This is a genomic window from Pseudomonas sp. GW822-FHT01E03 (assembly GCF_058802985.1).
Genome location: NZ_JBXAOQ010000004.1, coordinates 1 through 57008, shown reverse-complemented (window position 1 = coordinate 57008; position 57008 = coordinate 1). Strand labels below are relative to the sequence as shown.

General features: G+C 60.5%; 51 protein-coding genes, 2 tRNA genes, 1 rRNA gene and 4 pseudogenes (1 of these 58 running past the window's edge). 35 read left to right on the top strand and 23 right to left on the bottom strand.

What is annotated here, in order from left to right:
* On the top strand, positions 1-431 hold the final stretch of the coding sequence (locus tag AC1RP7_RS09060) for a uracil-xanthine permease family protein (protein WP_057713328.1). Its footprint begins 844 nt before the window's first position; only the last 431 of its 1275 coding nucleotides appear in the window; its start codon lies beyond the left edge, outside the window; it ends in the stop codon at positions 429-431.
* A 103-nt stretch (positions 432-534) separates the two neighbouring features.
* Here the strand turns inward: AC1RP7_RS09060 and hemH are convergent, their stop codons facing one another.
* Positions 535-1557, bottom strand: coding sequence for a ferrochelatase (hemH, locus tag AC1RP7_RS09055; RefSeq protein WP_154860512.1), 1023 nt, complete (start codon positions 1555-1557; stop codon positions 535-537).
* 13 nt (positions 1558-1570) lie between these two features.
* Entirely contained in the window at positions 1571-2473 is a 903-nt protein-coding gene (locus tag AC1RP7_RS09050; protein ID WP_493181285.1) for a TIGR01777 family oxidoreductase, read from the bottom strand.
* 196 nt (positions 2474-2669) lie between these two features.
* On the opposite strand from AC1RP7_RS09050, the gene AC1RP7_RS09045 reads away from it, so the two are divergent.
* The 7 genes and pseudogenes from AC1RP7_RS09045 (at position 2670) to AC1RP7_RS09015 (ending at position 8460) form a co-directional block, all read left to right on the top strand.
* Positions 2670-3656, top strand: a complete 987-nt coding sequence (locus tag AC1RP7_RS09045; protein WP_057713325.1) for an NAD(P)/FAD-dependent oxidoreductase — start codon at positions 2670-2672, stop codon at positions 3654-3656.
* 153 nt (positions 3657-3809) lie between these two features.
* Positions 3810-4769, top strand: a complete 960-nt coding sequence (locus AC1RP7_RS09040; RefSeq protein WP_493181286.1) for a YbgA family protein — start codon at positions 3810-3812, stop codon at positions 4767-4769.
* Positions 4769-5710, top strand: a complete 942-nt coding sequence (locus tag AC1RP7_RS09035) for a MerR family transcriptional regulator (RefSeq protein ID WP_057713323.1) — start codon at positions 4769-4771, stop codon at positions 5708-5710. The genes AC1RP7_RS09040 and AC1RP7_RS09035 overlap by 1 nt, the downstream gene beginning before the upstream one ends.
* Positions 5711-5731: 21 nt before the next feature.
* Entirely contained in the window at positions 5732-7174 is a 1443-nt protein-coding gene (gene phrB, locus AC1RP7_RS09030) for a deoxyribodipyrimidine photo-lyase (RefSeq protein WP_218494211.1), read from the top strand.
* Positions 7175-7176: 2 nt separating this feature from the next.
* Positions 7177-7276 (top strand): annotated as a pseudogene (locus tag AC1RP7_RS09025) (nuclear transport factor 2 family protein); the annotation flags it as partial.
* A complete protein-coding gene (locus AC1RP7_RS09020) occupies positions 7273-8055 on the top strand; it encodes an SDR family NAD(P)-dependent oxidoreductase (RefSeq protein WP_493181288.1) in 783 nt (260 codons plus the stop codon). The pseudogene AC1RP7_RS09025 and the gene AC1RP7_RS09020, both read left to right, overlap by 4 nt.
* Before the next feature lie 99 nt (positions 8056-8154).
* Positions 8155-8460 (top strand): YkgJ family cysteine cluster protein, encoded by a 306-nt coding sequence (locus AC1RP7_RS09015; protein WP_007981864.1) that lies wholly within the window; start codon positions 8155-8157, stop codon positions 8458-8460.
* Positions 8461-8608: 148 nt separating this feature from the next.
* On the opposite strand, the gene AC1RP7_RS09010 is transcribed toward AC1RP7_RS09015, so the two are convergent.
* From AC1RP7_RS09010 to hemA, 6 genes are all read right to left on the bottom strand, one after another.
* Entirely contained in the window at positions 8609-9127 is a 519-nt protein-coding gene (locus tag AC1RP7_RS09010) for an acyloxyacyl hydrolase (protein ID WP_349736491.1), read from the bottom strand.
* Between the two features lie 123 nt (positions 9128-9250).
* The gene (gene murI / locus AC1RP7_RS09005) at positions 9251-10042 is read right to left on the bottom strand and encodes a glutamate racemase (protein WP_150814906.1); all 792 of its coding nucleotides are present in this window, start codon (positions 10040-10042) and stop codon (positions 9251-9253) included.
* Entirely contained in the window at positions 10035-10790 is a 756-nt protein-coding gene (locus AC1RP7_RS09000; RefSeq protein WP_218494209.1) for a molybdopterin-synthase adenylyltransferase MoeB, read from the bottom strand. Before AC1RP7_RS09000 ends, murI begins: the two co-directional genes overlap by 8 nt.
* Positions 10784-11614, bottom strand: coding sequence for a peptide chain release factor N(5)-glutamine methyltransferase (gene prmC / locus AC1RP7_RS08995; RefSeq protein WP_090457656.1), 831 nt, complete (start codon positions 11612-11614; stop codon positions 10784-10786). Before prmC ends, AC1RP7_RS09000 begins: the two co-directional genes overlap by 7 nt.
* On the bottom strand, positions 11615-12697 hold the full coding sequence (gene prfA, locus AC1RP7_RS08990; protein ID WP_007981853.1) for a peptide chain release factor 1: 1083 nt from the start codon (positions 12695-12697) through the stop codon (positions 11615-11617).
* Entirely contained in the window at positions 12694-13983 is a 1290-nt protein-coding gene (gene hemA, locus AC1RP7_RS08985; protein ID WP_493181290.1) for a glutamyl-tRNA reductase, read from the bottom strand. Before hemA ends, prfA begins: the two co-directional genes overlap by 4 nt.
* A 235-nt stretch (positions 13984-14218) precedes the next feature.
* On the opposite strand from hemA, the gene AC1RP7_RS08980 reads away from it, so the two are divergent.
* From AC1RP7_RS08980 to ychF, 8 genes are all read left to right on the top strand, one after another.
* Entirely contained in the window at positions 14219-15943 is a 1725-nt protein-coding gene (locus AC1RP7_RS08980) for a tetratricopeptide repeat protein (protein WP_493181291.1), read from the top strand.
* A 4-nt stretch (positions 15944-15947) separates the two neighbouring features.
* Positions 15948-16565 (top strand): lipoprotein insertase outer membrane protein LolB, encoded by a 618-nt coding sequence (lolB, locus tag AC1RP7_RS08975; protein ID WP_057713315.1) that lies wholly within the window; start codon positions 15948-15950, stop codon positions 16563-16565.
* A 1-nt stretch (position 16566) separates the two neighbouring features.
* Positions 16567-17418 carry a 4-(cytidine 5'-diphospho)-2-C-methyl-D-erythritol kinase gene (gene ispE, locus AC1RP7_RS08970; RefSeq protein WP_493181292.1) on the top strand — a complete coding sequence of 284 codons (852 nt, stop codon included), beginning with the start codon at positions 16567-16569 and terminating at the stop codon, positions 17416-17418.
* 36 nt (positions 17419-17454) lie between these two features.
* Positions 17455-17529: transfer RNA gene (locus AC1RP7_RS08965), tRNA-Gln, on the top strand.
* A gap of 46 nt (positions 17530-17575) precedes the next feature.
* Positions 17576-18517, top strand: a complete 942-nt coding sequence (locus tag AC1RP7_RS08960; RefSeq protein ID WP_003171603.1) for a ribose-phosphate pyrophosphokinase — start codon at positions 17576-17578, stop codon at positions 18515-18517.
* Positions 18518-18659: 142 nt separating this feature from the next.
* Positions 18660-19259 carry a 50S ribosomal protein L25/general stress protein Ctc gene (locus AC1RP7_RS08955; protein ID WP_007973891.1) on the top strand — a complete coding sequence of 200 codons (600 nt, stop codon included), beginning with the start codon at positions 18660-18662 and terminating at the stop codon, positions 19257-19259.
* A 169-nt stretch (positions 19260-19428) separates the two neighbouring features.
* A complete protein-coding gene (gene pth / locus AC1RP7_RS08950; RefSeq protein ID WP_007973893.1) occupies positions 19429-20013 on the top strand; it encodes an aminoacyl-tRNA hydrolase in 585 nt (194 codons plus the stop codon).
* Between the two features lie 22 nt (positions 20014-20035).
* On the top strand, positions 20036-21136 hold the full coding sequence (gene ychF / locus AC1RP7_RS08945; protein WP_057713313.1) for a redox-regulated ATPase YchF: 1101 nt from the start codon (positions 20036-20038) through the stop codon (positions 21134-21136).
* A gap of 171 nt (positions 21137-21307) precedes the next feature.
* Here the strand turns inward: ychF and AC1RP7_RS08940 are convergent, their stop codons facing one another.
* Complete coding sequence (locus AC1RP7_RS08940) at positions 21308-22525, bottom strand: MFS transporter (RefSeq protein ID WP_493181294.1); 1218 nt, start codon at positions 22523-22525, stop codon at positions 21308-21310.
* A gap of 333 nt (positions 22526-22858) precedes the next feature.
* Here AC1RP7_RS08940 and AC1RP7_RS08935 point away from each other — a divergent pair, with 333 nt between their 5' ends.
* Positions 22859-24916 (top strand): methyl-accepting chemotaxis protein, encoded by a 2058-nt coding sequence (locus tag AC1RP7_RS08935; protein WP_493181296.1) that lies wholly within the window; start codon positions 22859-22861, stop codon positions 24914-24916.
* A gap of 15 nt (positions 24917-24931) precedes the next feature.
* Here the strand turns inward: AC1RP7_RS08935 and AC1RP7_RS08930 are convergent, their stop codons facing one another.
* A complete protein-coding gene (locus AC1RP7_RS08930) occupies positions 24932-25837 on the bottom strand; it encodes a LysR substrate-binding domain-containing protein (protein WP_057713310.1) in 906 nt (301 codons plus the stop codon).
* 228 nt (positions 25838-26065) lie between these two features.
* Here AC1RP7_RS08930 and AC1RP7_RS08925 point away from each other — a divergent pair, with 228 nt between their 5' ends.
* From AC1RP7_RS08925 to AC1RP7_RS08900, 6 genes are all read left to right on the top strand, one after another.
* Positions 26066-27184 carry an ABC transporter ATP-binding protein gene (locus AC1RP7_RS08925; RefSeq protein WP_493181297.1) on the top strand — a complete coding sequence of 373 codons (1119 nt, stop codon included), beginning with the start codon at positions 26066-26068 and terminating at the stop codon, positions 27182-27184.
* A 15-nt stretch (positions 27185-27199) separates the two neighbouring features.
* Positions 27200-28120: an ABC transporter permease gene (locus tag AC1RP7_RS08920; RefSeq protein ID WP_007981819.1), complete on the top strand. Its 921-nt coding sequence runs from the start codon at positions 27200-27202 to the stop codon at positions 28118-28120.
* The gene (locus tag AC1RP7_RS08915) at positions 28120-28926 is read left to right on the top strand and encodes an ABC transporter permease (protein ID WP_493181298.1); all 807 of its coding nucleotides are present in this window, start codon (positions 28120-28122) and stop codon (positions 28924-28926) included. The genes AC1RP7_RS08920 and AC1RP7_RS08915 overlap by 1 nt, the downstream gene beginning before the upstream one ends.
* A gap of 27 nt (positions 28927-28953) precedes the next feature.
* Positions 28954-30000 carry an ABC transporter substrate-binding protein gene (locus tag AC1RP7_RS08910; protein ID WP_090457671.1) on the top strand — a complete coding sequence of 349 codons (1047 nt, stop codon included), beginning with the start codon at positions 28954-28956 and terminating at the stop codon, positions 29998-30000.
* Between the two features lie 60 nt (positions 30001-30060).
* On the top strand, positions 30061-31515 hold the full coding sequence (locus AC1RP7_RS08905; protein ID WP_493181300.1) for an amidase: 1455 nt from the start codon (positions 30061-30063) through the stop codon (positions 31513-31515).
* 87 nt (positions 31516-31602) lie between these two features.
* A tRNA-Met gene (locus AC1RP7_RS08900) sits at positions 31603-31679 on the top strand.
* 98 nt (positions 31680-31777) lie between these two features.
* Here the strand turns inward: AC1RP7_RS08900 and AC1RP7_RS08895 are convergent.
* Entirely contained in the window at positions 31778-32887 is a 1110-nt protein-coding gene (locus AC1RP7_RS08895; RefSeq protein WP_493181301.1) for a M14 family metallopeptidase, read from the bottom strand.
* Between the two features lie 168 nt (positions 32888-33055).
* On the opposite strand from AC1RP7_RS08895, the gene ggt reads away from it, so the two are divergent.
* From ggt to AC1RP7_RS08880, 3 genes and pseudogenes are all read left to right on the top strand, one after another.
* Positions 33056-34888: a gamma-glutamyltransferase gene (gene ggt / locus AC1RP7_RS08890; RefSeq protein ID WP_493181303.1), complete on the top strand. Its 1833-nt coding sequence runs from the start codon at positions 33056-33058 to the stop codon at positions 34886-34888.
* A gap of 122 nt (positions 34889-35010) precedes the next feature.
* A pseudogene (locus AC1RP7_RS08885) lies at positions 35011-35091 on the top strand (type II toxin-antitoxin system HigB family toxin); the annotation flags it as partial.
* A 3-nt stretch (positions 35092-35094) separates the two neighbouring features.
* Positions 35095-35466, top strand: coding sequence for a helix-turn-helix domain-containing protein (locus tag AC1RP7_RS08880; protein ID WP_057398063.1), 372 nt, complete (start codon positions 35095-35097; stop codon positions 35464-35466).
* A 57-nt stretch (positions 35467-35523) separates the two neighbouring features.
* On the opposite strand, the gene ddlA is transcribed toward AC1RP7_RS08880, so the two are convergent.
* On the bottom strand, positions 35524-36618 hold the full coding sequence (gene ddlA, locus AC1RP7_RS08875) for a D-alanine--D-alanine ligase (RefSeq protein ID WP_223501889.1): 1095 nt from the start codon (positions 36616-36618) through the stop codon (positions 35524-35526).
* Between the two features lie 167 nt (positions 36619-36785).
* Here ddlA and AC1RP7_RS08870 point away from each other — a divergent pair, with 167 nt between their 5' ends.
* Complete coding sequence (locus AC1RP7_RS08870; protein ID WP_154947814.1) at positions 36786-37595, top strand: AraC family transcriptional regulator; 810 nt, start codon at positions 36786-36788, stop codon at positions 37593-37595.
* 75 nt (positions 37596-37670) lie between these two features.
* Complete coding sequence (locus AC1RP7_RS08865) at positions 37671-38039, top strand: cupin domain-containing protein (RefSeq protein ID WP_493181331.1); 369 nt, start codon at positions 37671-37673, stop codon at positions 38037-38039.
* 12 nt (positions 38040-38051) lie between these two features.
* Here the strand turns inward: AC1RP7_RS08865 and AC1RP7_RS08860 are convergent, their stop codons facing one another.
* From AC1RP7_RS08860 to AC1RP7_RS08845, 4 genes and pseudogenes are all read right to left on the bottom strand, one after another.
* Positions 38052-38651: a flavin reductase family protein gene (locus AC1RP7_RS08860; protein ID WP_349736503.1), complete on the bottom strand. Its 600-nt coding sequence runs from the start codon at positions 38649-38651 to the stop codon at positions 38052-38054.
* 169 nt (positions 38652-38820) lie between these two features.
* Positions 38821-39258: pseudogene (locus AC1RP7_RS08855) on the bottom strand (methyl-accepting chemotaxis protein); the annotation flags it as partial.
* 150 nt (positions 39259-39408) lie between these two features.
* Positions 39409-40047 (bottom strand): annotated as a pseudogene (locus AC1RP7_RS08850) (PAS domain-containing protein); the annotation flags it as partial.
* 206 nt (positions 40048-40253) lie between these two features.
* Positions 40254-41564, bottom strand: coding sequence for an MFS transporter (locus AC1RP7_RS08845; RefSeq protein WP_493181305.1), 1311 nt, complete (start codon positions 41562-41564; stop codon positions 40254-40256).
* Positions 41565-41766: 202 nt separating this feature from the next.
* Between AC1RP7_RS08845 and AC1RP7_RS08840 the strand changes: the two genes are divergently transcribed.
* The 3 genes from AC1RP7_RS08840 to AC1RP7_RS08830 all read left to right on the top strand — a co-directional run bounded on the left by AC1RP7_RS08840 (position 41767) and on the right by AC1RP7_RS08830 (position 45277).
* Positions 41767-43185, top strand: a complete 1419-nt coding sequence (locus AC1RP7_RS08840) for a short-chain fatty acid transporter (RefSeq protein WP_057713298.1) — start codon at positions 41767-41769, stop codon at positions 43183-43185.
* Between the two features lie 249 nt (positions 43186-43434).
* Positions 43435-44607 carry a hypothetical protein gene (locus AC1RP7_RS08835; RefSeq protein WP_090457689.1) on the top strand — a complete coding sequence of 391 codons (1173 nt, stop codon included), beginning with the start codon at positions 43435-43437 and terminating at the stop codon, positions 44605-44607.
* Positions 44608-44752: 145 nt separating this feature from the next.
* On the top strand, positions 44753-45277 hold the full coding sequence (locus tag AC1RP7_RS08830; protein ID WP_057713296.1) for an SET domain-containing protein: 525 nt from the start codon (positions 44753-44755) through the stop codon (positions 45275-45277).
* A gap of 6 nt (positions 45278-45283) precedes the next feature.
* Here the strand turns inward: AC1RP7_RS08830 and can are convergent, their stop codons facing one another.
* A complete protein-coding gene (can, locus tag AC1RP7_RS08825) occupies positions 45284-45928 on the bottom strand; it encodes a carbonate dehydratase (protein WP_057713295.1) in 645 nt (214 codons plus the stop codon).
* A gap of 169 nt (positions 45929-46097) precedes the next feature.
* Here can and AC1RP7_RS08820 point away from each other — a divergent pair, with 169 nt between their 5' ends.
* Complete coding sequence (locus tag AC1RP7_RS08820) at positions 46098-46505, top strand: serine kinase/phosphatase (RefSeq protein WP_493181307.1); 408 nt, start codon at positions 46098-46100, stop codon at positions 46503-46505.
* 100 nt (positions 46506-46605) lie between these two features.
* Here the strand turns inward: AC1RP7_RS08820 and rimI are convergent, their stop codons facing one another.
* On the bottom strand, positions 46606-47058 hold the full coding sequence (gene rimI, locus AC1RP7_RS08815; RefSeq protein WP_493181308.1) for a ribosomal protein S18-alanine N-acetyltransferase: 453 nt from the start codon (positions 47056-47058) through the stop codon (positions 46606-46608).
* Positions 47051-47797, bottom strand: coding sequence for a hypothetical protein (locus tag AC1RP7_RS08810; RefSeq protein ID WP_057713293.1), 747 nt, complete (start codon positions 47795-47797; stop codon positions 47051-47053). Before AC1RP7_RS08810 ends, rimI begins: the two co-directional genes overlap by 8 nt.
* 219 nt (positions 47798-48016) lie before the next feature.
* Between AC1RP7_RS08810 and mksB the strand changes: the two genes are divergently transcribed.
* The 3 genes from mksB to mksF are packed head-to-tail and all read left to right on the top strand — an operon-like array spanning position 48017 to position 52822.
* Complete coding sequence (gene mksB, locus AC1RP7_RS08805) at positions 48017-49294, top strand: Mks condensin complex protein MksB (RefSeq protein ID WP_493181309.1); 1278 nt, start codon at positions 48017-48019, stop codon at positions 49292-49294.
* Positions 49284-49985: an Mks condensin complex protein MksE gene (gene mksE, locus AC1RP7_RS08800; protein WP_493181311.1), complete on the top strand. Its 702-nt coding sequence runs from the start codon at positions 49284-49286 to the stop codon at positions 49983-49985. Before mksB ends, mksE begins: the two co-directional genes overlap by 11 nt.
* Complete coding sequence (mksF, locus tag AC1RP7_RS08795; RefSeq protein ID WP_057713290.1) at positions 49982-52822, top strand: Mks condensin complex protein MksF; 2841 nt, start codon at positions 49982-49984, stop codon at positions 52820-52822. The genes mksE and mksF overlap by 4 nt, the downstream gene beginning before the upstream one ends.
* A gap of 204 nt (positions 52823-53026) precedes the next feature.
* On the opposite strand, the gene AC1RP7_RS08790 is transcribed toward mksF, so the two are convergent.
* From AC1RP7_RS08790 to rrf, 4 genes are all read right to left on the bottom strand, one after another.
* Positions 53027-55330, bottom strand: coding sequence for a PqiB family protein (locus AC1RP7_RS08790; RefSeq protein ID WP_340312894.1), 2304 nt, complete (start codon positions 55328-55330; stop codon positions 53027-53029).
* Positions 55323-55946 (bottom strand): paraquat-inducible protein A, encoded by a 624-nt coding sequence (locus AC1RP7_RS08785; protein WP_007997011.1) that lies wholly within the window; start codon positions 55944-55946, stop codon positions 55323-55325. Before AC1RP7_RS08785 ends, AC1RP7_RS08790 begins: the two co-directional genes overlap by 8 nt.
* Entirely contained in the window at positions 55933-56592 is a 660-nt protein-coding gene (locus AC1RP7_RS08780; RefSeq protein WP_057713288.1) for a paraquat-inducible protein A, read from the bottom strand. The genes AC1RP7_RS08785 and AC1RP7_RS08780 overlap by 14 nt, the downstream gene beginning before the upstream one ends.
* Positions 56593-56739: 147 nt before the next feature.
* Positions 56740-56855 (bottom strand): 5S ribosomal RNA (rrf, locus tag AC1RP7_RS08775).
* Positions 56856-57008 lie beyond the last annotated feature (153 nt).

Here is a 57008-nt window from a genome sequence, read left to right as displayed (position 1 = left end):
CCAACACCACCTACGCCGAAGTGACCGGCGCAGTCATGCTGACCAAGAACTACAACCCGAAAATCATGACCTGGGCGGCGATCTTCGCCATCAGCCTGGCGTTCATCGGTAAATTCGGCGCACTGCTGCAAAGCATTCCGGTGCCGGTGATGGGCGGGATTCTGTGCCTGTTGTTCGGTTCGATTGCGGCGGTGGGGATGAATACGCTGATCCGCCACAAGATCGATCTGGGCGAGGCGCGCAATCTGGTGATTGTTTCGGTGACCCTGGTGTTCGGGATCGGCGGCGTGCTGATCGGCACCGGCACCGGGCCGGACGATTTCGGCCTCAAGGGTATCGCGCTGTGCGCGGTGGTGGCGATCGGCTTGAACCTGATCCTGCCGGGCAATGACAGCTGGAAGCACAAGAAGGCGAATGAGCCGCTGATCTGACAGCTTGAGATATTTGTAGTCTGCCAGACAGCTATCGCGAGCAAGCTCGCTCCCACAATTTGGAATGCATTTCCCTGTGGGAGCGGGCTTGCTCGCGAAGCTTTTAAAGCGCCAACGGCGCCCTTTCGCACAACGCACTCAACGCCTTCGCCCAATGCGGGTCATCGTTGAGGCACGGCACCAGCACCAGGTCCTCTCCCCCTGCTGCGCGGAATTGCTCCTTGCCGCGATCACCGATCTCTTCCAGGGTCTCGATGCAATCGGCTACGAATGCCGGGCACATCACCAGAATCTTTTTCACGCCGCTTTTGGCCAACTCATCGAGGCGCGCTTCGGTGTAGGGTTCGATCCATTTGGCGCGCCCCAGCCGCGACTGAAACGACACCGACCACTTGCCCTCCGGCAATCCCATGCGCTTGGCAAACTCTGCCGCCGTACGCAGGCATTGGCCTCGATAACAGGTGGCGACCACCTCCGGCGGCGCACCGGCGCAGCAATCACCGCCACCCTCGAAGCTGTGACCGGGGTTGAGCTTCTTCAGATGCCGTTCCGGCAAGCCATGAAAGCTCATCAGCAAGTGATCGAAATCCTGCTGCAAATGCGGCCGGGTCGTGGCCACCAGCGCATCGAGGTATTCCGGTTGGTCGTAGAACGGCTGGAGCACCGACAACTGCACGTCGAGGTTTTTCTCGCGTACCACGCGCCGGGCCTCTTCTATGACCGTAGTCGTGGTGCTGTCGGCGAACTGTGGATAAAGCGGCGCCAGGGTGATTCGCTTGTGCCCCGCCGCGACCAGGCGCACCAGCGTCGATTCGATCGACGGCTCGCCGTAACGCATCGCCAGTTCGACCGGGCCGTGTTGCCACTGACTGGTCATCGCTTGTTGCAGCCGACGGCTGAGCACCACCAGCGGCGAGCCCTCGTCCCACCAGATCGAGGCATAAGCATGGGCCGACTGCTCGGGACGCTTGATCAGGATCAGCGACACCAGCAGCCGTCGAACCGGCCATGGCAGGTCGATCACGTACGGGTCCATCAGAAATTGATTGAGGTAACTGCGCACATCCGCCACCGAGGTGGAGGCAGGCGAACCCAGGTTGACCAGAAGCAACGCGTGATCGGTCATGCAACGTCCTATTTCAAAGGCGACTGGACAGATCGTCCAAAGCCGCGCGCAAATCCGTGAACTTAAAAGTGAAACCAGCCTGTAACAAACGCACTGGAGTCGCGCGCTGGCCGCCCAGCAACAACGAAGACAATTCGCCCAGGCCTACTTTCAAGGCAAGGGTCGGCATCGGCATGAACGCCGGGCGATCCAGCACGCTACCCAGTGTTTTGGCGAACTCGCGATTACGCACGGGTTCGGGCGCGCACGCATTATAGGGACCGCTGGCCTCGTTGCGATGCAGCAGAAAATCAATCAGGGCGATTTGATCGTCGATATGAATCCACGGCATCCACTGCCGGCCGTTGCCGATCGGCCCTCCCAGGCCCAGTTTGAACGGCAGTAACAGCCGCGACAAAAAGCCGCCCTCTGCCGACAGCACCAACCCGGTTCGAATAAGGATGACGCGAATACCCAGCACCTCAGCTCGCTGTGCGGTCTCTTCCCAGGCGATGCATAACTGACTGGCAAAATCATCGATGACCGGTGGCGACTCTTCGGTCAACTCACGTTCGCCACCATCGCCATACCAACCGATTGCAGAACCGGAGATCAGCACCTGCGGTTTCTGTGCGCGGCTTTCAAGCCAGGCCAGAAGGGTTTCGGTGAGCGTGATTCGGCTACTCCACAGCAGGGCTTTGCGTTTGTGCGTCCAGAGTCGGTCGGCGATCGGTGCCCCGGCAAGATTGATAATCGCATCGACAGGTTCTTGCCCCAGATCCTCCAGCCGTGCAACTCCACGCACTTGGGCACCACATATTTTCGCGACATTTTCAGGTTGGCGACTCCAGACCGTCAGGCGATATCCCTGACCCGACCAGTGCCGGCAAAGCTGACGTCCTATCAAACCAGTACCGCCGGTCAGCAATATGTGCATGACTTCTTCCTCGCGTGGCGTTTTACCTTGTCCATTAGTCTATTTTTATAAGCAGGGATCTTTGGTATCGAGCAGGCTCTATGTTTAACAATAGGCCAAGCTGTCAGATCGAGAACGCTAAAAGTTATACCAAAAAACAATATTGTACAGGTTTGAACCCCGGCGTAGTCTGTACAGAAAGGTAAACGAGGCCCCTATGACTGTACCTATCGCAATCATCGGCACCGGCATTGCCGGACTCTCCGCCGCCCAGGCCCTGACGGACCTCGGGCACGTGGTCCAACTGTTCGATAAAAGTCGCGGCAGCGGCGGGCGCATGTCGAGCAAGCGCAGCGATGCGGGTGCTCTGGACATGGGCGCGCAGTATTTCACTGCCCGCGACCGGCGTTTTGTCAACGAAGTCCAGCGCTGGCAAGCCAAGGGCTGGGTCGCCGAATGGACGCCGCAGCTGTACACCTACCATGGCGGCCAACTCAACCTGTCGCCGGACGAGCAGACCCGCTGGGTCGGCACGCCTCGCATGAGCGCCATCACCCGCGCCCTGCTCGGTGACCTCGAAGTGCATTTCGCCTGCCGGATCACCGAGGTCTATCGCGGTGAAGAACACTGGCACCTGCAGGACGCCGAAGGCTTCACCCACGGACCGTTCAGCCATGTGGTCATCGCCACGCCGGCCCCACAGGCCACAGCTCTGCTGGCATCTGCACCGAAACTCGCCGGGGCCGCCGCCGGGGTGAAAATGGACCCGACCTGGGCCATCGCCCTGGCCTTCGAAACGCCGCTGGAAACGCCCATGGAAGGCTGCTTCGTACAGGATAGCCCCCTCGACTGGCTGGCCCGAAACCGCAGCAAACCCGGACGCGACAACACCCTCGACACCTGGGTCTTGCATGCCACCAGCGCCTGGAGTCGCCAGCACATCGACCTGTCCAAGGAAGCGGTGATCGAACAGTTGCACGGCGCATTTGCCGAACTGCTGCACGATTCAATGCCCGCGCCGAGCTTCAGCCTCGCCCACCGCTGGCTCTACGCCCGCCCCGCCAGCAGTCACGAATGGGGCACCCTGGCCGATGCCGACCTGGGGCTGTACGCCTGTGGCGACTGGTGCCTGTCCGGACGCGTCGAAGGGGCCTGGCTCAGCGGTCAGGAGGCCGCCCGCCGCTTGCATGAGCACCTGCAGTAAAGAGCATCAATCCGAGCAAATCGCTGCTGTCGCCCTGACAGCAGCCCGTCAAAAACTTATACAAATAATTTGACTTGTACAACTTCGAACCTATGATGAAGTTATCTTGTACAGACCCGAATGTTTGTACAGGTTTAGATTCGAGGTGCTCCGATGTTCCACTCCCCCGCCAAACCGAAAATCGCCATCAGCGCCTGCCTGATGGGGCTCGACGTACGCTACAACGGCGGACACAAGGAATCGCGGTTGTGCAGCCGCACCCTCACTGACTACTTCGATTTCATCCCGGTATGCCCGGAAGTGGCCATTGGCCTGGGCGTACCCCGCCAACCGATTCGGCTGGTGGGCAGTGCAGATCAACCCGAAGCCGTGGGCACCCTCGATCACAACCTTAACGTGACACAACCGCTGGCCACCTACGGCCAGGAAATGGCAGCGCAGCTGGGGGATATTTGCGGCTACATCTTCATGCAAAATTCCCCGTCCTGCGGCTTGGAGCGGGTCAAGGTCTACCACGCCAACGGCGCACGGGCGGACAGTGGCGGGCGCGGGATCTACGCCCGGGCCTTCTGCCCGCGGCACCCGGACTTGCCGGTGGAGGAAGACGGCCGGCTCAACGATCCGGTGCTGCGAGAAAACTTCCTCACCCGAGTGTTCGCCTACAGCGCCTGGCAGCAACTACGCCAAGAGGGCATGAGCCGGCGCGGTCTCACGGACTTTCATTCGCGCTACAAATACCTGCTGATGGCCCACAACCCGGTGCAATACAAAACCCTGGGCAACCTGCTGGGCAACATGGGCAAAACCGACCCACAGGAACTGGGCCCCCGATATTTCAGCGAACTGATGGCTGCGCTGAAAAAATGCGCCACACGTCGCACTCACACCAACGTCCTGCAACACCTCAGTGGCTACCTGAAACAGGCCATCAGCGGCGAAGACAAGCGGGAAGTGCAGCACGTGATCAGCCAGTACCGTCTGGGCATCGTGCCACTGGTGGTGCCGCTGACACTGCTCAAACATCACTTTCGCCAACACCCCGATCCGTACATCGCACAGCAGGTTTACCTGCAACCGCACCCGGAAAACCTCAGCCTGCGAAACGCCATTTGATGAAAAAAGCACTCGACACCAGCGCCCGCGAAGACCTCGGCGATGACTTTAAAAAGGCGCTGGACGAAGGCTGGCTGCCGATCCGTGAGGTGGCGCGGCAGACCGGAGTCAATGCCGTGACCTTGCGTGCCTGGGAGCGGCGCTACGGGCTGATCGTGCCGCTACGCACGCCCAAGGGCCATCGGTTGTTCTCGGCCGACCACGTACAACGCATCCAGACCATCCTCACCTGGCTCAACCGTGGCGTTGCCGTCAGCCAGGTCAAACCATTGCTCGACACGCCGCAAGCCTTCAGCGAGTCCGTCGACAACGATTGGCACGCCTTGCTGCAAACGTTGCTGCAGGCAGTCAGCCGATTGCAGGAGCGCGCCCTGGATGACAGCGTCAATCAGGCGATGGCGCTGTATCCGCCGCGAACCCTGTGCGAGCAATTGCTGATGCCCTTGCTGGCCGCTCTGGAGCAACGCTGGCAAGGCCAGTTCGGGGCGCAGATGGAGCGGGGCTTTTTTTGTGCCTGGTTGCGCAGCAAGTTCGGTGCGCGCATCTACCATAACAATCGTCAGTTGCGCACCGCGCCGCTGCTGCTGGTCAACCACTCGGACCTGCCCGTGGAACCGCACCTGTGGCTCACGGCCTGGCTGATCAGCAGCGCGGATTGCCCGGTGGAGGTCTTCGACTGGCCGCTGCCTGTCGGAGAATTGGCATTGGCGGTCGAACTTCTGCAACCCCGAGGAGTTCTGCTGTACTCAAGCAAAGCCCTGAATCCGGCACAGCTGCCGAAACTTTTCAAAGGTGTCAGTTGCCCAAAAATGATTGCCGGACCAACGGTATGCATCCACCACACCGAGTTGTCCGCAAGTACTGCCGTGATCGCTGATCTGTACCTGGCCGAAGATCCGTTGTCGGCACATCAGGCACTCGTTCAGCGCGGGTTGATTTAAATGGATCGCGTGGATACCAAAATGCAATTGATCTGGCTGCGCAGCGACTTGCGCCTACATGACAACACCGCCCTCTCGGCCGCCGCGGCTCGCGGCCCGTGCTTGGCGGTGTACCTGCTGAGTCCGGAACAATGGCTGGAACACGACGATGCGCCCTGCAAAGTGGACTTCTGGCTGCGCAACCTGCGCGAGTTGAGCCGCGAACTGGGTCAACTGAACATTCCCCTGCTGATCCGCCAGGCCCCTCGCTGGGATGACGCACCCAGCGTATTGCTGAACCTGTGCCGACAGTGGCAGGTCGATGCGTTGCACCTCAACGAGGAATACGGCATCCACGAGTCCCGTCGCGATGCAGCGGTCGCCCGGACGCTACAGGCTGAAGGGATCGAAGTTCGCCGCTACCTCGATCAATTGCTGTTCAAGCCCGGGAGCGTGCTGACCCGCACCGGCACTTACTTTCAGGTCTTCAGCCAGTTCCGCAAAGTCTGCTACGAACGACTGCACCACTCGCTGCCCAGCCTGGTCCGCGCGCCGCACAAACAAGCGCCGCTGAACATTGCCAGCGATGCGATCCCCTTGAGTGTCGACGGCTTCGCAACACCCGCTGATAACCTGCGCAACCTGTGGCCGGCGGGCGAAGCCGAAGCCCGGCGTCGCCTCGACAGCTTTAGCGATGTGCAGATCGAGCACTATCAAAGCGAACGGGATTTCCCGGCGAAGCCCGGCACCAGTCAGCTCTCGGCCTATCTCGCCGCCGGGGTGATTTCTGCGCGCCAATGCCTGCACGCCGCCTTGAACAGCAATCAAGGTGAATTCGAAAGCGGCAAGACCGGCGCCGTCACCTGGATCAACGAACTGCTGTGGCGCGAGTTCTACAAACACATCCTGGTAGGCTACCCACGGGTTTCCCGGCACCGCGCGTTTCGTTCGGAAACCGAAGCGCTGGCCTGGCGCAACGCCCCAGAAGAGCTGGCCGCCTGGCAACAGGCGCGTACTGGCTTGCCGATCATCGACGCCGCCATGCGCCAACTGCTGGCAACCGGCTGGATGCACAACCGCCTGCGCATGGTGGTGGCGATGTTCCTGACCAAAAACCTGCTGATCGACTGGCGCGAAGGCGAACGCTTTTTCATGCGTCACCTGATCGATGGCGACCTGGCGGCGAACAATGGTGGCTGGCAGTGGAGTTCTTCCACCGGCACCGACTCGGCGCCTTACTTCCGGATTTTCAACCCGCTGAGCCAGTCGGAAAAATTCGACCCCGAAGGCGTATTCATCAAGCAGTGGTTGCCAGAACTGGCCGGGTTGAATAAAAAAGACGTGCACAACCCCGCCAATCTCGGCGGCCTTTTCGGTGTTGTGGATTACCCCTCACCGATCGTCGACCTGGGTACTTCCCGTACACGTGCGTTGACGGCATTCAAAAACCTGCCCTCACGGCAATACGCCGCCGCTGGGTCATGAATTACCGCCACCGGGATTACTTCGATGCCGGGGGCTTTGCTTTATGAACATTTACCCGTATTGGGCCGGGCAATTGCCTGGCTGAAAAGGAGATTGGGATGAGTCGGACACTCGCACGACGATACTGGCTGACCGGTGCAAGCAGCGGCATCGGTGCCGCCCTGGCCGAAGAAATCCTGAAAGCCGGTGCGCACCTGGCCGTCAGTTCGCGCACCGTGGCCCCCCTGAAAGACTTGTCGCTACGTTATCCGGGGCAAGTGCTGGTGGTCCCCGGAGACCTGACCAACAGCCAGACCGTACGCGAGATCGGCGAGCAGATTGCCGAGGACTGGGGCTCGCTGGACACCGTGATACTGAACGCCGGCACCTGCGAGTACGTGGATGCCAAGCAGTTCGATGCGTCGATTGTCGAGCATGTAGTGCGCACTAACCTGTTGGCCAGCAGCTATTGCATCGACGCCGCCCTGCCATTGCTGCGTGCCGGCACCGCACCGCATATGGTGGCCATGGCCAGTACGGTGACCTACCTGCCGCTGCCCAAGGCAGAAGCCTACGGCACTTCGAAGGCCGGGCTACGTTATCTGTTCGAATCCCTGCGCATCGACCTGGCCCCGGAAGGCATAGAACTCACGGTAATCAGCCCCGGGTTTGTCGAGACACCGCTGACGGCAAAAAACGACTCACCCATGGCCTTGAGCTGGCCGGTGGAGAAAGCCGCGCGGCACATCTTCGAAAAACTCAAGGACCGCCCGTTGGAAATCGCTTTCCCCGCAGCGTTCATGACCGCCCTCTGGCCACTCTCCAAACGGCCGGACCAAATAAAACTGGAGATCGGCAAACGCATGGTGCGCAGCCAGCCGCCGATCAAGGATCAACCCTGAAAGTCGTCATCAATGGCGGCGGTGTCTCGGACGCTCAGATATTTGAGCGTCCGTCAGACCTTTCACACAGTACCCGGTGACTGCCTTACACTGCGCGCCATGAAAACCATCCCCCATACGCAAATCGCGGAGCCCGCGGTCACCTGCTCGACCTGCGCAGCCTGCTGCTGCCAGCTCGAAGTCATGCTGATCACAGATACGGGCGTGCCTGAACGGTTCATCGATACCGATGACTGGGGCGGGGAAGTGATGTTGCGCCTGGATGACGGTTGGTGTGCCGCACTGGATCGCAACACGATGATGTGCACGATCTACGAAAAACGCCCGCTGATCTGCCGGGAGTTCGAGATGGGCGCTCCGGAGTGCATCGACGAACGCCAGGGGATTTCAACGGCGTATCGCTGAACTGGAAAACCACGTGCCCCCCCCCCTGTGGGGGCGAGCTTGCTCGCGATAGCGATTTCAGACTCAACATTGATGTTGAATGAAACATCGTCATCGCGAGCAAGCTCGCTCCCACAGAGGGATTTACAACCCGCTGAAACCGTGGTGCTTACAACGGCATCGTGTAATGCAATGCGTAACTTTCTACACCATCGTTCGGAGTGGTGATCCCGGCGTTGGAATAGTGCGTCGCACGAACCCCGACTTCATGTCCGCCGGTAAAGCGCAAACCGAAACCAAAGCGGTCTTCGAACTGAAAGGCGCTGCCCAGATCGTTGCTTTCGACTTCGGTGCTGGCAAACGCCGCCACGCCAATCCCAAACTCGATGTAGGGTTTGACGTTCTGGCCGGCAAACTCATAAACAAGCACGGGTGAGAACGACAGGCTGTGGTTACTGGATTTCTCGTCACCTTCCCAATAGGTATAGGCGCCGTCCCAGTAACCGGTCAGACGACCAACGTCGCTCTGCCACCAGCTCTGGTCCCAATCGAACTGCATCCCCAATCGATAGGTCATGGTCGACTCGCCGGTTTGCCCCACGGCAAATTCCACACCTGCCGCCTGCGCGGTAAAAGTGTGCCCCAAAAGTGCGGTCGCAATCGCGGCCAAGCAGAATAGTCGCTTCACTTGAAACTTCCTTTTCCGAACGATTTCGTATGGTTTTTTTTGTTACCAAGCCCTGCAAAACTATAGAAGTCAGCGATTGATCAGAAGTTTACCCCGACTCTTCGTATTCCCCCGGACAGTCATCTACCTGTTGAAGCTTCGCACAACACCAGAGGTATTCCACAGTATCGGCAAGATATTTCTGAAATGAAGCGGATCGGCGCTGGTCCAGAACTGTGCCTCACGGGAAGGTCCCTGGGCGAGCAGCTCGCCTTCGGCCAGCAGACGCTGAAGTTGTCGCGCGACGGCGGCGCCGGTGTCGATCAGGCTGATGTCCTCGGGGATCATCTGCCGCAGCATCGGCTTGAGAAAGGGGTAATGGGTGCAGCCGAGAATCAGAGTGTCCGCGCCGGCAGCCAGCAGTGGCTCGACATACCCGGCCAACAGCTGGCGCAACTCGGGGCTGCGCAGGTCGCCGTTTTCAATCAGCTCCACAAGCCCTGGACAGGGTTGGGTGATCACTTTCACATCCGTGGCGAAGCGGTCGAGCAACGCGGCGAACTTGGCGCTCTGCAAAGTGCCTGTGGTGGCCAGCACCCCCACCACGCCGGAGCGGGTTGCGGCGGCGGCCGGCTTGACTGCCGGCTCCATGCCAACGATGGGCCATTCCGGATAGTCGCGACGCAGGTCGGCGACCCCGGCAACCGTCGCCGTGTTGCACGCCAGCACCAAAGCCTTGGCGCCCTGTTGCCGAAAGAAGTCGGCCATCACGCTGCAACGTTGCTGGATAAATGCCGGGGATTTTTCGCCGTAGGGAACATTCCCGCAGTCGGCGACGTACAACAGCGACTCGTTGGGCAGCAAACGCTGGATCTCGGCCAGTACCGAGAGCCCACCGACACCGGAGTCGAAAACGCCGATCGGCGCTTCACGCATGTTTCGACCCACAGACGCTGCAGCCCGGATCGCGCTTGACCCGCAGTTCACGGAAGCGCGTGCCCAAGGCATCGATCAACAACAGGCGCCCCACCAGCGGCTCGCCGAATCCGGCCAGCAACTTCAACGCTTCAAGCGCTTGCAGACTGCCGACCAGCCCCACCAGCGGACCGACCACGCCGGCCTCGCTACAGGTCAATTCGGCTTCGCTGCCGTGCCCGTATAAACAGTGGTAGCACGGACTCTCCGGTCGACGCGGATCGAACACCGACAGCTGCCCTTCGAGGCGGATCGCCGCGCCGCTGACCAGCGGTTTACCGGCCGCCACACAAGCGGCGTTGACCGCTTCACGGGTGGAAAAATTGTCAGAACAATCGAGGACCAGATCCACTCTGGCCACTACGGCGGCCAGGGAGTCTTCGTCCAGCGCCGCACTATGGGCGATCAGTTGAATCTCGGGGTTGATCGCCGTCAGGCGCTTGATTGCCGAATCGACCTTGGTCATGCCGACGCTGTCGGTGTCGTGAATGATCTGGCGTTGCAGGTTGGTCAGGTCGACCGTATCGAAGTCCGCCAGGTGCAACTCACCAACGCCGGCGGCCGCCAGATACAGCGCCACTGGCGCGCCAAGACCGCCAAGACCGACGATCAATACGCGGCTTTCCTTGAGCCGCAACTGGCCGTCGATATCGATGTGTTGCAGCAGAATCTGCCGGCTGTAACGCAGCAATTCCTGATCATTCAGCACGGCAGGCGCCCCAGACTGATGCGTTGATGACCGCCCAGATCGGTGCGGCTGTGGACTTCTTCGAAACCCCGGGTCAGCAGCAAATCGCGAACCGCCTCGGCCTGATCATAGCCGTGTTCGAGCATCAGCCAACCGCCGGCGTCCAGATGGTCCGGTGCCTGGGCAACGATCAAGCGCAGATCGTCGAGCCCGTCGACACCCGCCACCAAGGCGCTGGCCGGTTCAAAGCGCACGTCGCCCTCGACCAGATGCGGATCGGCCGCTGCGATGTAGGGCGGATTGCTGATGATCAGTTGAAAACGCTGACCTTCCAGGGCGCTGAACCAATGGCTGCTCAGCACGGTGGCGTTGTCCAGGTGCAGGCGCTGGCGATTGCGTTCGGCCAGGGCCACGGCTTCCAGCACACGATCCACGGCAGTGACGCTCCAGGCCGGACGCTCGCTGGCCAGGGCCAGGGCAATCGCGCCGCTGCCCGTGCCAAGGTCGAGTACCTTGGCCGGTGTGGCTGGCAACAGTTCCAGCGCGGCTTCCACCAGCAGTTCGGTGTCGGGGCGCGGGATCAGCGTGTGCGGTGCCACTTCCAGGTCCAGCTTCCAGAAACCCTGCTGGCCGAGGATATAGGCCACCGGCTCACCGCTGCGGCGGCGCTGCAAATACTCGGCGAACGTCAGCGCCGCTTCGCTCGGCACGATGCGCTCCGGCCAGGTATGCAGGAAACTGCGGGACTTGCCCAAGGCCGCCGCCAGCAGCAGTTCGGCATCCAGACGCGCCGTCGGCGAGTCGGGTAAATCGGCGGCGCGCAACAAACTGGCAATGATCGTCATTTACTCACCTATCGCTGCCAGTTGATCGGCCTGGTACTCGGCCAGCAACGGCTCGATCACCGCCTCGACGCCGCCGGCGAGGATCTCGTCGAGGGAATACAAGGTCAGGTTGACCCGATGATCGGTGACTCGGCCCTGGGCAAAATTATAGGTGCGGATACGCTCTGAGCGATCGCCGGAACCGACCAGCAACTTGCGCTCGCTGGCGATGGCGTTGGCCGCGGCGGAGGTCTGCTGATCGTTCAGCTTGGCCGACAACCAGGACATCGCCCGGGCGCGGTTCTTGTGCTGTGAACGTTCTTCCTGGCACTCGACCACGATGCCGGACGGCAAGTGCGTGATACGGATCGCCGAATCGGTCTTGTTGACGTGCTGGCCACCGGCGCCGGAGGAGCGATAGGTATCGATGCGCAGATCGGCCGGGTTGATCTCGATGGCTTCCTGTTCGTCCGGTTCGGGCAATACCGCCACGGTGCAGGCCGACGTGTGAATGCGGCCTTGAGATTCGGTCGCCGGAACCCGCTGCACGCGGTGCGCGCCGGATTCGAACTTCAGCTTGCCGTAGACGTTGTCGCCCTCGACCCGGGCAATCACCTCTTTATAGCCGCCGTGTTCACCCTCGTTCTCCGAAAGGATCTCCACCCGCCAGCCACGACGCTCGGCGTAACGCGAATACATGCGGAACAGGTCGCCGGAGAAAATCGCCGCTTCGTCACCACCGGTACCGGCACGGATCTCGAGAAACACGTTGCGGCCGTCGTTCGGGTCCTTGGGCAGCAGCATGCGCTGCAGGTCGGCTTCGAGCGTGACCAGGCGTTCCTTGGCCTCGCGGACTTCTTCCACGGCCATTTCCCGCATGTCCGGGTCGCTGTCCTTGAGCAGTGCCTGGGCGCCTTCGAGGTCGTCCTGCACTTTCAGCAGTTCTTTATAGGCGCCCACGATCGGTTCAACTTCCGCGTACTCCTTGGAATAGGTGCGGAACTTGTTCTGATCGGAAATGACCTCGCCATCGCCCAACAGGGCGGTCAATTCCTCGAAACGGTCCTGGAGGATATCCAGCTTATTGAGCAGTGACGCTTTCATTGCGGTTTTTTATCCGAAAAGCTATCCGATGAGCCCTCACCGAGGGCAAAGAGTTCCTGGGCCATCGCCAGCGCATCCAGGCGACCTTCGGCAGAGAGCTTTTTCAACTGCACGCTCGGTGCGTGCAACAGTTTGTTGGTCAGCCCGCGGGCCAGTTGCACCAGCACCTCTTCGGCACTGGTGCCGTTGGCCAGCATGCGCTGGGCCTTTTGCAATTCTTCATCGCGCAGGCGTTCGCTCTGTTGACGATAGGCCTTGAGCACGTCCACCGCCGCCAATTCGCGCAGGCGGATCATGAAATCTTCGGCACCGATCAAGACCATCTCTTCGGCGGCCTGGGCTGCGCCCTGGCGGCTCTTGAGGTTCTCGGCAACCACTTCGTGGAGGTCGTCGACGCTATAGAGGTAAACGTCGTCCAGTTCACCGACTTCTGGCTCGATGTCGCGGGGAACAGCGATATCCACCATGAAGATCGGTTTGTGCTTGCGCAGTTTCAAGGCGCTTTCCACCGCACCCTTGCCCAGAATCGGCAACTGGCTGGCGGTGGAACTGATGACGATATCGCTGCGCACCAGTTCTGCCGGAATATCCGACAACAGCACCGCATGGGCACCGAACTGTTCGGCCAGGATGCTCGCGCGCTCCAGGGTGCGGTTGGCGACCACTATGCGCTTTACACCCAGGTCATGCAGATGGCGGGCGACCAGGGTGATGGTCTCGCCGGCGCCGATCAACAAGGCCTGGCTGCGTTGCAGGTCGCTGAAAATCTGCTTGGCCAGGCTTACCGCGGCAAACGCTACCGACACCGGGTTCTCGCCGATGGCCGTGTCGGTGCGCACCTGCTTGGCCGCATTGAACGTGGCCTGGAACAGCCTACCGAGCAACGGCCCGATGGTGCCGGCCTCGCGGGCCACGGCATAGGCCGATTTCATCTGGCCAAGAATCTGCGGTTCGCCCAACACCAGCGAGTCGAGCCCGGAAGCCACCCGCATCATGTGACGAACTGCCGCATCATCTTCATGCACATAGGCGCTTTCGCGCAGCTCGTCGTAGCTCAAATGATGATATTCGGCCAGCCAGCGCAGCACGACGTCCGCCGACAGGTGATCCTGTTCTATATAGAGTTCACTGCGATTGCAGGTGGAGAGGATCGCAGCTTCGCGGCTGTCGGTGAGTCGGCAGAGCTGCTGCAAGGCCTCAACCAGCTGCTCAGGGGTAAAAGCCACGCGCTCGCGGACGTCTACTGAAGCAGTCTTGTGGTTAATACCGAGTGCAAGGAAGGCCATTCAAAGTCGCTGATGGTGACGTGAAGCCGGCAATTGTCCTACTTCGACGGAATCAGAACAACTACTCGATATCTATCGCCCCATCAGGCGCCGCTGCGGGTTGCGAGCAGTTCTCGTTTACACAAGCATCAGGGCGACGCGGATCGGGCTGGCAGGTAAATTGCCGGGCCGGTTATGTTTGCTCGAAAGCTTGTGTCATGATGATCCGACCGCAGGTTAGTCGTCCTCTTCCTATATGAATAGATCCTCCGCGTTGCTCCTCGCTCTTGTCTTCCTCAGCGGCTGCCAGGCCTTGGCACCCGTTTCGTCGGACGGTGCGCCGCCGGTTGAAGACAGCACCCCGGCCCCTGAAAAGCCCAAGGTCTACAGCCCATTCAGCGAGGAAACCATCTTCAGCCTCTTGAGCGCCGAACTGGCTGGCCAGCGCAATCGTTTTGACATTGCCCTGGACAACTATGTGACCCAGGCCATCAACACTCAGGATCCGGGCATCTCCGAGCGGGCATTTCGTATCGCCGAATATCTGGGCGCCGACCAGGCAGCCCTGGATACTGCGCTGATCTGGGCCAGGAACGCCCCCGACGACCTCGAAGCGCAACGCGCCGCCGCCGTGCAACTGGCACGCGCCGGGCGTTATGACGACTCCATGGTCTATATGGAGAAAGTCCTGCAAGGCAAAGGCGACACCCATTTCGACTTCCTTGCGCTGTCCGCGGCCGACACCGACCAGGACACCCGCAACGGCTTGATGAAAAGCTTCGATCGTTTGTTGCAGCGTCATCCGGACAACGGCCAGCTGATTTTCGGCAAGGCCTTGCTGATGCAACAGGATGGCGACGCCAAGGGCGCGCTGAAGCTGCTGGAAGACAATCCGCCGGAGGACGGCGAAATTGCGCCGATCCTGCTGCGCGCACGCCTGCTGCAAACCTTGAATCGCGGTGACGAAGCCCTGCCGCTGCTGCAGAAAAGCATCAAGAAATACCCGGACGACAAGCGCCTGCGCCTGACTTACGCGAGGATGCTGGTTGAACAGGACCGCATGGACGACGCCAAGGCCGAGTTCTCGAGCCTGGTCCAGCAATACCCGGAAGACGACGAACTGCGTTACTCCCTGGCGCTGGTGTGCCTGGAAGCCAAGGACTGGAACGAGGCCAAGGGTCATCTTGAAGACCTGATCGCCCGGGAAAGCCACGTCGACTCGGCGCACCTGAACCTCGGCCGCATCGCCGAAGAACAAAACGACCCGCAAGGCGCACTGATCGAATACGCCAAGGTTGGCCCGGGCAACGACTTCCTGCCGGCGCAATTGCGTCAGGCCGACATCCTGATCAACAACGGCAAGACCGCCGAAGCGCAACGCAAGCTGGCGGCAGAGCGCGATGAGCAGCCAGATTACGCCATCCAGTTGTACCTGATCGAAGTCGAAACCCTGTCCGCCAACAATCAGGGCGACAAGGCCTGGAATGCTCTGCAACAGGCCTTGCAGAAATACCCGGACGACCTGAACCTGCTCTACACCCGCGCCATGCAGGCGGAAAAACGCAATGACCTGACGCAGATGGAAAAAGATCTGCGTACGATCATCAAGCGCGACCCGGACAATGCCATGGCGTTGAATGCCCTGGGCTACACCCTGTCCGACCGCACCACGCGCTACGCCGAAGCCAAGGCCCTGATCGAACAGGCGCACCAGATCAGTCCGGAAGACCCGGCGGTACTCGACAGCCTTGGCTGGGTGAATTACCGCTTGGGCAATCTGGACGAAGCCGAGCGCCTGCTGCGCCAGGCCCTGGATCGCTTCCCCGATCAGGAAGTCGCCGCTCACCTGGGTGAAGTCCTGTGGGCCAACGGCAAACAGCGTGAAGCGAAACAAGTCTGGGGCAAGTTCCTCAAGGAACAGCCTGACAGCCCGACCCTGCGCGGCACCATCAAACGCCTGACCGGATCAGAGACTCTTTAAAATTATGTTTTTGCGCCATTTCATCGTTTTCAGCTTTATCGCCCTGCTCGCCGGTTGCGCGGGCCTGGGTCCCCGTGAGTCGGTCGAGGGCCATGGCAACGCCGCCCAATGGCGCGAGCACAAACAGCAACTGACCGGCCTCGATGGCTGGCAGATCGACGGCAAGATCGGCATCCGCGCCCCGAAAGACTCGGGCAGCGGCACGCTGTTCTGGTTGCAGCGCCAGGATTACTACGACATTCGCCTGTCGGGACCACTGGGCCGTGGCGCGGCTCGCCTGACCGGACGCCCGGGCAAGGTGTCGCTGGAAGTCGCCAACCAGGGACGTTACGACGCGCCGAATCCGGAAGTGCTGCTCGAAGAACAGCTTGGCTGGAAGCTGCCGGTGTCCAACCTGGCCTGGTGGGTGCGCGGGCTCCCGGCTCCCGACAGCAAAAGTCGCCTGACCCTGGACGGCGACAGCCGCCTGGCGAGCCTTGAACAGGATGGCTGGAAGGTCGACTACACCGCCTACACCCAGCAAAACGGTTTCTGGCTACCCGAGCGCATCAAGCTCAGCGGCACCGACCTTGATGTCACGCTGGTGATCAAGATCTGGCAACCGCGCAAACTGGGGTCATGACATGCCAGCCAATCGCCTGACGCTGCCCTCGCCAGCCAAACTCAATTTGATGCTGCACATTCTGGGTCGCCGCGAAGACGGCTACCACGAACTGCAGACGATGTTTCAGTTTCTTGATTACGGCGACGAAATCACCTACGCCCTGCGCAATGACGGTGTCATTCATCTGCACACTGAGTTCGAAGGCGTTCCCCACGACAGCAATCTGATCGTCAAGGCCGCCAGAAAACTGCAGGAACAATCCGCTTGCTCGCTGGGCGTCGATATCTGGATCGACAAGATCCTGCCCATGGGTGGCGGCATCGGTGGCGGCAGCTCGAATGCCGCAACAACATTGCTGGGTTTGAATCATCTGTGGCAATTGGGCTGGGATGAAGACCGCCTGGCCGGGCTGGGGTTGACGCTGGGCGCCGACGTCCCGGTTTTCGTACGTGGCCACGCGGCTTTCGCCGAGGGCGTGGGGGAGAAACTGACCCCTGTGGACCCGGAAGAACCGTGGTATCTGGTGCTGGTGCCGCAAGTCTCTGTTAGTACGGCAGAAATTTTTTCAGATCCGTTGTTGACACGTAACACTCCTCCCATTAAAGTGCGCCCCGTTCCCAAGGGAAACAGTCGAAATGACTGCTTGCCGGTGGTAACAAGGCGTTATCCAGAGGTACGTAACGCTTTGAATTTGTTAGGTAAATTTACCGAAGCAAAACTCACCGGAACTGGAAGTTGTGTGTTTGGGGGCTTCCCAAGCAAAGCTGAAGCTGATAAAGTCTCGGCCCTTCTGACAGAGACCCTTACAGGATTTGTAGCAAAAGGAAGCAACGTTTCGATGTTGCATCGCAAGCTGCAAAGTCTGCTCTAAAGGAACCGATTACTGGGTAATCGTTGCAACAGATACAGGGGCGTCGCCAAGCGGTAAGGCAGCAGGTTTTGATCCTGCCATGCGTTGGTTCGAATCCAGCCGCCCCTGCCATTTTCCTATACTCATCCAGGTTACCCTCAGCCTTCAGGTACTGCGCGTGTCCAAGATGATGGTCTTTACGGGGAACGCTAACCCCGATCTGGCTCGGCGTGTCGTACGTCAGCTGCATATCCCTCTCGGTGACATCTCTGTCGGTAAATTCTCCGACGGCGAAATTACAGCCGAGATCAATGAAAACGTTCGCGGTAAAGACGTCTTCATTATTCAGCCGACTTGCGCTCCGACCAACGATAACCTGATGGAACTGGTAGTGATGGCTGATGCCTTCCGCCGCTCCTCGGCTACTCGTATCACTGCTGTTATTCCTTACTTTGGTTATGCCCGTCAGGATCGCCGTCCGCGTTCCGCACGTGTGGCTATCAGCGCGAAAGTCGTGGCTGACATGCTTACCGTAGTCGGCATCGACCGTGTTCTCACGGTTGATCTGCATGCTGACCAAATCCAGGGTTTCTTCGATATTCCGGTAGATAACATCTACGGCTCCCCGGTTCTGGTGGATGACATCGAAGATCAGCGCTTCGAAAACCTGATGATCGTGTCCCCGGACATTGGCGGCGTCGTGCGTGCACGTGCCGTTGCCAAATCCCTGGGCGTGGATCTCGGGATCATCGACAAACGCCGTGAGAAAGCCAATCACTCTGAAGTGATGCATATCATCGGTGATGTCGAAGGGCGTACCTGTATTCTGGTCGATGACATGGTCGATACCGCCGGCACCCTGTGCCACGCGGCCAAGGCCTTGAAAGAGCATGGCGCTGCCAAGGTTTTCGCCTACTGCACGCACCCTGTGCTGTCGGGTCGGGCGATCGAAAACATCGAAAATTCCGTGCTGGACGAGTTGGTGGTGACTAACACCATTCCTCTGTCCGCTGCAGCACAAGCCTGTGCGCGTATCCGCCAACTGGATATCGCACCGGTAGTTGCCGAGGCGGTCCGCCGCATCAGCAATGAAGAATCGATCAGCGCGATGTTCCGCTAAGGGCCCTGCCCTTCTCGAAATGTCTCGTTGACGAAAAGCGCCCCGCCCCGGCATTCCTGTCGGGGCGGGGCTTTTTTGCCCATATCGCCTTTAGCGCTGGTCGCAAACGCTGGGGCGAGTGTGGTTATTTTGGAGATACAACATGAACGATTTTACTCTGAATGCTGAAGTGCGTTCCGACCTGGGGAAAGGTGCGAGCCGCCGCCTGCGTCGTCTCGCAAGCCTGGTTCCAGCTGTAGTTTACGGTGGCGACAAAGCCCCTGAATCCATCAGCATGCTGGCCAAAGAAGTTGCCAAACTGCTCGAAAACGAAGCGGCTTACAGCCACATCATCGAGCTGAACGTTGGTGGCACCAAGCAGAACGTCGTGATCAAAGCCCTGCAGCGTCACCCGGCCAAAGGCCACGTGATGCACGCTGACTTCGTACGCGTAGTAGCCGGCCAGAAACTGACCGCTATCGTTCCAGTGCACTTCATCAACGAAGAAGCACCGACCAAGAAAGGCGGCGAAATCTCGCACGTTGTTGCCGAGATCGAAGTTTCCTGCCTGCCGAAAGATCTGCCTGAGTTCATCGAAGTCGACCTGGCTAACGCTGAAATCGGTTCGATCATTCACCTGTCGGACCTCAAGGCTCCTAAAGGCGTTGAGTTCGTGGCCCTGGCACACGGTGATGACAAGGCTGTTGCCAACGTCCACGCTCCACGTGTTGCTCCAGAAGCTGCAGAAGGCGCTGCAGAGTAATTTTACTCTGTACGCCGGAGTGACCGGAAACATCGCGGACTAGAGCATAGCGAGAAAGCGGGCGAGAACGCGGAGTTTACATCATGGTAAATGAGCAATTTTCGTCCACTTTCGCCGCTATCCCTGATTGCGGCGATGTTATCCACCACTCCAAGGAAGGGCCCCTATCGTGACTGCCATCAAACTGATCGTTGGCCTGGGAAATCCAGGCGCTGAATACGAACAGACCCGGCATAACGCAGGGGCCCTTTTTGTTGAGCGCATCGCGAACGCACAAGGCGTGAACCTTGTGGCGGACCGCAAATATTTCGGCCTGACCGGGCGCTATTCGCATCAGGGTCAGGATGTTCGTCTGCTGATTCCCACCACGTACATGAACCGCAGCGGCCAGGCCGTGGCGGCCCTTGCAGGTTTCTTTCGCATCAAGCCTGAAGAAATCCTCGTGGCACACGACGAACTCGACCTGCCACCCGGCGTCGCCAAACTCAAAGTGGGCGGCGGCCATGGCGGTCACAACGGGTTGCGCGACATCATTGCGCAACTGGGCAATCAGAACACTTTCCACCGCCTGCGGCTTGGCATCGGTCATCCGGGCGTCGCCAGTATGGTTTCAAATTTCGTCCTGGGTCGTGCGCCACGCGCCGAACAGGAAAAACTCGATGCCAGCATCGACTTTGCCCTCGGCGTGCTGCCGGATATCCTCGCCGGGGAATGGAACCGCGCGATGAAAAACCTGCACAGCCAGAAGGCCTGACTCTTATCCGAGGGGAAACACCATGGGATTCAATTGCGGCATCGTCGGCCTGCCTAACGTCGGCAAGTCCACCCTGTTCAACGCCCTGACCAAATCCGGGATCGCGGCCGAGAACTTCCCCTTCTGCACCATCGAACCTAACAGCGGTATCGTGCCGATGCCGGATCCGCGTCTGGATGCCCTGGCAGCCATCGTCAATCCAAAGCGCATCCTGCCGACCACCATGGAATTCGTCGACATCGCGGGCCTGGTTGCCGGCGCGTCGAAAGGTGAAGGCCTGGGCAACAAGTTCCTGGCCAACATCCGTGAAACCGATGCCATCGCCCACGTGGTCCGCTGCTTCGAAGACGAGAACGTGATTCACGTCTCCAACAGCGTCGACCCGAAACGCGACATCGAAATCATCGACCTGGAACTGATCTTCGCCGACCTCGACAGCTGCGAGAAGCAACTGCAGAAAGTCGCGCGAAACGCCAAGGGCGGTGACAAGGACGCAGTGGTCCAGAAAGGCCTGCTGGAGCAACTGATCGCTCACTTCACCGAAGGCAAGCCGGCGCGCAGCCTGATGAAGAACATGGGCACCGACGAGAAAGCGGTGATCAAGGGCTTCCACCTGCTGACCACCAAGCCGGTCATGTACATCGCCAACGTCGCTGAAGACGGTTTCGAGAACAACCCGCACCTGGACGTTGTACGCGCCATCGCCGAAGAAGAAGGCGCCGTGGTTGTTCCGGTGTGCAACAAGATCGAAGCGGAAATCGCCGAGCTCGATGACGGCGAAGAAAAAGACATGTTCCTCGAAGCCCTGGGCCTCGAAGAGCCTGGCCTGAACCGCGTGATCCGCGCCGGCTACGAAATGCTGCACCTGCAGACCTACTTCACCGCCGGTGTCGAAGAAGTCCGCGCCTGGACCGTCCGCGTCGGTGCCACCGCACCACAAGCCGCTGGCGTGATCCACACCGACTTCGAAAAAGGCTTCATCCGCGCCGAAGTGATCGCCTACAACGACTTCATCCAGTACAAGGGCGAAGCCGGTACCAAGGAAGCCGGTAAATGGCGCCTGGAAGGCAAGGATTACATCGTTAAAGACGGCGACGTGATGCACTTCCGTTTCAACGTGTAAGCCATACGCCCAAGAAAAAGCCGCGTTTGATACGCGGCTTTTTTTGTGCCTTGTTTTTGCTTTTCTGTGGGAGCGAGCTTGCTCGCGATAGCGGTGTGTCAGCCAACAAAGATACTGACTGACACTCCGTCATCGCGAGCAAGCTCGCTCCCACAGGGGATTTGTGCTGGATCAGGACTTTTTCGTACGCGGCAGGAAGATTGCCAACACCCCGAACAGCGGCAGGAACGAACACAGGTAGTACACGTACTCGATGCCGTGAATATCCGCCAGATGGCCCAGCAACGCCGCGCCAATCCCACCGAAGCCGAACATCAAACCGAAGAATATCCCGGCGATCATCCCGACATTACCCGGCACCAGTTCCTGGGCGTACACCACGATGGCCGAGAACGCCGAGGCGAGGATGAAGCCGATGACCACGCTGAGGATGCTGGTCCAGAACAGGTCGACATGGGGCAGCAACAATGTGAAGGGTGCAACGCCGAGGATCGAGAACCAGATCACCGCCTTGCGCCCGATCCTGTCACCGATCGGCCCGCCAAAGAACGTCCCCGCCGCGACCGCGCCGAGAAACAGGAACAGGTGCAACTGCGAGCTGGCCACCGACAGGTCGAACTTCTCGATCAGATAAAAGGTGAAGTAGCTGGTGAGGCTCGACATGTAGAAATACTTGGAGAACACCAGTAACCCGAGCACCACCAGCGCACTGGTCACTCGGCCCTTGGACAAACCGTGAGTCGCCGCCTGGCCCTGCTTGAGCTTGAACAGGTTCAAATGGTTGGCGTACCAGCGGCTGATCCGGTAGAGGACGAACAGCGCAAACACCGCGAACAGGCCGAACCAGGCCACCTGCCCTTGACCGTAGGGAATGATGATCGCCGCCGCCAGCAACGGGCCGAACGCCGAGCCTGCGTTACCGCCGACCTGGAAGGTCGATTGCGCCAGCCCGAAGCGTCCGCCTGAAGCCAGGCGCGCCACGCGGGACGCTTCCGGGTGGAAGGTCGATGAACCGATGCCGATCAGCCCCGCCGCCAACAGGATTAGCGGGAAGCTGCCGACCACCGACATCATCAGAATCCCGACCAGGGTGCAGACCGTACCCGCCGGCAACAACCACGGCTTGGGATGACGATCGGTGTAGTAACCGACCCACGGCTGCAGCAGCGAGGCCGTCAACTGGAACGTCAGGGTGATCAGGCCGACCTGGGTGAAGGTCAGGCCATAGTTGGCCTTGAGCATCGGATAGATCGACGGCAGCACCGACTGGATCAGGTCGTTGATCAAATGCGCCATCGCTACCGCGCCAATGATGCGCATCACCAGGGGACTGCTTTGGGGCGTAGCGGACGCCGGCACTGAGCCGGTCTGGGCGTTGCTGATAGCCATGGGAATTTCCAGACAACAGGAGGTACGAACGTGCAGGTGCGCCAATGTGCCATTTTTCGGTGCGGCAACGCCATCCCCTTAGCCTGCTAACGACCTCGTTTTTCATCACCACAACCTTGATGGCGCAAAGCCATGGTCTGAATCTTGCCTTCCTTGTCTGCTTGAACGCGGCCTCCTTACAAAGGAGACCGACAATGGGAAGTTTCGCTACAGAGTCGGCCTACAGAGCGGACAAGGGTGAACTTTCGAGGCCTTTTTAGAGGGCACGAGTCGGGGGCGCGACAACCTCCGTCGCACGCCAATAGTGCGTGGTGTCCAGAGGAGTCATGGGGCATGCAGGCTTTTTTATCACCGGGGATCGGGCTGCTGGGGCGTTTTGGCTTCGCACGTAAATTCCAGCTGTTGTTTCTGCTGTTTATCCTGCCGCTGGCCGGCAGCCTGTGGATGATCGGCCAGGACTATCGCGACAAACTCAGCCTGATCTCCGGCGAACGCGCCGGGGTGCGGCAACTGCTTGCCCTCGATGCGCTGGATGACCTGCTCGCCGCCCAGCGTGATCGCGCCGCCAGGTGGCGCGCCACGGAAACCAATCGCCAGCCAACGCCGGCCACCCTCGCCGCGATGGCCGCCTTCGATGGGGTTCAGCCCGCCGTCAGCCAGGCCACTACCGAATTGGGCAATGCCCTGCAAAAAGAAAGCGCCGAGGGCGAAACCCTGTCGCGTTATCAGGCCCTGCAAACCGCCCTCGATGGCCTCGACTCAAAAAGCCTGAGCAATGTCGGCTGGTGGCCCGATGGCTACGATCGCTTTACCAACGCCTTGAGCGCCCTGCAAGCCTTGCGCGAGCAGATCGCCATGGATAATCGCCTGACGCTGGCACCGTGGCTGGAAACCTACTTGCTGACGCAGATCTCCACCCAGCATGCGCCGGACCTGATCGAACGGGTCGGTCGTCTGGCTGCTGTGGGCCAGGCCTCGGTGGTGTCCGGACAGTTCACCTTGCAAAGCCGCCTGCAACTGCGCGACTTGCGCAGCCGCATCGGCGATGCGCGAGAGCAGCTGGTGAAAACCGCTGGCCTGCTCGAAGCGCGCTTGCCCAACGCCCTGCAAACCTGGGCCGGGCAATACCACGACAGCCTCAAGCGCCTGGATGCAGGCCTGAAGGTGCTGGATGACGGCGTGTTCGGCGGCAGCATCAACCTCAAGCCGGAGGACTTCGAACGCAGTCTCGACGCCCTGCTCTCTGACCTCGCCTCGTTGCGTCAGCAGTCGCTGGTGTCGCTGGATCAACGACTGGATTACTACCACGACTCGGCGATCCGCCAGTTCGTTGTTGTGGCCGCCGTGTTGGGCTGCCTGCTGTTGGCCGCGCTGTATCTGTTCATCTGTTTGCAGGCCTCGATCCGCCGCAGCGCCAGCGGCATCACGGTACTGGCCGAGGCCCTGCGCGATGGCAATCTGAGCCTGCAAGTGCCGGTTCAAGGCCGGGACGAACTGGCGGTCATCAGCACCGCGCTGAACGTCGCCGTGGTGCAACTGCGCACCAGCCTGCAAGGGGTGGATCACGAAACCCTGCAACTGAGCAACGCGGTACAAACCCTCAACCATCATTCCAGCGACGCCCTGGGCGAAGTCGAAGCCCAGCAGTTGCAGATCAGCCAGATTGCCGCTGCGGCGACGCAACTGGCCGCCACCTCACAAGGGGTGGCCCACAGTTGCGAACAGGCGTCCGGCAGCGCCCAGCACACCCGGCGCATTGCCGCCGACAGCAGCCGTGACAGCCAGCGCACCACCGCGAGTATCCAGCAGCTCAATCAACGTCTGAACGAGACCGCTGCGGCGCTGGGCCGGGTCAGTGAACAAGGACAGCAGATTCAACTGGTGGTCGACACCATTCGCGGTGTCGCCGAGCAGACCAACCTGCTGGCACTCAACGCCGCCATCGAGGCGGCCCGGGCGGGCGAGCAAGGGCGTGGCTTCGCAGTGGTGGCCGATGAAGTGCGCAGCCTGTCCCAACGCACGCAATCGTCGACCGCACAGATCGCCGGCACGGTCGACAGCCTGCGCAACACCGTGAATGAGGCCGTCAGCCTGATGCAAGCCGCGTGCAGTCAGGCAGAGAGCGATGCGCAAGCGGTCACCGGCCTCGGTGAACGGCTCGGGGAAATCGCCAGTGCGGTGCAGAGCGTCACCGATACCCTGGCGCAAATCGCCACGGCGGTGGAGGAACAGGCCAGTACCGCCGACGAGGTCAGCGGCAATATCCAGCAGGTCGATCAAGCGGCGGTGCGCTTGCTCGAAGGGGCCCGCGCGGTGAACCAGGCCGCGGACACTCTGAGCCACGGCAGCAAAGCCTTAAGCGACAACACCGGGCGCTTCCGTTTGAGTTGAACCCGCCAGGACTTCTCAGGCGCGGATCACCGCCTCCGGGAAGTCCTGCTCCAGTTCGCTCTTGAGCCAGTCGATAAACCACGCCGCGTCTGCCGAGAGTTCGGCGGACGGCGTCAGCACTCGATAGCTTTCCAGCTTCACTTGCGCGTCCACCACCCGCACCAGCTTGCCGCTATGGAGTTCGTCGCGCACCAGCACTTCGTTGGCCAGTGCGATGCCCTGCCCGCTCTCGGCCACCGACAGCGCGTGGTCGTTGTTGACGTAGAGCATGTCCGAATTGAGGTGCATGTCGAGGTCGTTGGCGGCGAACCACAGGTTCCACCACTCGCCGTCATCCACATGGATCAGGTTGTGTTTCACCAGGTCCGCGGGGCTGTCGATGGGCTCGACGCTGGCCAGATAGTCGGGGGAACAGATCGGAAACACCCGAGGACAAATCAGGCTGGTGCGCGAGTGCGCATATTGGCCGTCCAACCCGTAGACGATGCCCAGGTCAGCGCTTTTGCCATCCACTTCGGTGAAGGTGGAGTTGGGTTCGATGGCGAACTTCAAGCCCGGGCGCAGATGACGCATGGCCTCGATGCGCGGCATCAGCCAGCGCTTGGCAAACCCTGGCACCACCATGATGCGCAGCCAGCGTTCGGCGTGTTTTGGCTGCGCCTCTTTTCCCGCTTCGATGATCAGCTGCAAGGCGGCGGTGATCTTGCGGTGGTACTTCTCCCCCGCCGTCGTCAGGTTGACCCCGCGTGAGGTGCGCTCGAACAGTTGGATGCCCAGCCAGTCTTCCAGCAACTTCACATGGCGGCCGATGGCCGGCTGGGTCACGTGCAGGGCTTTGGAGGCTTCGACATAGCTGCCCAACCGGGCCGCGGCATCAAAGGCACGCACCGCGTTGAGCGGCGGCAAACGGTGGTCAGGCATGGTTTCCGGGCGCCTTCTGCTGTTAAATTTTTTAACAGCCCCTATGTTAAAATTGAAGTTTCGCCCCCGCAACCCCTCGCTGATAATCGATCCACAGCAGAACAACAAAACAGCTGGTTACAACACCCGAACGCAATCTCGATCCTGCCCAGAAAAATAATATCCATGGCCCGACGACACAGCTGTTTTCAGCACGTGCGCAGGCGATGGGGGAATCGGAGGTAACGCATGAATGCCCTGCATTCGCTGCAAACGCTGGCGGTGTCCATCCGCTCAGTGCGCAAAGTCTACGGTGATCCAAAGACTGGCCCGGTGGCGCTCAAAAGCATCGACCTGGACATTCGCGACAACGAGTTTTTCACCCTTCTCGGCCCTTCGGGCTGCGGCAAAACTACGCTCCTGCGGATGATCGCCGGGTTCGAATTCCCTACCGAAGGCGAAATTCTGCTCTACGGCGAAAACATCGCCGACCGCCCGCCCTTCCAGCGCCCGGTCAACACGGTGTTCCAGCATTACGCGCTGTTCCCGCACATGACCATCGCCGAGAACCTGGCCTTCGGCCTTGAGTCCCACCCGATGGGCAAAGTCCTGAACAAAACGCAATTGGCCGAACGGGTGCGCGAGATGCTCGCCCTGGTGCAGATGGAGCGCTTTGCCAACCGCAAGCCGGCGCAACTGTCTGGCGGTCAGCAACAGCGTGTCGCCCTCGCTCGTGCATTGGCGCCGCATCCCAAGGTCTTGCTGCTCGACGAACCGCTTTCGGCGTTGGACCTCAAGCTGCGCCAGGCCATGCGCGAAGAGTTGAAAACCATTCAGGCGCGCACCGGCATCACTTTCATCTTCGTCACCCACGACCAGGAAGAAGCCCTGACCATGTCCGACCGTATCGCCGTGTTGTCCGAAGGCGAGGTGCAGCAGGTCGGTCGTCCGGAAGACATCTACGAACGCCCGCGCAATCGCTTCGTGGCGGACTTCATCGGTGAAACCAACTTCATCGAAGGTACGGTCACCCGCGTTGCAGACGGCCTGGCCTGGTTCGCCGGTCCGGCCGGTCATCCATTGCCTGCACAGCCATGCAGCGATGTGCGAGTCGGTGCCAACGTCGCATTGTCCGTGCGCCCCGAGCGTTTGCATCTGGTGCCAGCCACCACTGAGAACGCTCTGCCGTGCCGGATCGAAGCGCAGATCTACCTCGGCACCGACCTGCAATACCAGGTCAGCCTGAGCGACGGTTCACGCCTCACCGTGCGCACCCCCAACTGCGTCGACCAGAGCAAACGCTTCGCCGTCGGCAGTCAGGCCGGTCTGTTGTTCGACCAGGGCAGCGCCAGCGTCCTGCACGATTGAGCACGAGGAATTGCCATGCACGCTTTACCGATTGCCAACACACTGGAACGTCGGCGGGCCTTCCAGAGCTTTCTCGGTGTCAGCCCCGCGCTGATCGCCATCGGCCTGTTTCTGATCGTGCCGATCCTGATCGTCATCGGTTACTCGCTGATGGAGGCCAACCCCTATGGCGGGGTGAACAAAGTATTCAGCAGTGACGCCTACACCTCGCTGCTGTTCGAGCGGCAACTGGACGACAGCCTGGCCTTCGCCGACTCCTACCTGATCATTGCCCTGCGCTCCATCGGCATCGCCGGGCTGACCACGCTCATCACCCTGTTGATCGGTTTTCCGGTGGCGGTATGGCTGGCCATGCAACCGGCCCATCGCCGTGGCTTGCTGATCTTCCTGATCACCGTGCCGTTCTGGGCCAACCTGTTGATCCGTACCTACGCCTGGATTCTGCTGCTGCGCAACACCGGGGTGATCAACAACAGCCTGATGGGCCTCGGGGTCATCGACCAGCCGCTGCAACTGCTCTACACCGACGGCGCGGTGCTGCTGGGGCTGGTTTATACCTATGCGCCCTTCGTCGTGCTGCCGATCTACGCCACCCTGGAAAAAATGGACATCCGCCTGCTCGAAGCCGCTCAAGACCTCTACGCCGGACGCGTTCGAACCTTGCGCAAGGTGGTGTTGCCGATTGCCAAACCGGGAATTCTCGCCGGCGCCATCCTCACTTTCGTGCCTTGCCTGGGCGCGATGATCGCTCCGGAACTGCTCGGTGGCGGCACGCGAATGATGCTCGGCAACCTGATCTTCCGCCAGTTCAGCGATGCGCGTAACTGGCCTTTCGGTGCGGCCCTGTCGCTGGTGCTGATGGCGGCGGTGATGTTGGTACTGACGGTTTATGCCTTGCGTGCCGAGCGCCAGCGCATCGCCAAAGGAGGTGCGTGATGATCGGCCTGTTCAAACGCAACACGCTGGGGGTGCAGGACTTCCCCGGCTTCGGCGGATTCTGTTTCCTGTTCTACCTGTACCTCTACGCGCCGATCGTGGTGCTGGTGGTGTTTTCGTTCAACGCCAACCAGTCGGCCACGGTGTGGACCGGTTTCAGCTTCGACTGGTATCGCGCGGCCTTCGCCAACCAGGCCCTGCGCCAGGCGGCTGGCAACAGCCTGTTGATCGCGGTCTGCGCCAGCATGGTCGCCACGGCCATCGCCACCCTCGCCGCTCTCGGCACTTCACGGGGTGCGAAGTTCAAGGGCCTGCAACTGTCCATGGGCGCGATCATGTTGCCCCTGGTGCTGCCGGAAATCGTGGTCGGCGTCGCCACCCTCGCGCTGTTCTCCACCATCGGTCTGTCCCTGGGCTACGGCAACCTGATCATCGCGCACACGGTGTTCTGTATCCCGTTCGCCTTTCTGCCGATACGGGCACGCCTGAACGACATGGACCTGTCCCTGGAGCAAGCCTCGGCCGACCTCTATGCCGGCCCGTGGCGGACCTTTCGCAAGGTCACGTTGCCGCTGCTGATGCCGGGGATTTTCTCCGGGTTGATGCTGGCCTTCATCGTGTCGCTGGATAACTTCGTGATCTCGATGATGGTCTCCCAGGCCGGCACCACCACCTTGCCGATTTTCATCTTCGGCCTGTTGCGCATGGGCGTGACACCCGACGTCAACGCCGTGTCGACCCTGATCCTCGGTGTCTCGGTGCTGTTCGTCACCCTTTCTTATCTGCTGGGCAAAAAGAAATCCTGATCCTTCTACGCACTGTGGGGAAATAGCATGAGCAAGTGGATTAAAAGCATCGGCACTTCGTTGTTCCTGACTTTACCGCTGACCATGGTCGGCAGCGTTCAGGCCGCGGAAAAACTCAACGTGGTGAGCTGGAGCGGCTACTTTTCGCCGGAGATTCTCGCCAAGTTCCAGAAGCAGACCGGCATCGAAGTCACCGTCGACTCCTACGATTCCAACGAAACCCTGCTGGCCAAATTGAAACAGGGCGGTGCCGGTTATGACGTGGCGATCCCTTCGCACCAGTTCGTGCCGATCCTGATCAAGGAAAAACTGCTGGAGCGCTTCGACCCGGTCAACCAGCCCTACTACGCCAGCGTCGTCGACAACCTGAAAAAACCCACCTGGGACCCGGAAGGTGCCTATTCCGTGCCGTTCATCTGGGGCACCACCAGCGTGGTGCTCAACACCGAGCGCTACAAGGGCCCCGCCGACAGCCTCAAGGTGCTTTACGAGCCACCGGCCGAGCTGCAGGGACGAATCAACATGTTCGACTCGGTCAGCGACGTGGTGGACATGGCCAGCCTGTACCTGAACATTCCACTGTGCAGCGAAGACCCGAAGCAGATGCAGCAGATTCTGACCCTGCTCAAGGCGCAGAAACCCTTCGTCAAAACCTACAGTTCCAAGGCCGGTTCGATCCGCGAAAACCTCGCCTCCGGTGAAATCGACATGTCGACCTTCTGGGGCGGCTCGTCGATGCGCGCCCGGGAGATGAAACCGAGCCTGAAATACCTGTACCCGAAAGAAGGTGTGCTGGCCTGGGTCGACAACATGGTCATCCCGACCGGCAGCAAGAACCCGGCAAACGCCAAGGCCTTCATCGCGTTCCTCAGCCAGCCTGAAAACGCGGCGATGACCCAGAACTTCCTCAAGCATCAGAGCCCGATCAAGGGTGTGGAGCCGTTCCTCGACGCGGGCCTCAAGGATGCCCCGGAACTGCACATTCCCGAAGGCACCCAGGTGGTGTTCAGCAAGACCTGCGGCGAAGGCGCGATCCGCCTGGCCGACCGTCTCTGGACCAACCTGATGCGTTGATCTCTACCGCCCCGACGCGATGACGGGGCGTTTTTCCAGCCGTCTGAAAGGCCGCTTGCAATGAACTCTAATAACATCAGCGAACTGGTCCTGTTACAGGCCCACGAGCTCGCCGAACGCATCCGCCTGCGCCAAGTTTCCTGCCGGGAAGTGATGCAGACTTATCTTGCCCATATCGAACGTTTCAATCCGAAGATCAATGCACTGGTGAGCCTGCAAGCGCCGCAAGACCTGCTGGCCCAGGCCGATATCCGCGACGCCGAACTGGCGAAAGGTCAATACCGTGGCTGGATGCACGGCCTGCCCCACGCCATCAAGGACTTGTCCCTGACCCGTGGCATCCGCACCACGCTGGGTTCGCCGCTGTACAAGGACTTCATCCCCGAGCGCGACGGCATCATGGTCGAGCGAATCAAAGCGGCGGGCGCGATCATCATCGGCAAGAGCAATACCCCGGAATTCGGCCTCGGTTCGCAAAGCTACAACCCGCTGTTCGGCGCGACCGGTTGCGCCTACGACCCGAGCAAGACCGCTGGCGGCAGCAGCGGCGGTGCGGCGGCGGCGCTGGCGATGCACCTGGTGCCGGTGGCCGACGGCAGCGACATGATGGGCTCGCTGCGCAACCCGGCCGCCTTCAACAATATCTTCGGGTTCCGTCCGTCCCAGGGCCGAGTGCCCTTCGATGACAGTGCCGATCTGTTTATCGACCAACTCGGCTACGAAGGCCCCATGGCTCGCAGCGTGCGCGATGCGGCGTTGCTGCTGTCAGTGCAGGCCGGGGCCGATGCACGGGCGCCGCTGTCGATTGCCGAGCCCGGCAGCGCCTTTGCGGCACCGCTGGATCGGGACTTCAAAGGCACGCGTCTGGGCTGGCTCGGCGACTTCAACGGCTACCTGCCGATGGAAAAAGACATCCTCTCGCTGTGTGAAAAGGCCTTTGCCGATTTCGAAAGCCTGGGTTGCCACATCGAGCCCGTTCAATCCGGATTCGCGCCAGAGAAGCTGTGGAGCAGTTGGCGGACGTTGCGCCACTGGATGGTCGCCGGCTCGTTGGGCGCGACATACGCCAACCCGCAAAAACGGGCGCTGTTGAAACCGGAAGCCTGCTGGGAAGTCGAAAACGGCCTGAAACTCTCGGCCACCGACGTGTTTGCCGCCTCGGTGACGCGCAGCGACTGGTATCGGGCGATCTCCAGGTTGTTCGAAAAATACGACTACCTGCTGCTGCCCAGCGCCCAGGTGTTCCCCTTCGATAAAACCCAACCGTGGCCCACCACCATCGAAGGCGTGACCATGGACACCTATCACCGCTGGATGGAGGTGGTGATTCCCGGCACCTTGTCCGGCTGCCCGGTAGCCAACGTACAGGTCGGCTTCAACGCCAGCGGCCTGCCCATGGGCCTGCAAATCATCGGCAGACACCAGGCCGACTTCGCTGTCCTGCAACTGGCCCACGCCTACGAACAGGCCAGCCGCTGGTTCCAGCGCTGCCCTTCACCCTTGCTCAGAGGATAGATTTTGATAAACGGTTGAAAGCGCAGAGAAATATTTTAGATTTATGCTTGACGCATCCCCGTTACCGGTGAATAATGCGCGCCACTTGGCTACATAGCTCAGTTGGTTAGAGCATAGCATTCATAATGCTGGGGTCCGGGGTTCAAGTCCCTGTGTAGCCACCAAGTACTAAAAACGGCTTACCGAAAGGTAGGCCGTTTTTTTATGCCTTGAAAAAGTACGCTGCGGTTGCAGGAAATCCTCAACCGCATGCGCGCATCGATCAGACGCCAATGGTCGGCAATGCCGATAACGCCCGCTCCCAGATCTGCCAAGTGCGCAACCAGACCATCGCCTGCCAATCGCTGTCGGCCGGATAGAACTGCTCCAGCAGATTCAACTTGATCCCGCGCCCCGTTGCGTCGCTCGGGTTGCCATGCAAATGCAGCCAGTGATCATCGCGCAGATGCCGGTGAACGTCCGGCCCCGGGTAAGTCCCACACTCAATGACAAACGGCATCAGCCGTACCTGCGGCAGCGCATCGATCAATGCCTGCGAGGTATAGCCGGTGGCCGTTGCCGCCACGCCGGTTTCGCTCAGGGTATCGGCACCGGTCTGCAGGCTGTAGAGCCACGGGCCATAAATCGCCTGCGCATCCGCCAGCGCCGGATAGGCGGACTCGGTGATGGTCAACAACATCGGATGACCGTATTCGCCAGCGCCCGTGTGCAAGTCGAAACACATGGCGACCTCGGCATGGGCTACGTGCATTTGCACGATCTTGTGCAACGTGCGGTTCGACCAGCTCGGCGCCAGCCCGCCGAAAAACAGACCGTCGGGGTGAGCATGCTGACCGCCCTCGACAATCGACATGACTGCCGGCCAGCCGTGCAGGCGAATCTGTTCGTCGAGCAAGGCATCGGCACGATCACGCTCCGGACCTTGCAACTGTGGGCAGGCATAGATTTCATGCAGGGCGTCATAGGCCTGGTTGTCCGGCAGCGGTCGCTGGAAATCCAGGTGATTGCGGTTCAGGTCGATGTTGTCTTCGTTGACCCGGCGCAACCACGCCATGCCCCAAGGGTTGATGGCATGGATCATGACCACGGCGACATCCGCTGGCAGGGAGCGCTTGTCCAACTCCTGCAGCCATTTGATCTGGCAACCCGAGCCGTAGAAGCCTTCGACTCCGTGGGTGCCGCTCAGCGCGATCAACAGGCGCTTGGCGCCCGGATCACCCAATACCGCCACATCCGTGCTCAGGGACTCACCAAACGGCCCCTTGAGCGGGTGTGGATACTCCGTCAGCATTGCGCCTGCAGTGGTCGCGGCGGCCAGGAACTGTTCACGCTGGGTGCGATAGCTGGACTGGGTGGGGAACTCGGTTTGCATGTCTGCCTCTTGTTGATTTTCCGGCCTGCCTGTTGGCAACGACCCTACAGAAAATCCCGCTTTTGATGAAGGACAAAAAGGGTCAATGCCGTGGGACCTGGTTTGCGTCCCTCCCGGTCGGCCGATAGAGTCCACTGATCGTAGATCCAACGGACGGAGTACCCCCACGTGTTCTCAACCTTTCCATTGCGCCGCTATCGCCTGCCAACCCTGGTTCTGCTCGCCAGTGCCTTGACCCTGGCCGCGTGCCACAACGCTTCGGTGCCGACGCTGCCGCTCGCTCCGGAAAGCGCTTCCGGGTTCCGCACCGACCTGAAAACTCAACATGCCGACAAATACATGGCAGCGGCGGCCAATCCGCTGGCGGCCGAAGCCGGGCGGGAGATGCTGCGCCGGGGCGGCTCGGCCATCGACGCGGCGATTGCGATGCAAGCCGTGTTGACGCTAGTCGAGCCGCAGTCTTCGGGCATCGGCGGCGGCGCATTGATCGTCCTCTGGGATGGCAAGGCCGTGCGCACCTACGACGGACGTGAAACCGCCCCGGCCGGCGCCACCGAAAAGCTTTTCCTGCAAGCCAACGGACAACCGATGGGGTTCACCCAGGCGCAGATTGGCGGTCGTTCGGTGGGCACACCCGGCGTGCTGCGCGCCCTGGAACTGGCCCATCAAAAACACGGACGCCTGCCCTGGGCGCAGCTGTTTGAACCGGCCATCCAGCTCGCCGAACAAGGCTTCGCCATTTCGCCACGCCTGCACCGGTTGATCGCCGCGGATTCGTCCATGCCTCGCTCGCCGGAAATGATGGCTTACTTCCGCAATGCCGATGGCAGCCCAAAAGCCGTCGGCACAAACGTGAAGAACCCGGCACTGGCCGCCGTGTTCAAGCGCATTGCCCATGAAGGCCCGGATGCCCTGTACAAAGGCCCGGTCGCCGAGGAAATCGCGGCCAAGGTGCAGGGGCACGCCAACCCCGGCAGCCTGTCCCTGACCGATCTCGCCAACTACCAGGCCAAGGAGCGCGCGCCGCTGTGCACCGACTACAAGCGCTGGCAGGTCTGCGGCATGCCGCCACCGTCGTCGGGCGGGATCGCCGTGGCGCAGATCCTCGGCACGCTGCAAGCCCTGGAGACCCGCGATAAACGCCTGGCGCTGGCACCGCTGCAACCGGTCAAGACCACGGCCCCGGCCGGCATCGAACCCGACCCGCAAGCCGTGCACCTGATCTCTGAGGCCGAACGCCTGGCCTACGCCGACCGCGCTCAATACTTAGCTGATACAGACTTCGTCCCCGTGCCGGTCAAGGGCCTGGTCGACCCGTCCTACCTCGCCAGCCGCGCCGCCCTGATTGGTGAACGCAGCATGGGCACGGCCAAACACGGCACTCCGCCGGGCATCCGTGTGGCCTATGCGCCGGACCGCTCGCCGCTGCGGATTTCCACCTCGCAAGTGGTGGCCGTCGATGACGCAGGCGGCGCCGTATCGATGACCACCACCATCGAGTCGGCGTTCGGCTCGCACATCATGGTTCAGGGGTTCATGCTCAACAACGAGATGACCGATTTCTCGTTCATTCCCGAGGAGAACGGGCAGAAAGTCGCCAACCGCGTCGAACCCGGCAAACGCCCGCGCTCATCCATGGCCCCGACCCTGATCTTCGACCGCCAGAGCGGCGAATTCCTCGCCACAGTCGGTTCCCCCGGCGGCTCGCAAATCATCGAATACGTGGCCAAATCCACCATCGGCCTGCTCGACTGGAACCTCGATGCCCAAGCCGCCATCAACCTGCCCAACTTCGGCAGCCGCAACGGCCCGACCGAACTGGAACAGGGGCAGTTCAGCCCGACGCTGATTCAGGCGCTGAAAGACAAAGGGCACAGCGTGAGCGAGATCGACATGACCAGCGGGACCCAGGCGATTGTTCGGGTCAAGGACGCCCAAGGCAAAGCGTCGCTGACAGGCGGAGCCGATCCGCGGCGTGAAGGGCAAGCGCTGGGGGATTGAGTCGTACGCGGGGATGAGAAAGGGCTTACCGGTGGGTAGGCCCTTTTTATAAGCAAAGAGTCCAGCTCGCCTCTCTCCCGCTGCTTTTTCCTACCCGCAAATATTTGCGTCCTGGTTAGAGTTTCCACGCCACGTACATAAAATTTGTCGGCACTCACAAGCAGTACGACACGGTCGACGCTGATAACGTCGAAATGGAGTAACCCATGAACATTCGCCCGATTCACACAGAAGAGGATTACCGCGCCGCCCTCAAGAGCGTGTCGGCTCTGTTTGAGAATGAACCAGAGATTGGCACTCCCGAGGGAGATTACTTCGACATCATGATTACGCTGATCGAATCGTATGAGTCGAAGCACTTCCCGGTCGACTTACCCAATCCTATCGATGCGATCAAGTTCAGAATGGAGCAGTCCGGGTTGTCCGCCGCCGATCTTGCACCCGCCATCGGCCGCACAAATCGTGTTTATGAAGTACTCAATGGCAAGCGAGCGTTGACGCTTCCAATGATCTGGAAACTGCACGAGCTGTTCGGGATACCCGCCCAGAGCCTGATCAAACCGGTCAAACACGCTTGATCAGGGTCGGCTCATGCAAGCATACCTACCGATAATACGGACGATGCAGAACTCCGCTTATCGACTGATCTTCAACCCCTGCCGAACCTGGTGCTTTTCCAGCGCCAGCTCGATCAGTCGCGTCACCAGCTCGCTGTAGGTCATGCCGGTGGCCTGCCACAGTTTCGGGTACATGCTGATGCGGGTGAAGCCGGGCAGCGAGTTGATTTCGTTGATCAGCACTTCGCCGCTGTCGGTCAGGAAGACATCGACGCGGGCCAGGCCGGAGCAGCCCAGTATCTGGAACGCTTCGACGGCCAGGGCGCGAATGCGCTCGCTGGCCTCGACGCTGATATTGGCCGGCACCACCACTTCAGCCGCCTTGTCGTCGATGTACTTGCTGTCGTAGGAATAGAACCCGCTGCGAACCACGATCTCGCCGCAGCCACTGGCGATGGCGTCTTCATTGCCGAGCACTGCACATTCAATTTCGCGACCGCTGACGGCAGATTCGATCAACACCTTGGTATCGAAACTCAAGGCCAGCTCCACCGCTGCGCTGTACTCAGCCTCGTCGGTGACCTTACTCACGCCCACGGAAGAGCCCTGATTCGCCGGTTTGACGAACAGCGGCAAACCCAACTTGCCCCGCACCTCGGCAAACCCGGTGCGGGCCGCCGTGGCGCGGGTCAATGTCACGAACGGTGTCACGGCCAGGCCGGCATCGCGCAACAGGCGCTTGCTGATGTCCTTGTCCATGCACACGGCCGAGCCCAGCACATCGGAGCCGACAAACGGCAGATCGGCCATGCGCAGCAAGCCTTGCAGGCAACCGTCTTCACCGAGGGTGCCGTGGACAATCGGGAAGATCACATCGACGTGGCCGAGCATTTCCTGGCTGGAAGTTTCCACCAGTTGCTGACTGGCCTTACCCGGCACCACGGCCAGTTCGCGGTTGGACTGGTTGAGGGCGATCAGCGCCGGATTTTCCTGATTCAGCAAAAAATTCGAAGGATCGTTGAGGTGCCAGTGGCCTTGTTTGTCGATGCCGATCAGCACCGGTTCGAAGCGTGAACGGTCCAGCGCATCGACGATGTTTTTCGCCGATTGCAGCGACACCTCATGCTCAGCCGAACGGCCCCCGAAAATGATCCCCACGCGCAGCTTGCTCATGACCTGGCCTCACCTGACGAATAGAAAAAAACGACCTGCAGAGAATGCGCCACACAGTGCAGTATTTGCCCTTGGTTTTCTAGCGTACCTGTCGCCTTGCGATCAGAAGACAGGGAGTCGCTGACTGGGTTACCGTGTTGCGCATCGAGCTCAAGACAATCATCACCATGGCCAAGTACCCGCCTCGCAATGACTGGTTCCATCGCGCGCCCGATGTCGGCGGGCTACAGCGTTTCGAGGCGTTTTTTGCCGGCCATGGCTACGATCTTCACCGCCACGACACCTATGCCATCGGCCACACCCTGGCCGGGGTGCAGAGCTTTCAGTATCGCGGTGGCTGGCGTCACAGCCAGCCAGGCGCAACGATCGTGCTGCACCCGGACGAAGCCCACGATGGCGAGGCCGGCACCGAGTCCGGTTTCCAGTACCGGATGATGTACATCGAACCGGCGCTGATCCAGCAGATGCTCGGCGGCCAACCGCTGCCGTTCATCAAGACCGGACTGTCGAACGACCCCCGCCTGTTTGCCGCCACGGGAGCCTTGCTGCGCAGCCTTGATTGCCCGCTCGATCCACTGGAAGAACAGGATGCGCTGTTCGATCTGGCGCAGGCCTTGAGCACCGTTTCCGGTGTGACAGCCAAACGCTCGGGTTTCGATTACGTGGCCGCGCAGCGCGCGCGGGAATACATCCACAGCGCCCTCGATCGCACCGTGACACTCGATGAGCTGGCGCAACACAGTGGCCGGGATCGCTGGAGCCTGTCCCGGGATTTTCGCCTGTTGTTCGGTACCAGTCCCTATCGCTACCTGACCATGCGACGCCTGGACATGGTCCGCGCGCTGCTGACTCAGGGGCAGACACTGGTCAGCGCCGCGCTGATCGCCGGCTTCACCGACCAGAGCCACATGACTCGGCAATTCAGCAAAACCTACGGCTTGCCACCGGCCCGCTGGCTGAACCTGCAGCGGCGCTGAGCCACGCACAATCGTTCAAGAATCGCGCCGGATTGCTGGCTATCGTGACCCAGGATCAACCACGAGAGCCCCATGATGAACGCCTACGAAAGCCTGAACTTCGCGGAAAAACTCGCCCGGATCGATTCGCACTGGTCGCCCCGGGTCATCGCCGAAATGAACGACTACCAGTTCAAGGTGGTGAAGCTGCTGGGGGACTTCATCTGGCACGACCACTTCGATACCGACGAAACCTTCATCGTTCTGGAAGGCCAGTTACGTATCGACTTTCGCGATGGCCATGTGCTGGTGAACGCCGGAGAGATGTATGTGGTGCCCAAAGGCGTCGAGCACAAACCCAGCGCCGGGCAGGAGGTAAAACTCCTGCTGATCGAGCCCAAGGGCGTGCTCAATACCGGCCGCGAAGGTGGCGAGCGCACGGCCGAGAATGGTGTCTGGATTTGAGCGCTGGCCGCCTCACGCCTGCAAGGTCTTGCCGTCCACTGGATCACCAATGGTCAAGAAGTGCCCGCCCGCCACGTGGTGCAAGGTGCGCAAGGCGTCTTGCCCTTCGAAGTGCCAGCGGCCTTCGCTGAACACGCGCTCGTCAGCCTGGGCGGCAATCACTTCAGCCAGGAACAGATCGTACTGCTGGTGGTTGTTCGGCTCCGGCAACAGGCGACATTCCAGCCAGGCCACGCAGCCTTCGAGCATCGGCGCATCAACCGACTGGCCGGTGAACGTCTGTAAATCGTAGGTCTCAAACTTGTCGCGCCCCTGGCCCTGGGTCAACTCCAGGCCGGAGGTCGAACCGACGGTCTGCACAATGTCGGCCTGTGCAGCGCACGGCACGTTCAACACAAACGTGCCCGAGGCTTCCAGCAACTGGCGAGTCCAGGTGGACTTGTCCAGCACCACGGCAATTTTCGGTGGTTCGAAATCCAGCGGCATGGCCCAGGCTGCCGCCATGATATTGCGTTGGCCACCGTGGGCTGCGCTGACCAGCACGGTCGGGCCATGATTGAGCAGACGATATGCCTTGGACAAGGGAACCGAACGGCGGTGGGGAACGCTCATGGAAGTCTGCTCCTGGGGGAAAAGAGCCGATTGTAGCGCCCACGTAACCCTGTGGGAGCGGGCTTGCTCGCGAAGGCGTCAATTCAGTCACCGCTGGGTTGAATGACACACCGCTTTCGTCGGAACGCCGCCCGGAGCAAGCCCGCTCCCACCAAGAGCTGATCTCAGGTCAGTTGGTGAGTTGATTGGCAAACTGCCCCACCGCGTTGACCACTTTCTGCGCGCCGTCCTGGATCTCGACAATCACCGTACCCGCTTCCGCCGCCAGTGCCAGGCCCTGCTCGGCCTGAAGCTTGCCGTCGGACATCAGCGCTACGGCGTTGCGCGCCATGTCCTGGTTCTGCCGCACCACGAGGACGATTTCGTCGGTGGCCTGGCTGGTGCGCGAAGCCAGTTGCCGGACCTCATCAGCCACCACGGCGAACCCCCGCCCCTGCTCGCCCGCACGGGCCGCTTCGATGGCCGCGTTGAGCGCCAGCAGGTTGGTCTGCTCGGCAATGCCGCTGATGGTTTTGACAATGGTACCGATCACCAGCGACTGCTCGTTCAGCGCTTCGATGCCATCGCCGGCGGTTTGCATATGCCTGGCCAGGTTGCGCATCACGTCCACGGCCTGGGTCACCACGGCGTTGCCGCGCTGAGCGCTTTGGTCGGTTTGCTGCGAGGTGCTGTAGGCGATGTTGGCCGCCTCGGCGACGGCTTGCTCCTGATTGACCTGATCGGTAATCACCGTGGCGAACTTCACCACCTTGTAGAGATTATTGTTGGCATCGGCCACCGGGTTGTAGGACGCCTCAAGCCAGACCGCACGACCATGGCTGTCGACACGTTTGAAACGGTCGGCCACGTACTCGCCCGCATTCAGGCGACGCCAGAAGTTATGGTATGCGTCACTGTTGTATTCTTCCGGCAGGCAGAAGGTGCGGTGATGCTTGCCCTTGATCTGCGCCAGGCTGTAACCCATACCGCTGAGGAAGCGGTCGTTGGCGGTCAGCACGTTGCCGTTGAGGTCGAATTCGATCACCGCCGTGGAGCGCACCAGCGCGCCGATCAGGTTCTCGTGTTCGCGGGAGGCCTCGATGGTGCGGGTCAGGTCGCTGGAAAAGATCGAAAAACACTTGATCCGCCCGTCCGCCGAGCGCACCGGTTGCAGGATCGAACGCAACCACGCTTCCTGGCCGGTACCGCGCGACAGACGCACTGCGCCGGCGAAGTGCTCGCCACGGGTCAACGCGTTCTTGAAGCGCAGCTGGAATTCATCGGATTTCACTTGATCCGGGACCAGATCGTCGATGTGTCGGCCAATCAGGTCGCCGCTCTTGTAATGCATTTCGCCAAGGAAGTTCTGGTTGACCGACTGAACCCGCCCGTTGCTGTCGAGGGTCAGCACCAGCATTTCGCTTTCCAGACTTTCCTTCACTTGCTGGAGGCTGGAGAGTTCTTCACGAAGAGCCGACAGCTCCTGCTTCAAGCGTTTATTGAACATGGAAAAGCACCGATGGACAGGGGTAGAAAGCGATATGCAGCCTAACCATCGGCCTTGGAAACATTTTCTTAAGCGTGCTTCAGGTTTGTCCTACAAAAAAGTTACGACATGCCCGATCAATGCGCGCCAGCCGCAGAACAGCCTGCGATTCTTGGCATCCGCGCACCGAAGTACGCCGCACTGCTCACGCCCACTGCGCCCATCACCGCACTGAACATCACGCAGATCCATGGACTCCACGGCATCAGACCGATCAACAACAGCGGTGTGACACTCGCCCATGCGGCATAGGCAATGTTGTAGGTGAACGAGATCCCCGAAACGCGAATCCGCGCCGGGAATAGGCTGACCATCACCGATGGCACCGCGCCAACTACCCCGCAGCACAGCCCGGCCACCGCGTAGGCCAGGCCGATCCAGTCGCCGCCCATGATCAGGCAGGCATACAGCACGCCGATGCCCAGCGGCAGCAGCAGGCTATAGAGCATCACCGTGCGCCAGGCGCCGATGCGATCGACCATCAGCCCGGCGAGCACGCAGCCGATGTTCAGGAACACGATGCCCAGCGCGCTCAAGGCGAAGGTATGGCTGGCGGTCATGCCAAAGGTTTTCTGCATCATGGTCGGGGTGATGACCACGAACACCACCACGGCCGAGGTCAGCACACAGGTGAGAATCATCGCCGGCAAAATGGCCAGCCGATTCTCGCGCAAGACCGTGCGCAGCGGCAGTTCGCCGGCCGCCTCGCGTTGCGCCTGCATGGCCGTGAACACCGGGGTTTCGCTGAGCCAGCGACGCAGCCACACGCCAATCACCCCAAACACGCCGCCCAACAGGAAGGGATAACGCCAGGCGTAATCGAGGATTTCCGCCGCAGTGAACGCCTGCGCCAGGAAGGTCGCGGTCAATGCCCCGATCAAATAGCCGAAGGTCAGCCCCGCCTGCAAGAAGCCCAAGGCATAGCCGCGGTGGGCAATGGGTGCGTGCTCGGCGACGAATACCCAGGCACTGGGTACCTCGCCGCCCACCGCCGCGCCCTGGAGGATGCGCAGGGCCAACAGCAGCAAGGGTGCGAAATAGCCGATTTGCGCGTAGGTCGGCATGATCCCGATCAGCAGACAGGGCAACGCCATCATCAGGATGCTCAGGCTGAAGACTTTCTTTCGCCCCAGACGGTCGGCGAAGTGCGCCATCAGGATGCCCCCCAACGGTCGCGCCAGGTAACCGGTGACGAAGATCCCGAAGCTTTGCAGTAATCGAAGCCACTCGGGCATTTCCGGCGGGAAGAACAACTGGCTGAGGGTCAGGGCGAAAAACACGAAGATGATGAAGTCGTAGATTTCCAGCGCCCCGCCGAGAGCGGCGAGCCCCAGGGTCTTGTAGTCCGAGCGGCTGAACGGCTTCGGGCGCGAATCGGTGTTAGTCATGAAAAGAACTCTGGCACAGGCAAAAACCAAGGCGCCCATGGTCTACGCAAATGCACCGGCGGACAACCCGTTAGACCAAAGTCCCATAGCCACGAAACAGCCCCGCAAAAGTCCTCGGCTTGAATTAATGTTGGCGCCTGTCCAGACGGGCGGTTACTGCCCCGAAGACCACTACAAACATAATAAATCCGAGGTACCCCCCGTGGCCGCTGATATCGAAGATAGCCGCTCCGCCCGCTTTGCCCTGCGCTGTTCAAGTTTTGCCGAACGCTGGTTTCCCGACTCCTGGGTGTTTGCTGCCCTGGCGGTGATTATCGTGGCCCTGGCCACCATGGCGATGGGTGCCAAGCCCACCGATGCCGCGGTGGCGTTCGGTGACGGCTTCTGGAGCCTGATCCCGTTCACCATGCAGATGGCGTTCGTGGTAATCGGTGGTTACGTGGTCGCCAGTTCGCCACCGGCGGTGAAGCTGATCGACCGCCTGGCGAAAATCCCGAAAAACGGCCGCTCCGCCGTGGCCTGGGTGGCGCTGATTTCCATGGTTGCGTCGCTGCTGAACTGGGGTCTGTCGCTGGTGTTCGGCGGTTTGCTGGTGCGCGCTCTGGCCCGCAGAACCGATCTGAAGATGGACTACCGCGCCGCCGGTGCCGCTGTCTACCTGGGCCTCGGCGCGGTTTGGGCCCTGGGCCTGTCATCGTCCGCTGCGCAATTGCAGGCCAACCCGGCCAGCCTGCCGCCGTCGATCCTGTCGATCACCGGGGTGATCCCTTTCACCCAGACGATCTTTCTTTGGCAGTCGGGTGTGATGTTGCTGGCTCTGATCATCGTTTCACTGATCGTTGCCTACGCCACCGCCCCCGGCCCGAACTCCGCACGAGACGCCAACGCCTGCGGGATCGACCCAAGCTTCAACCTGCCACCGCTGCAACCACGCACCCGCCCCGGCGAATGGCTGGAACACAGCCCGCTGCTGACGATTCTGCTGGTGCTGCTGGCAGCCGGATGGCTGTTCCATGAATTCTCGACCAAACCGGCCATCAGCGCGATTTCCGGGCTGAACACCTACAACTTCCTGTTCATCATGCTGGGTGCGCTGCTGCACTGGCGTCCGCGCAGCTTTCTGGATGCCGTGTCCCGTGCGGTACCGACCACCACCGGTGTGTTGATCCAGTTCCCGCTGTACGGCTCGATCGCCGCACTGATGACTACGGTCAAGGGTGCCGATGCGCAGACCCTGGCGCACCACATCTCGACCTTTTTCGTCAGCATTGCCTCCCACGACACCTATGCCCTGCTGATGGGGGTGTACTCGGCGATCCTCGGCTTCTTCATTCCGTCCGGCGGCGGCAAGTGGATCATCGAAGCGCCGTACGTGATGCAGGTGGCCAATGACCTGAACTATCACCTGGGCTGGGCCGTACAGATCTACAACGCCGCCGAAGCCTTGCCGAACCTGATCAACCCGTTCTACATGCTGCCGTTGCTGGGCGTACTGGGGTTGAAGGCGCGGGACCTGATCGGCTTCTCGTTCGTGCAGTTGCTGGTGCACACGCCACTGGTGCTGTTTTTGCTGTGGGCACTGGGCACGACGCTGACGTATACGCCGCCGGTGATGCCGTGAACCAAGTGGTGGTGATGGCATAGAACCCTGTGGGAGCGAGCTTGCTCGCGATGGCAATGTCACTGACATATTGATGCTGAATGTGCCGGCGCCATCGCGAGCAAACCCGCTCCCACTGTGGTTTCTCCCACATTAAGAATGCACGTTGCCTGACAGCTTTTTGCCTCCCCCCTCTAGACCAACCGCCGCCTGCGGTTTCAGTATGTAGCACCCACGCCAACGGGAAACCACGCTGAAAAGGATCTGAGCATGCTAAAACTTGCAGGACTGACTCTCGCAGCCGTCACCCTGAGTGCCGCTGCCCACGCCGATGTCGCCCTGAAACTGGGCAGTACCGAACGCGTTACCCGTCTCTTCGCCTATCCCAACAACTGCAACGTGATCTGCTTTCGCAACTGGACACTTGAACAGACCGTCGAGCATTACCTGACCCAAAGCGTGCAGCGTGATGGCTACACCGGGGCGAAGGTTCTGATCAAAACCGATAACAATCAGCTTTACGCCGAAATCAGCGGCGTACCCAACGGCTATGAAAAGCCTCTGGCCGCGCTGCTCGACGCCGGTGACCTGGCCTACAACGGCGCCAGCAAACTGAATGCCGATGGCAAGTGGGCGTATAGCTGGTACCTGTTCCTGCCGTTGGGCATGGCCCTGGAAAACCGCAAAAGCGTCGAACTGCTGCACTTCCCGCCAGACTATTCGCTGACCCAGGCTCAGGATTACCTGAGATCCGCCACTACGGATCGCTGGGCCACGCTGCTGACTGCCAACGGCATCCCGGCCGGGCAGACGCCGGGCTACCAGACAATCATCGACATCGCCCCGATTGCCGCGCCGTCCAACGCGGGCAAAGACCTCGAAGGCGTCTACGGCTACTTCAAGGATTACCAGACCACCATGGTCAAGGAAGTCAGCCTGAACGCCAGCGGCGCAGCCCTGCCGATGGTCGCCTTCGGCGCACCGGTGCGTAACTGGATCAAAGAGCAATACGGGCAGACGGTGAACGTGTTGGGCCTGGTCCAGATCACCCCGGACAACGGCGTGAAAGTCCCCGTGCTGGGCTCCAACCATCCGAGCTACATTTGGTATGCCGCCGATCCGGCAAGCTACACCGGCAGTGACGCCCAGGCCAAGGCCGATGCGGCAGGCCTGAAAGTCATGGGTCAGGATTTGAGTGCTGCGTGCTGGCAGGCCGCCATGGGCCGCCAACCGGACAGCAATCCGGACGTTGAGCTCAATACCTGCAGGCAAACCTGGCAAGTGGCCCAGAAAGAAAAAACCTGCGAGCTGTTCTACACCTCGATCCGCAACCTGTCGCCCCAACAGGCTGTGGGCAAATGCGCGACAGCTTCGATCGTGTCCCAGCTCAAGCAGCTCAAGGCTCCGGCGCCAGCCACGGCGAAACCTGCTCCGCCGTTGTAACCCGATGAACGGCGAAAAAATCTGTCACTTATGACAGTAGACCGCCCGTGGTATCTGCGAGAGGCTTGGGCTGAACCCATGTGCTGCTGTGCTGACAGGACCGTCGGTGCAAGGAAGTCGCAGCACCCAGCAGACAGGGATTGTTATGAAAGCTCACGCCCCTCAACGAAAGCGCCCACAACCGCCGCAAGGTGTTTACCCCTTTTCGGAGCTGCCCGTTCGCCTGGGATTTCCTTCCCTGGCCGACTTCGAAATCATTGAAAACGCCAAGGGCGAAGCCACGGGTATTGCCGCACGGCGCGAATTCCCGCGAATCACCCGTATCTGCCGGGCGTCGGGGCATTTGCTGCCCTACCGCTGCCGGCATACCCGCCAGCTCGCCCCGGGCATACACGTCTACGACCCGCGCTTCTGCGGACTGTTGCGACACTCCTGCGACCCCAATGTCTTTCTGGACTTGAGCGAGTTGTGGTTATGGGCGCTGAAGGACATCAGCAAGGGGGACTGGCTGACCATGGACTTCGCCGCCACCGAAGACAAACTGCAACGCCAATTTGCCTGCCAGTGCGGCTCATACGAGTGCCGTGGCTGGATTACCGGCTACGACGAGTCGCCAAACGCCGACGGCCAGGCGTTTCTGCAACGCTGGCGTCGGCAACGTCATTATTGACGGGTATTACTGAGGGTCGACCGGACGCAGGCGGTACTGCGGCGGCAGTTGCTCGAAGCCGCTGATGGTGGTGTTCAGGCTTTTCCAGCGACCGTCCTTGATGCCGTAGATGCAACCGTGGACCGACAGGCTCTGCCCGCGATGCCAGGCATTTTGCACAATGCTGGTATGGGCGACGTTGGCCACTTGCTGAATCACGTTGAGTTCGCAGAGGCGGTCGACCTGTTCCTCTTCGGTGGCCAGTTTGGCCAGCTCTTCGCGCTTCTCGTAGTAGAGATCGCGAATCGAACGCAGCCAGCCGTCGATCAGGCCGAACTGGCGATCCTGCATCGAAGCGCGCACACCGCCGCAGCCATAATGGCCGGTGACAAGGATGTGTTTGACCTTCAGTACATCGACCGCGTACTGAATCACCGACAGGCAGTTGAGGTCGGTGTGCAGCACGACGTTGGCCACATTACGGTGTACGAACAGATCGCCCGGCAGCATGCCGACGATCTCGTTGGCCGGCACCCGGGCGTCGGAACAACCGATCCACAGGAACTCTGGGGTCTGTTGGCGAGCCAGCTTGGCGAAGAAGTCAGGATCTTCCTCCTTGATCGCAGCGGCCCAACGCTCGTTGTTATCAATCAGATCTTGTAATTCGTTCATGCTTTGAAGCCTCAAGAATGATGCGCAGCTTTGACTGACAACCGTCCGTCGGGGTCACGCGCGAAAATGCAGATGCTCTCCTGATCCGGAATACGGGGCTCCATGCCGGTGGAATTCTCGGTAGCCACGGGGGTCAACCGTAGTAGGGACTACAGTATGAGGAATTGCCATGAATGATTCACGACGTCCGTACGATGCGGTGCAACCGGAACCCGTCGATGACAACGAAGACCGCATGGGCTCGGTGCGTGAGCTGGATTTCGACGCTGAAGAACCCAGCACCAGAATCGGTGACGAACTGCCGGAAAAGGAGCGCGAGCGACTGCTGTCGCGCCAGCGCGGACGTGAAGCGGGCCTGACCGCTGCTGCCGCGACCGGTGACCATCAACCTACCGATGACGATCTGAGCCCGGAAACCCTGATCCGCGAGGACGGCGCCCGGGATGCCCACGAGGCGGGCAATGATAGCCGTGCGGATTGGGACCTGAGCATCGTCGACGAGGACGATATCGGCGGTGGCAATGGCCTGGATGAGGCTGAACTGGCTCAGCGCGATCCGATGGACGGCAAGCGATAATCTTTTAGTGCCTGTTCAGCCGCCTTCGCGAGCAAGCCCGCTCCCACAGGGGAATGCATTCCAAATGTGGGAGCGGGCTTGCTCGCGAAGCTTTTGAGGCTCAATCCACCAAAGTGCAGGCCATGACCACCGCATCTTCGCGCCCGCCCACCGCCGGGTAGTAATCCCGACGCCGGCCGATTTCGTTGAAGCCATAGCGTTCATACAGCTTGAACGCCGCGGTATTGCTGTCGCGCACTTCCAGGAAACACTCCCGGGCGTCTGCCTTGTAGGCAATCGACATCAAATGCTCAAGCAATGTCAGCCCCAGGCCACGCCCCTGGTTTTCCGGCTTGACCGTAATGTTCAGCAGGTGCGCCTCGTCGAGGATGATCTGCACCACACCGTGGCCGACCTGTTGCTGACCTTCGAACATCAACCAGATCTGATACTTGCCCAGGCCATCGAGGAAAATCCCGCGGGTCCAGGGATGGCTATAGGCCGCATATTCGATTTTCAGTACAGCTTCCAGGTCCGCCTCGATCATCGGGCGAAACGATACAGCGTCACTCATTCGATTCTTTCCAGCGCGCCATCAGCCGACGCATGGCTTGCCAGACATCAGCCTTACGCTGTGGCTCTTCCATTAATAATTCCAGGCCCGGCACCGCCCAGGCCGAGCCCAGGCCTTCGATCTGCAATTCGCGATTGAACGCCTCGGCATCCGCTTCGCCGGCAAATCGCACCGCAGGCAAGCCGATCAGCCACAAGCAGGCGCAGGGCGTTTCTTCCATGCGCACCGAGAGAAAACCTTGCACGAAGTCGCGGGCCGCTTCCGGGCCCTGATCCATCGTGCCACGCACCAACAACGGCCAACGCACCGGCTCACCGACGATCTGCGGGCTGTCCGGCAGACCGGCGGCGCGCAGCATGTCCTTGAGCAGCAGGTAGGCAGGATCGCGAGTCTGGAAGGATTCACCTGTGGGTAACTCCACCAGCAGCAGGCAACGCCCGGCCCGCAATAATTGCAGGGCGAAACGCGGGGGCGGCACGATGGGTGCCTTGACCACGGCTGGCGTCTCTTCGGCCTCTTCCACCGGTTTCGCGCCGGTGCGGGTGCTGGCCAGCGATGGCCGTGGCACCTCGATCTTCACCCGCTCGGCCGGCTTGGCCACAGGCGCCACGGGCGTATCGGCCACAACAGCGGGCACGACAGGCGCGACCACAACCGGCTCGGGAATCTCGAGCAGCTCGGGCCGCGACGGCGCGGCAAAGGGCAATTCGGTGCGCGGCAGCCAGTTGACCACCTGCATGGCGGCCAGATAAGCGCGACGACGGGACTCGATAAGCAAAGGTCGGCCACTTGTGGATAACTAAAGTGCGCTGATTCTACCGCCGTTCGCTGAAGATCGCCCGCAGTTGATCGATGCACCTTACCGAAAAGAAGGCGACAGTCCGTCCCGAGAGTGAATCGCATTGCCCCCGATGCAGTACAATCGCGGCTTTTAATCGCCAACCAGCCGGCCATTCCGATGATCGAACCCAAGCGCGTCTTGCGCGCCCTCGCTGAACACTGGGCACTTCTGGAGCCACTGTGCGAGCACTTCGACCAAGGCACACTGAGCCTGAACGAACTGCGCACGCAACTGGCCGCCCAGCAACTCGACAGTACGCCGCAGGACATCACCAGCCTGCTGGATGTGTGGATTCGCCTCGACATCCTGGTTCCCGTGGCCAAAAGCCCGAACCGTTTCGAGCTCAATGCGCAGATTCACGACTTCCTCGCCTATCTGCGCCGTGAACACCGTCTGGGTCTGTGCCTGGAGATCGAAGCCTACCTGCGCCACCTCGAGCGTCTGGCTGGTTACATCCAGGACGCATTCGATATCCGCGACGGCAACGACCTCGCCCGCCAATTGCGCCTGCTCGACATGCGCGTGCGTGACGTGCTGAAAAAACTCGATAACGACGAACAGGCACTGGTGGCCGTCGCCGAACGGGCGAAAACCAGCGACCGGCAGATTCCGTTGCGCCAGCGTTATGCTGAAGTGCTGGCGACCTGGGACGAATACGTCGAGCCAATGATTGATCTGGTGAACGCCGACGGCGCCTTCGAACAAGGCGTGCGCAAGGTCGAAACCGTCCTGCTGAAGATGCTCAGCGAACAGCAGCGCCTCGGCCACCTGGTCGACGACGACATGTTGCTGCGCACCCACGCGCGCATCCTCGAAATGCAGACCAGCGCCCAGCTGACCCTGCGTCACGCCCGCGAGCTGCTGCTGCCGCTGCGCGAGGAAGCGCGCCGGCACAACGCCGTGACCCGTGGCGCCGCATTGGCCCTTTCGATGATCCGCCGCAAAGGCATCGACGCCGTGCCACAAGCGGCGATGCCGATGTTCACTCGCCCACAGAGCACCTTCCTCGGCAGTGCCAGCCAGGTCGAAGCCTACGTTTATGCCCTGGCCCGCTTCGAACCGAAACCGGCGCGCTTCCCCAAGGCTCACAAGCCCCAGAAAGGCGAAGCGCCACGGGCGCCACGCACCGTTCGGGAAATGCTCGAGCGCTGCGAAGACGCCCTGCCGATGCCGGACCTGATGACCTGGCTGCTGGAACAGGAACCGGACGGTGCCACCGACGAACTGTTGTACTGGTTCTCGCGCCTGTCGCGGGAAAAACGCTTCAAGCGCGAGCGCCTGGAACGTCGCGAATACCATACTCACGAGCACCAGGTCAGCCTGCGCTCCTTCGCCCTGCTCTCGGTCAGCGACACCGCCGCCGAGGATTCTGCGAGCACTCCCTATGCATCTTGATCTATCCGAACTGTCCCAGCTGGCGCCGATCTTTCGCGAGCTGTTCAAGGGTTATCACGTCAGCCGCCGCGATCCGGAGCTGTACGCACAGTTGTCGAACTTCCAGGACCAGTACCGCACGCTGTTCAAGGCCCTGGGCTTTGAACTGGTCTGCGACACCCGTGGCTTCTACTACTTCGTGCCGGACCTCGCGGCGGCGGCGGTGAACAAGACCGCCCAGCGTCTGGCGCTGTTCACCTTTATCCTCGTCGAACACCTGGCCGATCAGGGCCGCGACCCGATCGCCGTGCTCGACGGCGGCAGCCTCGGTCGCGATGAATTGCCGTCGCTGCTGGAAAAGTACCGCGACCTGTTCATCCAGGCCGAAGTGCAGACCCAGGACGAGCTCGAAGAAAAGATCATGCGCCGCATGACCCAGCTCGGTTTCGCCAGTGAAGAAAATGGCATCTACCGTTTCCTGCCGCCGATGCACCGTTTCCTCGATGTGTGCCTGTCGGTGCAGCAGGACCGCGACCTGGCCGCCAGCCTGCACAGTGTCCTGCCGTTGCCGGTGCCGGTGCTGATCGACGAAGACAGCGACGAAAAGCTGTTGCAGACCGATGACCCGCTCGACCTCGCGGGTTTTGAAGACGAAAGCGAAGAAGACGCACTGGCCCGCGCCATCGCCGAAGAACAGGAGCTCGACGCATGAGCAAGGAACGTTACGGCATCCGCCGCTTTGCCCTTTTGAACACCGCCGGCTACAGCCTCGGCCTGTTCCCGCTGGAAGAGCCGCTATCGGTATACGGCGCCAACAACCTGGGTAAATCCGCCTCGATCAACGCCCTGCAGTTCCCGATCCTGGCGCGCATGTCGGACATGAGCTTCGGCAAGTACAGCCTGGAACAATCCCGGCGCTTCTACTTCGCCTCGGACACCAGCTACATCCTGGTCGAAGTGAACCTGCCCCACGGCCCCCACGTGATCGGTGTGGTCGGCCGCGGCCCGGGCGGCGGCTTCGGTCACCAGTTCTTTGCCTATGCCGGCAAACTGGACCTGGCCCACTACCAGAAAAACGACACCTGCCTGCGCCAGAAAGAACTGTTCACCAACCTTGAGCGCGAAGGCCTGAAAGCCTACGAACTCAAGCCGGACGAACTGCGCCGCCTGCTGGTTGGCGGTCACACTTCGATCCCGCTGGACCTGACGCTGATCCCGCTACGCTCCACCAGCGAACAGAGCCTGAAGACCTTCCGCGCCCTGTTCATCAACCTGCTGCACATGCGCGAAATCACCGCGGCCAAGCTCAAGCAGCTGTTCCTCGATGCCTTCGAACACAGCCTGCGTTCCGGCAGCGTCGACTACATCGCCGCGTGCGAAGAAGCGTTCCGCGATGTACGACGCATGGAGCAGGACTACAACTCGCTGGTCGCCGCCGGCCCGCTGGTCGAAGCCCTGGCCAACGGCGTGAAGCAACGCGACATTCTGCGCGGCAAACTGCACCGGATCTCACCGCTGCTCGACTCCTTGCTCGGCACCTGGTCGGACTACGCCAGCGCGCGCAAGGAAGAGCTGACCATTCAGGCCGAGCACTACCGCAACGAGCAGGATGCCCTGCAAAACGACCAGCGCGGTGGCACCCAGGAACTGATGCGTCTGGAACGGGAAATCACCGGCATCCAGCGCTGGCTCGGCGAATTGTCGGTGCTCAAGCATCGCTTTGCCCTGGTCGATGACGTCAAGGTGCTGGAGCAGCAGCTGCTGGCCGCCAAGGACGCTCACGATGAACTGGCCGGTGCGCTGGCACAGTCCCGCCAGTTCAGCGCCGAAGACCTGGACGAGCGCCTGCGCGACCTGGAAAAACGCCTGAAGTCGGTCAAGCAGCAGCTCGATCACGCCGACAACAACAGTTATGCCCGCCTGCGGGAAGAATTCTCGCAGCAAGACGTCGAACGCCTGATGCGCCTGTTCAACAGCGCACTGTTCAGCCTGCCGCTGGGTGAACACGGCATCACCCTCGACGACGACGGCGAGTGGGTCAAATCCGTGGAGCTGATCCTCGACGGTTTCAAAGGCGAACGCTTCGAAGTGCCGGGCCTGTCCATCGACATCTCGCACATCGAACCACCGGCGCTGCAGGCCCTGGCTGACCGCGCAGCCCTGCGCGACCAGAAGGAGCGCCTGGACAAAGAACTCAAGCAACTGAAGACCCAGCAGGCCGTGGCGGCCGACCGCGCCGCGAGCAAGACCCAGACTGAAGTGCTGTACCAGCAAGTGCTGGATGCGCAGAAAGCCCTGGAAGATTTCCGTCGCGCGCAAACCCTGAGCGCCGAGGAAGGCGACAAGCTGGAACAGATGGCACAGATGGAAGCCGCACAGGACGAATTGAAGCGTTCCAGCGATGCCTTTACCGAGCGCGTCCAGCAACTGTCGGCCAAGCTGCAACTGGTCGGCCGCCAGATCGGCGACATGGAAGCCAAGCAACGCACCCTCGACGATGCCCTGCGCCGTCGCCAATTGTTGCCGGCGGACCTGCCGTTCGGCACACCGTTCATGGACCCGATCGACGATTCCATGGACAACCTGCTGCCACTGCTCAACGACTATCAGGACAGCTGGCAAGGCCTGCTGCGGGCCGACGGCCAGATCGAAGCGCTGTACGCTCAGGTGCGCCTCAAGGGCGTGGCCAAGTTCGATAGCGAAGACGATATGGAGCGGCGCCTGCAACTGCTGATCAACGCCTATGCGCACCGTACCGACGAAGCCCTGACCCTGGGCAAGGCTCGCCGTGCCGCCGTAACAGACATCGCCCGGACCCTGCGCAACATCCGCAGCGACTATGACAGCCTCGAACACCAACTGGCACTGTTCAACCGCGAGATCAACAAACGCCAGGTCTCCAACCTGCAAAGCTTCCGCATCGTGCTCGCACCGAACAAGGAAGCGCTCAAGCACATCGACCAGATCATTCACAGCGCAGGTCAGTACGAAGAAGGCGAAACCCTGTCGGTCTTCGATCTGAGCCAAAGTGCCGAGCAGGACAACAAGAACGAAGAGGCCAAGGAATACCTGGCGCGGCTGGTGGCGGCCAACCACAACCAGCTCGGCCTCAAGGATTTGTTCGAACTGGCGTTCGAGATCACCAAGGTCAACGGCCAACCGGTGATCCACACCGACATCGACGGCGCGGCGTCCAACGGCACCACCATGACCATCAAGGCGCTGACCAACATGTACTTGTTGCTGCACTTGATGGACCGTGACCAGGCCGGTCGCGTGCGCCTGCCGTACTACCTCGACGAGGCGGCGGACATCGATGAGAAGAACCAGGCCGCATTGCTGGAAACCAGCCTGCAACTGGGCTTCGTGCCGATCCTGGCGAGCGTGAAGCCGCAGGTCTGCGCCAGTGTCGCCATCGACCTGGAAGGTGGCAGCGGCCCGGCCGGTATCTACATCGATGAGGCGGACTGGAAGTACATCCGTCGTCACGATCAGGTAAGGGCGACGATCAACGAACAAGCGGATGAACCGGAGCTGGATGCGGTCTGAGGCTTGAATCGAAGGCAATAAAAAGGCCGCGGTCCAATGGATCGCGGCCTTTTTCATAGGTGTGTCATTTAGCTTTGCAGTGAACTTCAGAGCCTCTTCGCGGGCAAGCCCGCTCCTACATTTGATCGCATATCTTCAGGAACAACCCAGCCCCCCTGTGGGAGCGGGCTTGCCCGCGAAGGCGTCATCACAGACGCCAGAAAACTACTTACCGAGTGAAATCTTCGGCGCCCAGCCCAGCCACTCCTCTTCGAACTTGTCGAACAGCGCGAACGTCTGCTCCGGTCGCGCCGGGCTACCCATGCGCTCGCCATCCGGCGTGGCAAAGGCGACACCGCCCTGAATCATCGTCTCCAGTGATTCAGTACGCACCGTTGCACCTTTGAACAGGCCGACATCGAAGTCGAAACCGCTGGTGTTCCAGAATCGTGTACCGCTGCGTACCAATGGCGCGTACTTCGGTTCGATCAGGATATGGATCAGCACGCGATCAGCGGTCTGGCCCAGTTCATAGCTGGTCACCTTGCCCACGGTGATTTCGCGATACGTCACCGGCACGCCGGCCTTCAGCGAACCGCGACGTGCCGCGCTCAGCACCAGACTCAATCCCGCTTCCTGCTTGGCAGTTTCGGGCGCGGCGGCCAAAACGACAAAGTTCTTCTGCGGTCCCAGGTTCTTCGGCGCCGGTTGTACCTCGATGTATTGCCCGGTCACCAGGGTTTCGAGGTTGGACGTCTTGATCAGGCCCAGTTCAGGCTTGACCACCCAGAACTGACTGCCGACCCGGGCAATGCGCTCTGGCACTTCGGTAATCCGCGCGGTCAACAGCACCGATTGCAGGTCCTCGCTGAGATCAACATCCTCCACCTTGCCGACATCCAGCCCCTTGAAACGAATCGGAGTGCCGGTACGCAGGCCATCAGCGCGATCGAGCTTGAGCGTGATGACTTCGCCCTTCTGCGTAGCGTCTTCATGGTTCGCGAACAGACGGAAACGTGGAATACGCTTCTGCAACGGGGCGTTGTCCTGCGGGGTCTCGAAGGCAATGCCGCCGGCCATCAAGCTTTGCAATGACTCGCTTTTAACCTGGACCCCGCCGGTCAGTCCGCCCGTGAGGGTGATGCCACTGGCGTTCCAGAAGCGCGTCGAGGCGTTGACCAGGCCTTCATATTCCTTCTCGATGTGCACGCCAATGATCAGTTGTTTCTTTTTGCGGGAGAACTGATAACTCTGTACGGAGCCGACTTTGACCTGCTTGTAGAGAACCGGGCTGCCGACTTCCAGCGAACCGAGGTTTTCCGTGAACAAAACAAGGTGCAGGCCCGGTGCACGCAGATCCAGCGGCGGTGCCTTGGCCCGGGCTACAAACTCCCGCTGTGGCGCCGAACCCTTGTCGCCAGGCCGCACAGCGATGTAGTTGCCTTTGACCAACGCTTCGAGGCCGGTAATCCCCGCCAGGGAAATCGACGGCTTGACCACCCAGAACTGGGTGCCTTCGACCAGGTAATCCTCGGCCAATGGGTCCATCGTCAACTCGGCGGTTGCGCCAGACAGATCCGCATCGACCTTCAGCGTTTTCAGGCTGCCCACCTGAATACCCTTGTACATCACCGGTGTGCGACCGGCCTGCAAGCCGTCGAAATCACTGAGCTTGACCTTCACCCGGATACCGGCGGCGGCGGCGTCAAAGTCTTCATAGAGTCTGAACGGCAGGCTCGGATCGGTAGGCGGACTGTCCTTGCGGTTTTCGGGTGTGGCGAACGCAATACCACCGGCGACGATGCTGGCCAGGGACTCACTGCGGACCTTCACACCCGACAGATTGGCGTCGATGCTGATGCCGCTGGCATTCCAGAAACGTGTGTGTTTGCGCACCAGTTTGGCGTAAGTCGGCTCAATGAAGACCTTGAGCTCGACAGTGTTCTGGTCCTCGGACAATACATAGCTTTTGATCTGGCCCACTTTGATCTGTTTGTAAAACACCGGACTGCCACGGTTCAGCGAGCCCAGGCGGTCGGCCTTGATAGTCAAGTGCAGACCGGGCTGGGCATCGGAGAGCGGCGGTTCCTGGGCCAGGGCCTTGAACTTGCGGACCGGCTCGCCTTCCCCCGGGCTGATGGCGACATAGTTACCTGAAACCAGCGTCTCGAGACCGGTAATCCCTGCCAGCGTCACGCTCGGCTTGACCAGCCAGAAACGCGTGCTGGTTCGCAGGTATGGCTCTACGTCCTTGTTCATTTCGATGCTGGCGATCACGCCTTTGGAACTGCCTTCGTCATCGAGCTTGAGACTTTTGACCTTGCCGACCGACATGCCTTTATAGACAACTTCGGTCTTGTTGGCCTGAATGCCCTCGCCGCTCTCAAAACGCACCTGAATCTCGATACCGGTCTCGTTATAGGCACGCCAGCCGAGCCAGCCGCCGATGATCAAGGCGATCAGGGGCAACACCCAAATGGCAGACCAGTTCGAAGCCGGTCGGGTTTTCGCTACAGGCAAATCAGTCATGGTCGTCGTCCGACTCCGTGTTATCCCAAATCAGTCGGGGATCAAAAGTTACCGCGGCAAGCATCGTCAGAATCACCACCGTGGCGAAAGCGATGGCGCCAAGATTGGCTTCGATGCTGGCAAGCCGCCCAAAATTCACGACCGCCACGAGGATGGCAATCACAAAGATATCGAGCATCGACCAGCGGCCGATGAATTCAATGAAACGGTACATCCAGATACGCTGGCGAGCCGAAAGGGGCTGACGGCGCTGCACGGAAAACAGCAGCAGAGCGATGCCCACCAGCTTGAACGTGGGCACCACGATACTGGCGATAAACACCACGGCCGCAATGGGGAACATTCCGTAGTGCATCAGTTCGATCACACCTGCCATGATCGTGCTCGGCGCACCTTTGCCCAAGGAGTTCACGGTCATGATCGGCAGCAAATTGGCCGGTATGTAAAGAATGGCGGCTGTAATCAGCAATGCCCAGGTGCGCACCAGGCTATTCGGGCTGCGGGCGTGTACCAGCGCCCCGCAGCGCGTACAGACTTGCTCATCGGTATCAGCTTCCTGCCGGTTCAATTCATGACATTCCTTGCAAATCAGAATGCCCGCATCAATCGCCCGCATGGGCATCCTCTCCTGATAACGCTTGCCAGATCTGGTGTGGAGACATTACGACCTCCAGCCAGACTTGAATCAGCAACAAACCAATGAAGCACACCAGGCCGAGGCCTACGGTGATGGCTGCCATATCTGCCAGTTTTACGATCGCTACCAGTACGCCCATGAAGTAAACCTCGAGCATCCCCCATTCGCGTATATGGTGATAAATGCGATAGAGCAGCAAGCCGTAGCTGCGTCCGACATCAAAACGGATACTCAACAATACGGTCAGTTGGCACAGCAGCTTGAGCAGCGGGATCCCCATGCTGCACAGGAATACAATCACTGAAACGCTTTGCATACCCGTGTCAAAAAGGGCAACAACGCCGCTCCAGACAGTGTCTTGCGAAGACTGCCCGAGTAGATTGAGCTGCATGATGGGTAAAAAGTTCGCCGGAATAAACAACAACAAAGCGGCTATGACAAGGGCGAGACTGCGCTGTACGACGTTGTACCGATTGGCATAAAGCTCGTAGCCACAGCGCGGGCACATGGCTTTTTCGCCATGGGCGAGTTCGGGTTTACGCATGAGCAAGTCGCACTCATGGCAGGCAACCAGATTTTCCAGTGGTATTTCTGACAGCTCTTTGGCGTCAACCGAATCCGGCATAAGCGCTCTGACTCTGAAAAAGTTGGACCTATTCTAGTGTCCCGGGACAAAAATAACTGCGCCAATTTGTGCTTGATTGATCGTGATTTTTCTACGACAAAAACAAAACCCCTACCTGCATACGCAGATAGGGGTTTCGGAATTTAATCTTGACGATGACCTACTCTCACATGGGGAAACCCCACACTACCATCGGCGATGCATCGTTTCACTGCTGAGTTCGGGATGGGATCAGGTGGTTCCAACGCTCTATGGTCGTCAAGAAATTCGGGTACTGAGTCGTGACCGGTTGGCCTCGCTTCAGCAAATTGGGTATGTGACAGCTTTCGGTGTTTTGCAAGCGTCGAACTTTCGGTTCTTTCGTCTTCACACACCGCAATCTGATGCTCTTTCGAGTAGTCAAATTGCTTGGGTGT

Bases quoted from the DNA above. Each gene is read 5' to 3' on its own strand.
- AC1RP7_RS08915 (WP_493181298.1), top strand. From the start codon at position 28,120: ATGATCGGCCTGTTCAAACGCAACACGCTGGGGGTGCAGGACTTCCCC.
- AC1RP7_RS08920 (WP_007981819.1), top strand. From the start codon at position 27,200: ATGCACGCTTTACCGATTGCCAACACACTGGAACGTCGGCGGGCCTTC.
- AC1RP7_RS08880 (WP_057398063.1), top strand. From the start codon at position 35,095: ATGAACATTCGCCCGATTCACACAGAAGAGGATTACCGCGCCGCCCTC.
- murI (WP_150814906.1), bottom strand. From the start codon at position 10,042: ATGCGTGAAGCGCCGATCGGCGTTTTCGACTCCGGTGTCGGTGGGCTC.
- AC1RP7_RS08935 (WP_493181296.1), top strand. From the start codon at position 22,859: ATGCAGGCTTTTTTATCACCGGGGATCGGGCTGCTGGGGCGTTTTGGC.
- AC1RP7_RS08910 (WP_090457671.1), top strand. From the start codon at position 28,954: ATGAGCAAGTGGATTAAAAGCATCGGCACTTCGTTGTTCCTGACTTTA.
- prfA (WP_007981853.1), bottom strand. From the start codon at position 12,697: ATGAAAGCGTCACTGCTCAATAAGCTGGATATCCTCCAGGACCGTTTC.
- AC1RP7_RS08865 (WP_493181331.1), top strand. From the start codon at position 37,671: ATGAACGCCTACGAAAGCCTGAACTTCGCGGAAAAACTCGCCCGGATC.
- AC1RP7_RS08810 (WP_057713293.1), bottom strand. From the start codon at position 47,797: ATGCAGGTGGTCAACTGGCTGCCGCGCACCGAATTGCCCTTTGCCGCG.
- can (WP_057713295.1), bottom strand. From the start codon at position 45,928: ATGAACGAATTACAAGATCTGATTGATAACAACGAGCGTTGGGCCGCT.
- mksE (WP_493181311.1), top strand. From the start codon at position 49,284: ATGCATCTTGATCTATCCGAACTGTCCCAGCTGGCGCCGATCTTTCGC.
- AC1RP7_RS08790 (WP_340312894.1), bottom strand. From the start codon at position 55,330: ATGACTGATTTGCCTGTAGCGAAAACCCGACCGGCTTCGAACTGGTCT.
- hemA (WP_493181290.1), bottom strand. From the start codon at position 13,983: ATGGCCTTCCTTGCACTCGGTATTAACCACAAGACTGCTTCAGTAGAC.
- AC1RP7_RS08780 (WP_057713288.1), bottom strand. From the start codon at position 56,592: ATGCCGGATTCGGTTGACGCCAAAGAGCTGTCAGAAATACCACTGGAA.
- AC1RP7_RS08980 (WP_493181291.1), top strand. From the start codon at position 14,219: ATGAATAGATCCTCCGCGTTGCTCCTCGCTCTTGTCTTCCTCAGCGGC.
- AC1RP7_RS09035 (WP_057713323.1), top strand. From the start codon at position 4,769: ATGAAAAAAGCACTCGACACCAGCGCCCGCGAAGACCTCGGCGATGAC.
- AC1RP7_RS08835 (WP_090457689.1), top strand. From the start codon at position 43,435: ATGCTAAAACTTGCAGGACTGACTCTCGCAGCCGTCACCCTGAGTGCC.
- AC1RP7_RS09045 (WP_057713325.1), top strand. From the start codon at position 2,670: ATGACTGTACCTATCGCAATCATCGGCACCGGCATTGCCGGACTCTCC.
- mksF (WP_057713290.1), top strand. From the start codon at position 49,982: ATGAGCAAGGAACGTTACGGCATCCGCCGCTTTGCCCTTTTGAACACC.
- AC1RP7_RS08925 (WP_493181297.1), top strand. From the start codon at position 26,066: ATGAATGCCCTGCATTCGCTGCAAACGCTGGCGGTGTCCATCCGCTCA.
- AC1RP7_RS09020 (WP_493181288.1), top strand. From the start codon at position 7,273: ATGAGTCGGACACTCGCACGACGATACTGGCTGACCGGTGCAAGCAGC.
- AC1RP7_RS08870 (WP_154947814.1), top strand. From the start codon at position 36,786: ATGGCCAAGTACCCGCCTCGCAATGACTGGTTCCATCGCGCGCCCGAT.
- AC1RP7_RS08845 (WP_493181305.1), bottom strand. From the start codon at position 41,564: ATGACTAACACCGATTCGCGCCCGAAGCCGTTCAGCCGCTCGGACTAC.
- phrB (WP_218494211.1), top strand. From the start codon at position 5,732: ATGCAATTGATCTGGCTGCGCAGCGACTTGCGCCTACATGACAACACC.
- AC1RP7_RS08905 (WP_493181300.1), top strand. From the start codon at position 30,061: ATGAACTCTAATAACATCAGCGAACTGGTCCTGTTACAGGCCCACGAG.
- AC1RP7_RS08955 (WP_007973891.1), top strand. From the start codon at position 18,660: ATGAACGATTTTACTCTGAATGCTGAAGTGCGTTCCGACCTGGGGAAA.
- mksB (WP_493181309.1), top strand. From the start codon at position 48,017: ATGATCGAACCCAAGCGCGTCTTGCGCGCCCTCGCTGAACACTGGGCA.
- AC1RP7_RS08930 (WP_057713310.1), bottom strand. From the start codon at position 25,837: ATGCCTGACCACCGTTTGCCGCCGCTCAACGCGGTGCGTGCCTTTGAT.
- ychF (WP_057713313.1), top strand. From the start codon at position 20,036: ATGGGATTCAATTGCGGCATCGTCGGCCTGCCTAACGTCGGCAAGTCC.
- hemH (WP_154860512.1), bottom strand. From the start codon at position 1,557: ATGACCGATCACGCGTTGCTTCTGGTCAACCTGGGTTCGCCTGCCTCC.
- AC1RP7_RS09040 (WP_493181286.1), top strand. From the start codon at position 3,810: ATGTTCCACTCCCCCGCCAAACCGAAAATCGCCATCAGCGCCTGCCTG.
- ddlA (WP_223501889.1), bottom strand. From the start codon at position 36,618: ATGAGCAAGCTGCGCGTGGGGATCATTTTCGGGGGCCGTTCGGCTGAG.
- AC1RP7_RS08820 (WP_493181307.1), top strand. From the start codon at position 46,098: ATGAATGATTCACGACGTCCGTACGATGCGGTGCAACCGGAACCCGTC.
- AC1RP7_RS08830 (WP_057713296.1), top strand. From the start codon at position 44,753: ATGAAAGCTCACGCCCCTCAACGAAAGCGCCCACAACCGCCGCAAGGT.
- rimI (WP_493181308.1), bottom strand. From the start codon at position 47,058: ATGAGTGACGCTGTATCGTTTCGCCCGATGATCGAGGCGGACCTGGAA.
- AC1RP7_RS09050 (WP_493181285.1), bottom strand. From the start codon at position 2,473: ATGCACATATTGCTGACCGGCGGTACTGGTTTGATAGGACGTCAGCTT.
- lolB (WP_057713315.1), top strand. From the start codon at position 15,948: ATGTTTTTGCGCCATTTCATCGTTTTCAGCTTTATCGCCCTGCTCGCC.
- AC1RP7_RS09015 (WP_007981864.1), top strand. From the start codon at position 8,155: ATGAAAACCATCCCCCATACGCAAATCGCGGAGCCCGCGGTCACCTGC.
- prmC (WP_090457656.1), bottom strand. From the start codon at position 11,614: ATGACGATCATTGCCAGTTTGTTGCGCGCCGCCGATTTACCCGACTCG.
- ispE (WP_493181292.1), top strand. From the start codon at position 16,567: ATGCCAGCCAATCGCCTGACGCTGCCCTCGCCAGCCAAACTCAATTTG.
- AC1RP7_RS08785 (WP_007997011.1), bottom strand. From the start codon at position 55,946: ATGCGGGCGATTGATGCGGGCATTCTGATTTGCAAGGAATGTCATGAA.
- AC1RP7_RS08860 (WP_349736503.1), bottom strand. From the start codon at position 38,651: ATGAGCGTTCCCCACCGCCGTTCGGTTCCCTTGTCCAAGGCATATCGT.
- AC1RP7_RS08895 (WP_493181301.1), bottom strand. From the start codon at position 32,887: ATGCAAACCGAGTTCCCCACCCAGTCCAGCTATCGCACCCAGCGTGAA.
- AC1RP7_RS08940 (WP_493181294.1), bottom strand. From the start codon at position 22,525: ATGGCTATCAGCAACGCCCAGACCGGCTCAGTGCCGGCGTCCGCTACG.